The organism is Streptomyces sp. TP-A0356, assembly GCF_001417775.1.
Taxonomy (GTDB): Bacteria; Actinomycetota; Actinomycetes; order Streptomycetales; family Streptomycetaceae; genus Streptomyces.
Genome location: NZ_BBZJ01000021.1, coordinates 1 through 56,699, shown reverse-complemented (window position 1 = coordinate 56,699; position 56,699 = coordinate 1). Strand labels below are relative to the sequence as shown.

Genomic DNA, 56,699 nt, shown 5'->3' with positions numbered 1-56,699 from the left:
TCCTCGACGGAGTCCATGTAGATGCCGCCGTTCCAGTGCTCGAAGTGGTTGCCTATGAAGAACGGCGCCCGGTTCGTCTCATATGCCCGCTTGAAGCCGGCTATGTAGGCCCCGGCGGACTGCTGGCGCCAGGCGGGGTAGTTGTAGGCGGGCGCCTTGGTGGAGTTCTGCGACTGGTTGAACATCATGTTGTAGTCCATCGAGAGGACCTCGAACTTGCGCCCCGGGAAGGGCACCTGCTGCAGCGGCAGGTCCCAGAGCCCGTGCCGCTTCACCGGCCACACCTGCCGGCCGCCGGGCGAGGAGGCGTCGTAGCGCCAGCCGAGCTCACGGGCGGTGGGCAGCAGGTTGTCCTGGCCGAGCAGGCACGGCGTACGGCCGCCGACCAGCTCCTTCTCGTAGTCGAAGGGCAGCGGGGGCAGATCGCTGAAGCCCGTGTTGGTCTTCCACTCCTTGACGAAGGCCTTGGCCTGCTGGATCTCGCTCAGCCACTGCTTGGGCGTCCAGTGCGCGACCGTGCCGTGCCCCGAGCAGAAGTGGCCGTTGAAGTGGGTGCCTATCTCGTGGCCCTCGAGCCAGGCGCGGCGGACGTTCGTCAGCGTTGCGCGGACGTGGTCGTCCGTCAGGTAACCGATGTCGGAGGCGCCCGGCCGGTTGTTCGGCGGCAGATACTTGCGCTTCTTCGACTCCGGCAGCAGGTAGAGCCCGGAGAGGAAGAAGGTCATGTGCGCGCCGTGCGCCTTCGCCAGGTCCAGGAAGCGCGGGAAGAGGCCGTTGCCGACCTCGCCCGCGCCGTCCCAGGAGAAGATCACGAACTGCGGCGGGGTCTGACCGGGCTCCAGGGGCACCGGCTTGTCCGGCTGGTTCGGCTGCTTGCCGCTGTCGGAGGTGGAGCCGTCACCGAGGAGACGCGCACTGGGGGTGGGGCTGCCGGAGTCGCCGGGGGCGCCCGCGCCGGAACCGCTACCGGACTTCGCGCCGTCCTGCTGTTGGGAACCGCAGGCGGCCAGCCCCATGGCAGCCGCCGCACCCGCGCCGAGGCCTATCAGTCCTCGTCGGCTGATGTCCCGCATTCCCGTCCCCATTCATAGCGCCCTCTCAGTGGTCACACAATGAGAGGGCACGATGAGGGCGGAGGTTCCTCCGAACGCGTGTATATTGAGCGAATTTTACGAAGATACGTTCACATAGCAGGAGTGCACACGGGTTGTGACGAACCGTAGGCCTCTCCGTGAGCAGCACGCCGCCGCGAACGACTACGACAGCGTACGACGTCCTCGACGTCACCCGGTCCGTCAGGCCCCGAACGCCTTGTCCTTCCCCTTCACCGGCTTGGCGCCCGCGAGGAGATGAGCCGGGATTAGATCCCGCGCCGGCTCGCTGTACCCCACGGACACGATCTTGTCGCCCTGATACGTGAACGTGGTGAGAGAGGCGAGCGTGCACTGCCGCTTGCGCGGATCGTGCCACAGCCGCCGCTTCTCCACGAAACTGCGCACGGTCCAGATCGGCAGCTGATGGCTGACACAGACGGCCTCGTGCCCACGCGCGGCGTCCTTGGCGGCGTTCAACGCCCCCATCATCCGCACGACCTGCTCCACGTACGGCTCGCCCCAGGACGGCTTGAACGGGTTGACCAGGTGCTTCCAGTTCTCGGGCCGGCGCAGTGCCCCGTCGCCGACGCCGAAGGTCTTGCCCTGGAAGACGTTGTCGGCCTCGATCAGCCGCTCGTCGACGGCGAGGTCCAGACCGAGCGCCTTGGCGATCGGGGTGGCCGTCTCCTGCGCCCGCTCCAGCGGGGAGGCGACGACGTGGGTGATGTCCCGGGAGGAGAGGTGCTCGGCGACCCGGTCGGCCATCTGCCGGCCGAGCTCGGAGAGGTGGTAGCCGGGCAGCCGCCCGTACAGAACCCCCTCGGGATTGGCCACTTCGCCGTGACGCATCAGGTGGACGACGGTGATGTCACTCATGCTGCCGTGGCCTCCGCTGCTGCACGGGCCGCCGCGGGAAGGGCGTCGGCGATCCGCTGGACCGCCCGCTCGTCGTGGGCGGTGGAGACGAACCAGGACTCGAAGGAAGAGGGCGGAAGATAGACGCCCTGCGCGAGGAGGGAGTGGAAGAAGGCGGTGAACCGGAAGGACTCCTGGCCCCTGGCGTCCTCGTAGTTGTGCACCGGGCGGTCGGTGAAGAACACCGAGAACATGTTGGAGGCGCTCTGGAGCTGGTGCGCCACGCCCTCCTTGGTGAGCGCGTCGGTGACGAGCGTACGAATCTCCTGGGACACGGCGTTGACCTTGTCGTACGCGGCGTCGTCGAGCAGCCGCAATTGGGCGAGGCCCGCCGCTGTGGCGACCGGGTTCCCGGAGAGGGTGCCGGCCTGGTAGACGGGCCCGGCGGGGGCGAGGTGCGCCATGACGTCCGCGCGGCCACCGAAGGCGGCGGCGGGGAACCCGCCGCCCATGACCTTGCCGAAGGTCATGAGGTCGGGCTCGACCCCGTCGACGCCGTACCAGCCCGCCCTGCTGGTGCGGAAGCCGGTCATGACCTCGTCGGAGATGTAGAGGGCGCCGTTCTCCCGGCAGAGGTCCTTCAGCCCCTGGTTGAACCCGGGCAGCGGCGGCACCACGCCCATGTTCCCGGGCGAGGCCTCGGTGATCAGGCAGGCGATCTCGCCGGGGTGGGCGGCGAACGCGGCGCGGACCGCGTCGAGGTCGTTGTAGGGAAGGACGATGGTGTCGCCGGCCTGGGCGCCGGTGACGCCGGGGGTGTCGGGCAGGGCGAAGGTGGCGACGCCACTGCCCGCGGCGGCGAGCAGCGAGTCGACGTGACCGTGGTAACACCCGGCGAACTTGATCACCTTGGACCGCCGGGTGAACCCGCGGGCCAGCCGGATGGCGGACATGGTGGCCTCGGTACCGCTGGAGACGAGCCGCACCTGCTCGACGGGCTCGACCCGGGCGACGATCTCCTCGGCGAGCGCGACCTCGCCCTCACCGGGCGTACCGAAGGAGGTACCGCGGGAGACGGCCTCCTGGACGGCGGCGATCACCTCGGGGTGGGAGTGCCCGAGGATCATGGGCCCCCATGAACACACAAGATCGACGTATTCGCGTCCATCGGCATCGGTCAGATAGGGACCGTCACCGGACACCATGAACCGGGGCGTACCGCCCACGGCGCGGAAGGCGCGCACCGGAGAGTTCACGCCGCCGGGCGTGACGGCCGCCGCGCGCTCGAAGAGAGTCTGCGAAACTGGGGCTTCGTACGGATAGCTCACACTAGCCATGGTGTCAGAGGCCGCGATGATCCTGCGGACAGGTGTTTCAACGCACGTTTCGGCGGGCGGCCGCGGGGGAGGTCACTGACACGATGATCGGGTCGCGCGGCGGGGGCCACGCCTCCTAGAACAGCAGTCGGGTGGAGATATGCATCGCGGTGGCGGACTGGGCGAGGGGACCGATGACCTGGGTCCTCGGCGTGCCCGGCGGGGAAGGCACCGACGCGACGCGGAGGAGACGACCGAGACACGTCGGACACAGGGCTCAGGCCCACAGAGCGGCCCGGGCGGCTCACAGGCTTCGGGGATCCCGCAGGGACCGGGGAGCTCGCAGCCTTCCAGGACCGCGCAGGGACCGGTGGTACCGCAGGGGCCGGGGAGCTCGCAGCCTTCCAGGACCGCGCAGGGACCGGGGGTACCGCAGGGGCCGGGGGGCTCCCAGGCGTCGGCCACCCCGCAGGTTCCGCATGTTCCGGGTGGCTCCTCGGCTTCCGGGACGCCACGGGTTCCGCAGGTTCCGGGTAGCTCCTCGGCTTCCATGACTCCGCAGGTTCCGGGTAACTCCTCGGCTTCCATGACTCCCCAGGTTCCGGGTGACTCAAGGACTCCCGTCACTCCGCAGGGACCCCACGTTCCGGGTGGCTCGCAGGCTCCTGGGATCCCTCACGGCCTCCCCCAGGGCGCAGCAGGCTCCCAAGGTTCACCGGACCCGGCGGATCCCCAGGGCCCAGGAAGCTCCCAGGCTTCACAGAGCCCGAGGGGATCGCTAGGTTCACAGGGTCCCCGGAGTTCACAGGTTTCGCAGGGTGAGCCTGAGCGGATCGGTCGGTCGGCGCGTATGGACCGTAGGGAACGCAGGGACCGTACGGTCGACCGACTCAGCGCAGGGAGCGGGAATGGTGGTCGGGTGGGGGTGACGTACAAATACTTCGGCGCGCCGGACGGCGCCACGGCAGCCCGCGTCCCGATCTCGATGCGTCCCGAGGAACTCGGCGGCGACGAACTGGGCATGGGCGGCATGTTCACCAAGATCAAGCCGGAGACGATGGCGGCGATGGTCCTCACGGGCATCGAGGGCGTCCCGCTGCACAGGGTCCCGCCGCTGGAACTGGTCGTCCTGCACCCCGACTACGCGGTGGTCAAACTCCCCATGACGGTCGTGGACCCCCTGCGCGGCATCGGCGAGGAGGCGGTGGGCGCGGCGGCGTTCATCTGGTCGACGGTCCCGGACCGGGGCGGCCCACGGGACGCGTTCAACGTGTACCAACTGCTGCACGAGTGGCAGGACTTCAGCCACCGGCTGCATGAGGCGGGGCATCAGCCGTATTGCTTGGTTTGGCCGTGAGCCGAGGTTTCCTGTGGATTGGGCGGGGTCTTTGACCCCGCCCCCTTCTATGTCCCTGGCGGGCCGTCAGGTGGCCAGGGCACATCGAGGGCACACGGGTTTGGGCGGGGGCACAACGCAGCGAACGTCACGCACCCGGTCCACGAGCCCAGGCAGCGAGGGCACACAGCAACACGCAACACCCCCCTGCCGTCCAACCTGCGGCAACCGCTCCACCACCACCGCCGGCACGGCGGCGCTGGTCACGGCCGCGCGGACAGCTTGGGAGTGAGCAGGTCCAGCGCCTCCTCCCAGCGGAAGCGGTCCGCCCCACCCCCGGTCTTCGGCCGATGCGGCTCGTACGAGCCGATCAGGACACCCATCTCCCGCAGCCGCTCCAGGCTCTGCCGGTAAGCGGGATGGGCGGCTTGGGCCGAGTTCACATACGGTAGGACAGCGGTGGGGATGCCGAAGCCGTACGCCTCGCACAGGATGCCCAAAGCCAGGGTGTCTGATATCCCCGCCGCCCACTTGTTGACCGTGTTGAAGGTGGCGGGGGCCACCGCGATGGCGTCGGCGGGCGGCAGCGGACGAGAATCGCCGGGTGAGCGCCAAGCCGAACGGATGGGGTAGCCGGTCTGGGCCTCGATGGCCGCCGCGTCGATGAAACCCAGCCCCTGCGGGGTGGCGATGACGCCGACGTCCCAGTTCGCCTCCTGGGCAGCCGTGATCAGCTTGCCGACGTCGCCGGCGACCCCAGCCGCGCATACGGCGATGTAAAGGAAGAGCTGCCGCTCCTGGGTGGTCGGCTCGGCCACGTGTGGACTCCAAGATGGTGAGCTTCTCGTTGTGCAGCCAGTTGGTTGGCGAGTTCCTCAGGTCCGATCTTGCTGATGGCCCAGAGGCTGCTGCACCGCCGGGCCCACTGCCAGAGCAGGTCGTCGGTGTCCACAGGGGTGTGGAAGGTCAGCACCGGGATGCCGTGGGCGTCGAAAGGGCCACTGTCAAGGTAACTCTTACCGCCGGTCCCGCGTGGGGAAGGTGCGTTGGGAGTGAAAGCCACTGCTGCCGACCGGGATCGTCCAGAGCGGCGAGGCGGGCTCGATGCTGGTAGTCGCGCCGAGCGAACTGCACATCGTCAAGGACGATCCACCGGTCGGCGGCGAAGAGTTTCGCCAACGTGGACAGACGTGGGAACAGGTTCGGCTGATGGATCGCTCACACCCCGCCTGGCGGGCTGACGCGAGGTGGCTCAGGTGCTGATGAGGCGGCGGTCGAACCCGGCGCCCAGGAGGCGCTCGTAAGCGTCATGCACATCTCCCGGTACCTCCTGCTCGACGGCGAAGCCGAGCTTGGGTCACTCGATCACCCGTTGCAGGTCGCCAACGAGCATGTCGACGACGAGCTTCTCGTCGCCGATGGACTTGATGTAGTCGTCCAACTCCAGCGGCTCGGAGGCGCACACGACGTCGGCCTCGGGCCACAGCTTGCGGCAGGTCGCGTACGAGCGGCGTTCCATGTACGGCTTGGAGATCAGAACCAGCGACTCGACCTCCACGCCGGCCCCGGCGAGCAGATCGCGGGAGAAGGTGATGTTCTGGCCGGTGTTGGCCGCCCTCGGCTCGACCAGGATCGCCTCGTCCGGCACACCCAGGCCCAGGGCGTGCTCGCGATAGTGGACGGCCTCGCCGCGCGGAAAGCGAGCGCGAGTGGTGGGGCTGTTCCCGCCGCTGAACACCAGCACCGGGAAGAGGCCGGCGCGGTACAGGTCGGCAGCCGTGGTGGCCACACCAAGGTCGTGGCTGCCCAGGCCGATCGCCGCCGAGCAGGGCCGCTGCTCGTGGCCCATCTGGTGGTAGTTCCAGATCAGCGTCGCGTCGTGGAACTGCTCGTCGGTGATCTGGCGCTGTTCGTGCTGCGGCACTGGCACTTCCTGGCTCATCCCTGCCGGCCCCCTCGGATGCCCGCCTGTCCGCGGGCGGTGAGATGCTGCCTGCCTACCGCTACACCGCCCCGGTCAGTCGCTCGACCAGGCCGCCGCAAAGCGATCGCCTCACTCCGTTCCACTCTCGCCGTCTACCAGCGCCGCAAGGTGCCCGGAGCCGCTGAACTCGCCCGCCGCGCACGCGAAGCACTGGCCTAGGCTGCCCGCCAACCGGCCGACGAAGGGACACCAACTGTGGCTCAGCGGAACACCGACGAGCAGCCCAAAGCCCTCCCGCCCGCCCTCGAATCCATGACCCTGCTGGTCGCCGCCGTCATCGTCCACGACGAGGCCAGCAACCGCGTCGTCCTCCTCCAGCGCAGCCAGAACGCCAAGTTCGCCCAGGGCATGTGGGACCTCCCCGTCGGCAAGAGCGAACCCGGCGAACCCATCACCGAGACCGCCGTACGGGAGCTGTACGAGGAGACCGGCCTGACCGTGAAGCCGGAGTCCCTGAAGGTCGCCCACATCATCCACGGCGCCTGGGGCGTCGAAGCACCCAACGGCTTCCTCACCGTCGTCTTCGCAGCCCACGAATGGACCGGCGAACCGGAAAACCGCGAGCCGCGGAAACACGCCAAGGTCTGCTGGGTTGACGTCGGCGCCATGCCGGAAGAATTCGTGGACACCACGGCCAGCGCCCTGCAGCGATACCTCGCCAATGGCCCTCAGGTGTCACTGACCGGCTGGAAGTAAGCACCGCCACGGCGTTCTGCTCGAAGTGACCGGGCCTGCCGGCGCGCTTGATCAGACGGCCCAGCTGGGCAGCTTGGGCGCGGGGCAGGAGGGACCAGGTGCCATTGGTGCGGCGCAGGGCCGCCGAGTGCCAGGAGGTGGTCCGGGCGTCGGGGGCGTCGAGGAGGCGGACGCCGAATTTCGGGGCGCCGATGGGCTGGCACGCGTGACGCGAGCGGCAGCCGTGCCGGCATGTCGCGCCGACGAACGGCTGCCCCGCCGACGGCTCTCCGTCGGCAGAGCAGGCGCATTACTCGCTCCGCTGCCTTCCTCCGCGCCCCTGGCCGTGAGTTGGAGGACCGGCGCCGGGTTCTGCGGCTCCTGCCCGCCGGACGTCTCCACGCCAGTGAGGGCCGGTCCTCGTCGGGGCCGGCCCTCACCTGATGCGGGTTGGACGACTACTTCACCGTCACCGTGACAGGAGTCGACGCCGTCTTGCCGTCGGTCACCCGGAACTTCTGGGTGCCCTTCGTGGTGAGCTTGGTGTTCAGGGCATAGCTGCTGCCCTTCTTGACCGTGGTGCTCGCCTTCATGGGCACCCACTTCTTGCCGTTGAAGCGTTCGAGCACCACCGTGCTGCCTATCTTCAGGCCCTTGGTGCGGCCGGTGAACGTCACCGGGTCGCCCGCCTTGACCTCGTTCTTGCTGGCCCTGAGGGTGATCGAACCCGGCGCGGCCGTCACGGCGCGGTGATTGGGCGACCCCTTCATGCCCTTCATGGCCGGGCTCTGGCTCGGGACCGCGGCCTGCGTCTCCTTGGCCTTCGGGGTCGGGACCGCCGCCTGGGTCTTCTTCGGCTTCGGCGCCGGGCTCGCCTTGTAGGTCTTCTTCGGCTTGGCCGTGGACGTCGGGGCCGACGTCGTCTTGCCGGGCATGGGGCTCGTCGCCTTCTTGCTGGGCGCCGGGCTCGTCGTCATCGACATGCTGGGCGCCGGGCTCGCAGCCTTGGAGCCGCTGGGCGACGGGTCGGCGGCGAACGCCCCTGCGGTTCCGGCCGTCAGCAGCGCGACGGAGAGCGCACCAGCAGCGGTCGCACGGGCGGAGCGTGTGCGGAGTGAGGATTTCACGTTTGTCTCCTGTGCTACGACAGATCCCCCACTGACGGATTCCCCCACTGCGCGCGCATCTCCGAGGCTTGCATGGAGCCGACCGGGCGGCGACCCGGTTGTCACTGGATTGCAGCAAGGGAAGAGACCGGAGAGTCGCCACCCTCCGTAATCGCAGCAGATGGGAGAGTAGTCGCGTTACCTACTTCTTACCTTCTGCCGCGCGTCGTTTCCGACCGCCCGCGGCGCGGCCTCACTTCGTTCCTGCCGTTCGCAGCACCGTCAGTGCGAGCGTGCGGGCCACGGTCGCGATCTCCCGGACCGACACCTGTTCCCGGGGACTGTGGGCGAGGCGTACGTCGCCGGGCCCGTACTGCAGGGTCGGTATCCCCTCCGCGGCGTACAGCCGCAGGTCGCTGCCGTACGGCGCCCCGCGCTCCCGCGGCCGGGGCCCGCCCGTCGCGTCGGCGTGGGCGGCCGTGACGGCGTCCCGCAGCGGGTGGCCCGCCGGCAGCCGGCCGCTCGCGAACCGGCCGCCCGGCCAGGTCACGACCGCCGGGTGCGTGCGCAGCCACGGGTCTGCCGCGCACGCCCGCGCCACGCAGCGTTCCAGGCCCGCGCGGGCGGCCGCCGGATCCTCGTCGAGCCGGACGCCCAGCCGGCCCTCGGCGACCAGCAGGTCGGGCACGCTGCTCGCCCAGTCGCCGGAGTGCACCGTACCGACCGACAGGGCGTAGGGAATGGGGTACTCCGCCATGAGCGGGTCCGGTCCCGCGTTGCGTTCGGTCTCCAGGGCGGCCAGGGCCCGGTGGATCGGCAGATACGCGTCCACGGCGCTCACGCCCTCGTCACGGGAGCTCGCGTGCGCCGCCCTGCCCGGTACCGCGATACGGAAGGTCAGCGCGCCCGCGTTGGCCGTCACCAGGGTCCCGTTGGTCGGCTCGGTGATCACGCACGCGTCGCCCGTGTACCCGCGCCGCAGCGTGCCGAATGCACCGAGCCCGCCGTCCTCCTCGCCCACCACGAAGTGCACGGCGACCCGTCCGCGCAGCCGCGCCCCGGTGGCCCGTACGGCCTCCAGCGCCGCCAGGTGGGCGACGAGACCGGCCTTCATGTCGCAGGCGCCCCGGCCGTACACGGTGTCCCCGGCGGTCCTGGCCACGAACGGGTCGCCCGCCCAGCTCGTGGGGTCCCCCGGCGGCACGACGTCCACGTGGCCCTGCAGGATCAGGACCGGCCCGTCACCGCCGTCCGGGGAGGATGCGACCAGGCCCCAGGCCTCGTCCCGGGGCGCCTCGGCGCCGGGGAAGCCGGGGTCGTCCCACAGCTCGGGCAGGTTCATGGACCACAGGTCGACGTCGAGGCCGAGCCGGTCGAGCCGTCCGGCCAGCTCGTGCTGGATCTCCGACTCGGCCGGGGTGCCGGTCACGCTCGGGATCGCGATCAGCTCGCTCAGGGTCCGGGCGATGGCCGCCTCGTCCACGGCCGCCAGCGCGGCGGCCTCCTCGGCGCTGAACTCGGTTGCGGTCATGGGCGGTTGCTCCTGTCGCGAAACACCGTTGCTCCTGTCGCCGGTCACTGTCGCACCGGTCGCGGGACGAGCGGTTGCGGACCCCACCGGTCGTCACCGGACCCCACCGGTCCCCACCGGGGCCCCACCGGTCCTCACCGGACCTCACCGGGACCCCACCGGTCCCGACCCGTCCTCACCGGTCCCCACCGGGACCCCATCCGGTTCCCTCCCCCAGGCACCCTGGGTCGTAAGCGCCCGCTGCCATGTGACGCCATCCGGTCGTCGCCCACAGGACCCGGGATCACCGACTGCATAGGCTGGTAAGGCGGTCCTCGATGGCTGGAACCGCTCGCACAGCCGTATGCCAGGAGCCGCACAGCCGTATGCCAGGAGCGCCGATGGCCGCCACGGAACACGCCCGGCCGAGCCGGTTGCGGGCCTGGATGCTGCAGGGGCTGTCCGACATGGGCAAGGGCGCCCCGCAGGGCCCGCACGCCGAGCCCGAGCCCCCGCACAAGGGCCAGCGCTGGTGGCGGGTGATGTGTCTGACCGGCGTCGACTACTTCTCCACCCTCGGCTACCAGCCCGGCATCGCGGCCCTGGCCGCCGGACTGCTCTCCCCCATCGCCACCATCGTGCTGGTGATCGTCACACTCGCAGGCGCCCTGCCCGTCTACCGCCGTGTCGCCCAGGAGAGCCCCCACGGCCAGGGCTCGATCGCCATGCTGGAGCGGCTGCTCTCCTTCTGGCAGGGCAAGCTGTTCGTGCTGACCCTGCTCGGCTTCGCGGCGACCGACTTCCTGATCACCATCACCCTGTCCGCCGCCGACGCGTCCACCCACCTGGTGGAGAATCCCCACCTCACCGCGACCCTGCACGGCCACCAGATGCTGATCACGCTGCTGCTGGTCGCGCTGCTCGGCGCGGTCTTCCTCAAGGGCTTCCTGGAGGCCATCGGCGTCGCGGTCGCCCTGGTCGGCGTCTATCTGGCGCTGAACGCGGTGGTCGTGGTGGTGGGTCTGTGGCACGTGGTCACCGCCGGGCACGTGATCACCGACTGGACCGGCGCCCTGACCGCCCAGCACGGAAACGTGCTCGTCATGGTCGGACTCGCCCTGATCGTCTTCCCCAAGCTGGCGCTCGGCCTGTCCGGCTTCGAGACCGGTGTCGCCGTCATGCCGCATGTGCAGGGCGACCCCGGCGACACCGAGGAGAGGCCCACGGGCCGGATCCGGGACACGAAGAAGCTGCTGACCACCGCCGCCGTCATCATGAGCGGCTTCCTGATCACCACCAGCTTCATCACGACCCTGCTCATCCCGAAGCCGGCGTTCAAGCCGGGCGGGCCGGCCAACGGCCGCGCGCTCGCCTATCTGGCGCACGAGTATCTGGGGGGCGCGTTCGGGACCGTCTACGACATCTCGACGATCGCGATCCTGTGGTTCGCGGGGGCCTCCGCGATGGCGGGACTGCTCAACCTGATGCCCCGCTATCTGCCCCGCTACGGCATGGCCCCGCACTGGGCCCGCGCCGTACGGCCCATGGTCATCGTGTTCACGCTGATCGCGTTCCTGGTCACCTGGATCTTCGACGCCAACGTGGACGCCCAGGGCGGCGCCTACGCCACCGGCGTGCTCGTCGTGATCAGCTCGGCGGCGATCGCCGTCACCATCGCCGCCCGCAAGGCCGGTCAGCGGCGCTGGACCGTCGCCTTCGCCACGATCGCCACCGTCTTTCTGTACACGACCGTCGTGAACGTCATCGAGCGGCCGGACGGTGTGAAGATCGGCGCCTGCTTCATCGCCGGGATCATCCTCGTCTCGCTGCTGTCCCGGCTTGCCCGCGCCTTCGAACTGCGCGTGACCAGCGTGACCATGGACGTCCTCGCGGAACGATTCGTGCGGGACATCGCCAGCCGCCGTATCCGCTTCATCGCCAACGAGCCCGACAACCGGGACGTCACCGAGTACCGCGAGAAGGTCGAGCAGATCCGGGCCGACCACGATCTGCCTCCCCAGGAGGACTTCATCTTCGTGGAGGTGACGGTCAGCGACCCGTCGGAGTTCGAGTCGAGCATGAACGTACGCGGAGAGGTGATGCACGGCCGCTACCGTGTGCTCACCCTGGAGTCGTCCTCCATCCCCAACGCCCTCGCGGCCCTGCTCCTGCACGTCCGCGACACCACCGGCGGCATCCCGCACATCTACTTCGAATGGACCGAGGGCAACCCGTTCGCCAACTTCCTGCGCTTCTTCCTCTTCGGTCAGGGCGAGGTGGCACCGGTGACACGGGAGGTCCTGCGCGAGGCCGAACCCGACCGGCAACGACGCCCACGCGTCCACGTCGGCTGACACGGCCCCGGTGTCCCTGTCGGCTCAGCCCGTGCGTCCACGTCGGCCGAAGCGCCCGATCCATGGCCCGGTCAGTCGTCCCAGGCCTTGGCTCCCCCTCCGACCGTGAACCCGATGGCCGCACCGCCGCCCTCGCGCCGGTAGGCGAAGGGCGCTCCACCGTGGGACGTCGCCACCTCCCGCACGATCGACAGGCCGAGGCCCGAGCCGGGCAGGCTCCTGGCGTCCGCGGCGCGGTAGAAGCGGTCGAAGACGCGCATGAGGTCGGCCTCCTCGATGCCGGGCCCCCGGTCGAGCACCTCCACGCGCACGCTGCCCAGCGACGGCCCGGCGTCCAGCTCGTCGGGGTCCTCGAACGGGGGCGGGTCTTCCGGGCCCGTGACGACGATCTCGATGGGCGCCTTGGCGTCGCGGTCGAACTTCGCCGCGTTCTCCACCAGGTTCGACACCGACCGCTGCAGCGCCGTCATGCGTCCGTCGACCGTCGTGTCGCCGGTGACGCGAACGACGATCTCGCGGCCGGTGCGGCGGCGGGCGATCGTCGCCGCGTCCTCCGCGATGTCGGCGAGCGTCAGCCGCTGCAACGGTTCCGTGTCCGACTGCCCGGCCGCCAGGTCGACCAGCTCGTTGACCAGGTCGGTCAGCTCGCGGGACTCCTGGGCGAGGTCGGCGACCAGCTCCTCGCGCGCGGCGGGCGGCAGCTCGTCGATCCGGCGCAGCAGCGAGATGTTCGTCCGCAGGGACGTCAGCGGTGTGCGGAGCTCATGGCCGGCGTCCTGCACCAGGCGCCGCTGGTCCTCCTCGGACTGGGCCAGACGCTCGAGCATGCGGTCGAAGGAGCGGCCGAGGCGCGCCACCTCGTCGTTTCCGGTGACCGGCACCTGGACGCCGAGGCGCCGGGTGCGCGCCACGTCCTCGGCGGCCCCGGCCAGCCGCACCAGCCGCCCGGTGATCCGCCGCGCCAGCCACCAGCCGAACAGCCCGGCCGCGATCACGACCGCGCCGACCAGCAGACCGGTGCGCTGCTGAAGGCTGCGGAGCAGGTCCTCGGTGCCGCTGAGCTCCTGGGCGACCTGCACCGCGCCCTGGCCGTGGCCGAGCGCGACGGTCGCCACGCGGTAGACGTCACCGCTGACGTTGACGCTCTTGTGCTCCACCAGCCTGCCCGCCCTGGTGGCCTCAGCGGCGCGCCGGTCGTCGGCTCCGACGGGCAGCACCGGATTGGAGTGGTCGACGACAGCTCCGTGGGGGCCGAGCACCTGCACGACCGTGCGGCTGGGCCGGACGATGTCGTCGCGCGGCGTGTCGTGGTCCTTGTCGGAGATGGCGAAGTCGTCCGGCATCAGCTGCTTCGCACTGACCTGGTCCCGTAGGTCGGCCACGACCTGGGCGAACACGGTCTGCTGGTCCACGCGCACGAGGCGGGCGGCGGCGTCGTAGCTGAGGAAGCCGACGAGGACGGTGACACCGGCGGCCACGGCCGCGAACGACACGGTGAACGTGGTCCGCAGCGACGAGATCCGCCGCAGCCGGGACCGCACTCGCAGCCGACGGCGCAACCCCGGCGGGAGCCGCCGCCACTGGCGCATGCCGAACCCGGGGGCGGCCTGGGCGGCCGTACGCGATGGCGGAGGCACTAGTCCTCCCTCAGTACGTACCCCACGCCGCGCACCGTGTGGATCAGCGCCGGGGCATCCGGCTCGTCGAGCTTGCGTCGCAGATAGCCCACGTAGACGGCGAGGTTCTTGGATCCGGGCCCGAAGTCGTAACCCCAGATGCGGTCGTAGATGGTGGCGTGGTCGAGGACGATGCCGGCGTTGCGGGCGAGCAGTTCCAGCAGGTCGAACTCGGTCCTGGTGAGCTCCAGTTCACGGTCGCCGCGCCAGGCGCGGCGCGCCTGCACGTCCATGCGCAACCCGGCGACGGACACCACCCCGCTCGGCGTCTTGTCCTCCTCCTTCGGCGCCTCGAAGGAGGAGCCGTTGGTGCGGCGCAGCAGGGCCCGCAGCCGGGCGAAGACCTCTTCGACGTCGAACGGCTTGAGGACGTAGTCGTCGGCGCCCGCGTCCAGGCCCGCGATCCGGTCGGCGGTCTCGACCAGTGCGGTGAGCATCAGGATCGGGGTGCGGTCGCCCTCGGCCCGCAGCACACGGCACACCTGCAGGCCGTCGATGCCGGGCATCATCACATCGAGAACGAGCACGTCGGGCTGGGTGCGGTGAGCCTGGGCGAGGGCCTCGACCCCGTCGGCCACGGCGGTCACCTGGTAACCCTCCAGCGTCAGCGCTCGTTCCAGGGCATGACGGATGGCGCGGTCGTCCTCGGCGAGCAGTACTGTCTGGGTCACGCCCCCAGTCTGCCAAGATCGTGGCGGTACACCACCGGGTGGGTCGGACAGCAAGGGGGCTTCTTACTCCCCTCTCACCGCTCCGGACGCGACGACTTACCTGGTAGGGCCGCTGTGTCGGCTGTGTCACGTCGCCGCGTCCCGCCTCGGGGAGGCGGCGGCGGGGAGCCGTGCGGCGGGCCGGGACCGATGGTCGCCGGCGCCGGCCGACGGGCTGGAGCTCGTCGCGGGCGGTACCGATCGCCCACCCGGTACCGCCGGCTCCGCGCCGAGCGCCGCACCCGACCGTCACCGCCACTCCCCGGCGCACCTATTTCCGCCGGGGCCCCTGGTGCTTCCGCAGCGCGGTGAGGACTACTTCCGCAGCGCGGCGAGCTGCTCCTCGAAGGGGATCACCCGGAAGCCGTGCGAGACCGTCGCGCCCACGCCGTCCGGCACGGACACACGCTCCGCCTCCGCGGCCCCCGGCATCAACCCGGCGGCTTCGGGCACAGCCCCTTCCCGCACACGCCCTGCCCGCACAACCCCTTCCCGCACACCCTTCTCCCGGACGGACCCGGCGGGCTCGGTCGCACGCCCGGCGGGCTCCCGCACCGACTCCTCGGGCTCCCGCACCGACTCCGCGGGCTCCCGCACGGACCCGGAGGCCATCAGTCCCGCCAGCTCCGCAGCGGCCCGTTCGACGCGCCCGGTCAGGCCCTCGGCGCCCCAGTCCTCGGAGGCCGCGTACACGCCGGTCGGGACGACCGTGGCCCGCAGGTAGGAGAAGAGCGGACGCAGGGCGTGCTCCAGGACCAGGGAGTGCCGGGCGGTGCCACCGGTCGCCGCGATCAGGACCGGCGTACCGACCAGCGCCTCCTTGTCGAGCACGTCGAAGAACGACTTGAACAGACCGCTGTACGACGCCGTGAACACCGGCGTCACCACGATCAGCCCGTCGGCCTCCGTCACCGCCTCCAGCGCACCCGCGAGGGCACGCCCCGGGAAGCCGTTGGTGAAGTTGTGCGCGATCTCCACGGCGAGGTCACGCAGCTCGACGACCTGGATGTCGACGGGGGTCCGCCGGTCCACGGCGGCGGCCAGCCGGTCGGCGACCAGCCGCGTGGAGGACGGGACGCTCAGCCCCGCCGAGACGACGACGAGCTTCATACGGCGGTCACCTCTTCCTTGGATCCCTTGGATCCCTGGGACCCCTGGGATCCCTGGGATCCCTCGGACCCCTTGGATCCCGATCCCTCGGACCCCTGGGATCCCTCCGACCCCTGGGGTCCCTTGGGTCCCTTGGGTCCCTTGGGTCCCTTGGGTCCCTTGGATCCCTCGGATCCCTCGGATCCCCGGGAATCCTTCGCGGCGCCCTGGGCGGCGAGCAGGGAGGCGTGGGTGGGTGCCTCGGGCACGTCCGCGGGGCGGCCCTTCGCGAACTCCTCGCGCAGCACCGGTACGACCTCCTCGCCGAGCATGTCGATCTGTTCGAGGACGGTCTTCAGCGGCAGCCCGGCGTGGTCCATCAGGAACAGCTGGCGCTGGTAGTCACCGGCGTACTCGCGGAAGCTCAGCGTCTTCTCGATCACCTGCTGCGGCGAGCCGACCGTCAGCGGGGTCTGGTCCGTGAAGTCCTCCAGGGACGGCCCGTGCCCGTAGACCGGCGCGTTGTCGAAGTACGGCCGGAACTCGCGCACCGCGTCCTGGGAGTTCTTCCGCATGAACACCTGCCCGCCCAGACCCACGATCGCCTGCTCGGGCGTTCCGTGCCCGTAGTGGGCGTACCGGCTCCGGTAGAACTCGACCATCCGCTTGGTGTGGTCGGCCGGCCAGAAGATGTTGTTGTGGAAGAAGCCGTCGCCGTAGTAAGCGGCCTGCTCGGCGATCTCCGGGGAGCGGATGGAGCCGTGCCAGACGAACGGCGGGACGCCGTCCAGCGGGCGCGGGGTGGAGGTGAATCCCTGCAGCGGGGTGCGGAACTTCCCCTCCCAGTTCACCACGTCCTCGCGCCACAGCCGGTGCAGCAGCGCGTAGTTCTCGATGGCGAGGTTGATCCCCTCCCGGATGTCCTGCCCGAACCAGGGGTAGACCGGGCCGGTGTTGCCGCGCCCCATCATCAGGTCCACCCGGCCGTCCGCGAGCTGCTGGAGCATCGCGAAGTCCTCGGCGATCTTCACCGGGTCGTTGGTGGTGATGAGGGTCGTGGAGGTGGACAGGATCAGCCTCTCGGTCTGCGCCGCTATGTAGCCGAGCATCGTGGTCGGCGAGGACGGCACGAACGGCGGGTTGTGGTGCTCGCCGGTCGCGAAGACGTCGAGCCCGACCTCCTCGGCCTTCAGCGCGATGGCGACCATGGCCTTGATCCGCTCGCGCTCGGTCGGCGTCCGGCCGGTGGTGGGGTCCGGAGTGACATCACCGACGCTGAAGATCCCGAACTGCATGCTCGCTCACACCCTCCAAGTTGTTTACGATTCAACTATATCCCCAAACGGCGCCGCTCCTCCCTCTATTCCGCCCCCGCCGACCCTCTGCTCCCCCCGCGCTTCACCACCCCACCGCCCCACACCCACCCCACCGCGCCTCACCCACCCCACCGACCCATCCGCCCCTGTCGGTGGCCGCCCCTACGATCCGGGCATGGCCGCCCCACGCCGTGACACACGAGGCATCGTCGACGCCGCGGAGCTCTTCTCCCGCGTCGTCTTCCGGCGCCGCGAACCCGCCGAGCCGCTGCGCCCCTACCTGGAGCACTACTGGCTGATCGACTGGGACCTCCCGGAGCCGTACGCGTCCCATGTCGTCCCGCACCCCTCGGTCAACGTGGTCTTCCAGCGCTACGGCGACCGGGCCCCCTTCGGCGAGGTCGCGGGCATCGGTCTGGAGCTGTTCACCCAGAAGCTGGAGGGCCGGGGCCGGGTGTGCGGGATCAAGTTCCGCCCGGGCGGCTTCCGGCCCTTCGCGCCCGGACGGCCGGTGACCGACTGGACGGGCCGGCGGGTCCCGTTGCCCGAGGTGTTCCCGGACACGGACCCCCGGGCGGTCCTGGCCCCCGCGGACGAGGACGACCGCGTGGCCGCCCTGGACGCCTTCCTGCTGGGCCTCGATCCCCGCCCGGACCCGGGGGCCGACCTCGCGACGGCCCTGGTCGACCGGATCCGCACGGACCGCACGATCCGCCGTGTCGCCGACTTCGCCCGGTCGGAGGGCATGTCCGTACGCGTCATGCAGCGCCTGTTCGCCGCGTACGTCGGCGTCGGCCCGAAGTGGGTCATCCTGCGCCACCGCATCCACGAGGCACTGGAGCGCGCGGAGACCGAGCGGGCCGTGGACTGGGCGGGACTCGCCGCCGACCTCGGCTACGCCGACCAGGCCCACCTCGTCCGCGACTTCACGGCGACCGTGGGGGTACCACCGACGGTGTACGCCCAGACCCGCACACAGCAGGGCGGCCACTGATCGACGTAATGCGCTTGACCCGCCCGAGCCCCTCCGTCCCACCTATCTGCGTACTGTTCCTGGCCGGGCTCACCGGCTTCGTCGCGGCCTCGCTCGCCTGCGCCCTAGACCTCGCCGTCGCGCAGCCGGGCGATCTGCCGGGCGCTGAAGGCGACCGTGCGCCGCATATGGCCGACGAGCAGGGCGATCTCGCTCTCGTCCAGCTCGTCGAAGAGCGCGTACCAGCCGGCGCCCAGCCTTTCCCACATGCGCCCGAACTCGGCTATCCGCTCCGGCACCGTGGTCACGAGGACCCGCCGCCGGTCGGCGGCGTCCCGTTCCCGTACGACGTAACCGGCCTTCTCCAGCCGGTCCACCAGCCGCGTCGCGGATCCGGTGGTCAGCCCCGTCAGCTCGGCGATCCGCCCGGTCGTCACGGGCCCGTCCTCCAGCCCGAGCAGATTCAGGCACTGCACGTCGGTCGGATGCAGCTGCAGCCGGTCGGCGACGGCCTGGTTGAACAGCGCGTACGCGGCCATGTAGCGCCGGGAGACGGTGGACAGTTCGTCGAGCAGCCGCTCGCGCGTCGTGCCGTTCCCGGACATGGCCCGCCCTCCCACTCGTCTGCGCCGCACAGCGATCGTACGACGTGGAAGCTGCCACACTCCCAAGCTGCCCCACTCCCAAGCTGCCCCACTTCCCCACGGTACGGCCCTAGAAGTAGTACTGGTCCCCGGTGTCCAGGGCGAGCACCTGTTCGCGGTCGTTGCCGGGGTTGCGGTCCACGGAGCCGCTGCCCCACAGCGTGTCGATCTCCAGCGTCACCTCCTCGGTCGACGACCCCGCGAGACCCACCCGCAGCCGGATCTCCCTGCCCACGCCGCCCGCGGCGAGCGGACCCGTACCGCACAGCACCGTGCTGGTGTCGTACCGTGTGCACCCCCGCGGCAGCCGCTGTACGTCCGCCAGCGGGAGGGACCAGCGCAGCCGTACGGTCGCGTCGGTGACCGCGGACGGCCCGTGGTTCTGCGGGACCATCCGCACGTCGACATGGCCGCCGCCCATGGTCACGTACCCGTGATAGGCGAGGTCCGCCTCCGGTACCGCGGCGACGGCGGGCACGGCCGCGCCCACCACCACGGCGGCACCCAGCGCACCCGCGATCCGTACTTTCATCCTCATCCGCATCCGTCGAATCCTCCGCTTCGGCCGGGACATCACCGCATGTATCCCACCTGTACGCGACGGCAGGCGCCGCCGGGCAGGTGAGGCGCTCACCCGGGGGCGCGGACCAGGCTCCCCGTCCGGCGCGCGGAAGCGGCGTGCGAAGGTGTCCGCATGCTGATCCTCCGCTCCGCCGCCCTCTTCGTCGTCGCGGCGCTCTTCGAGATCGGCGGCGCCTGGCTCGTGTGGCAGGGCGTGCGCGAACACCGCGGCTGGATGTGGATCGGCGCGGGCGTCATGGCCCTCGGCGTCTACGGCTTCGTCGCCACCTTCCAGCCGGACGTCCACTTCGGCCGCGTCCTCGCCGCGTACGGCGGTGTCTTCGTGGCCGGTTCCCTGGCCTGGGGCATGGTGGCGGACGGTTACCGCCCGGACCGCTGGGACGTCACCGGGGCGCTGATCTGCCTGGCCGGGATGGCCGTGATCATGTGGGCGCCGCGGGGCCACTGACCGCCTCCGGGGCCCGGGCGCCACCTATTCTGGGCGGAAGCAGCTCGTACCACCTGATGAACGAGCCCGTGTACGAGCACCGTTGACCGGGCCCCCAAGAGCCTCGCGAACGAGCCCGCCGTCCGAAGGAGCCGCCCCATGACCGCCGCACCCTCCGCCGCCTCCCGCATCGCCGTCGTCACCGGGGCGAGCAGCGGCATCGGCGCCGCGACGGCCCGGCAGCTCGCCGCCGCGGGTTACCGCGTCGTCCTCACCGCCCGCCGAAAGGACCGCATCGAAGCCCTCGCGGAGGAGCTCACCGCGGCCGGCCACTCGGCGACGGCCTACGCGCTGGACGTCACCGACCGCGCGGCGGTCGACGAGTTCGCGACGGCCTTCCGGACGATCGGCGTCCTGGTGAACAACGCGGGAGGCGCACTCGGCGCGGACCCGGTAGCGACCGGCGACCCGGAGGAGTGGCGCCGGATGTACGAGACGAACGTCCTCGGCACCCTGAACGTCACCCAGGCCCTGCTCCCCGCCCTGACGGCGAGCGGCGACGGCACGGTGGTGGTCGTCTCCTCCACCGCCGCACACGCCACGTACGAGGGGGGCGCCGGCTATGTCGCCGCCAAGCACGCCGAGCACGTCCTCGCCGAGACCCTCCGCCTGGAGATCGTCGGCACCCCGGTCCGCGTGATCGAGATCGCCCCCGGCATGGTGAAGACGGACGAGTTCGCGCTGACCCGCTTCGGCGGCGACCAGGAGAAGGCGGCCAAGGTGTACGAGGGCGTCGCCGAGCCGCTCACGGCCGACGACGTGGCGGACACGATCACCTGGGCGGTCACCCGCCCCAGCCACGTCAACATCGACCTCCTGGTGGTCCGCCCGCGCGCCCAGGCGTCGAACACCAAGATCTACCGGGAACCGCGATGACCGAACCGACGCGGCACCCCCAGTGACGGGCGAAGCCCCCGGCCTGCTGCCGGGGGCTTCGTGCGTCAGCCCTTCACACAGACGACCTGCTTCAGCTTGGCCACGACCTCCACGAGGTCGCCCTGCTGCTCGATCACCTGCTCGATGGGCTTGTACGCGCTCGGGATCTCGTCCACCACGCCGGAGTCCTTGCGGCACTCCACGCCCCGCGTCTGGTCCTCCAGGTCCTTGGCCGTGAAGCGGCGCTTGGCCGCGTTGCGGCTCATGCGCCGACCCGCGCCGTGCGAAGCGGAGTTGAACGCCCTCTCGTTGCCGAGACCCTTCACGATGTACGAACCCGTGCCCATCGAGCCCGGGATGATGCCGTACTCGCCGGAGCCCGCACGGATCGCGCCCTTGCGGGTCACGAGCAGGTCCATGCCCTCGTACCGCTCCTCCGCGACGTAGTTGTGGTGGCAGGAGATCTCCGGCTCGAAGGCCGGCTTCGCCTTCTTGAACTCCTTGCGGACCACGTCCTTCAGGAGCGCCATCATCAGCGTGCGGTTGTACTTCGCGTACTCCTGCGCCCAGTACAGGTCGTTGCGGTACGCCGCCATCTGCGGGGTGTCCGCGACGAAGACGGCGAGGTCGCGGTCGACCAGGCCCTGGTTGTGCGGAAGCTTCTGGGCCACGCCGATGTGGTGCTCGGCCAGTTCCTTGCCGATGTTGCGGGAACCGGAGTGCAGCATCAGCCAGACCGCGCCGGTCGTGTCCGTGCAGACTTCGACGAAGTGGTTCCCGGACCCGAGCGTCCCCATCTGCTTCGTCGCGCGCTCCGCACGGAACTTCACGGCCTCCGCGACCCCGTCGAACCGCCCCCAGAAGTCGTCCCACCCGGAGGTGGCCACGCCGTGGAACCGGCCGGGGTCGACCGGATCGTCATGCATCCCGCGCCCCACCGGAATCGCCTGCTCGATCCTCGACCGCAGCCGCGACAGATCCCCCGGCAGATCGTTCACCGTGAGCGAGGTCCTCACCGCCGACATTCCGCAGCCGATGTCCACCCCGACCGCGGCCGGGCACACCGCGCCGCGCATCGCGATGACCGAGCCGACCGTCGCCCCCTTGCCGTAGTGGACGTCCGGCATGACCGCGAGGCCCTTGATCCACGGCAGTGTCGCCACGTTCTGCAGCTGCTGCATCGCGGAGCCCTCGACCGTCGCCGGGTCGGTCCACATACGGATCGGGACCCGCGCCCCCGGCACCTCTATGTACGACATCTCTTCCTCATTCCCCCGAAAGACACCACAAGTATCGAATCGCACATACCGGAGCCAAGGTCTACGTAAGGGACAACGGACCGGCGTCCACGGTGGTGCGTGCGATAGACATTGTCTCCAGGGGGCCGCCCCACGCGGCAACCGATTAACCAGCGGGCCCATCGGCCCGCGGAACCGTCGAGAGGAGCCTCACCGTGCAGCGGAAGGCGTACGTACCGGGCGCGGCCGTGCTCCTGGCGGCATTGCTGGCCGCCTGCACCGGCGGCTCCGGCAGCGGCGGCACGGCGACGGACGCCAAGGCCGGCGGCGCCACCCGGAGCGCGTCCGCCGCTCAGCCCGGCAAGTACCGCACCCTCGCCGAGGCCTGCAGCGCGGTGAGTCGCGGCTCCCTCGACTCGCTCCTGCCAGGCATCAAGCGGATCACGGACCAGGCGCAGCGCGACCAGGCGTACCAGGGCGAGGCCGAGCTCACCTACGACAACGACCGCCGCACCGGCTGCCGTTGGAAGGCCGAGTCGGCCGACGGCACCGACCATCTGTCCGTCGGCTTCGAGCGAGTGGTGTCGTACGACAGCACGGTCAGCGACGACAACCGCGCCCACGAGGTCTACGCCACCAAGCAGATGGCCGCGGGCCTGCCCGAGCCCAGTGCCAGTTCAAGTCCCGGTTCCAGCTCCTCGGCGAGCGGCACGCCCGGCAGCCCGAGCGCCACGCCCTCCGCTTCCCGCTCCGCCTCTCCCGCGGCGCCCTCCTCCGCTTCCGGGTCGGCCTCAGCTTCGGCCTCCGCTTCGGCCTCAGCTTCGACCTCCGCTTCGGCCTCCGGGAGCCCCTCCGGCACCGGGACCGCGTCCGACCTCCAGCCGCGCACCCTCGACAACCTCGGCGACGACGCGTTCCTGAACGACCAGCTGAGCACCGCCCGACAGCGCACGGTGACTGTGGTGTTCCGCACGTCCAACGTGATCGTGACCATCGAGTACACCGAGCAGCCGACCACCACCGGATCCGCCCCGAGCAGCAAGGACATGCAGGACAGGGCCCGGAAACTGGCCGAACAGCTGGACGGTTCGCTCGGCTGACGGACACCCGCGCCGCGCCCCGGCCAGGGAACCGAACCTCGCACCGCATGCGTCCCCACCGCGTACCGTGGCCCCTCGGACCCGATCCGACCGCACGATCCACGAGCGTCATGAGTGAAGGAACCATGCACCGACCTGCACAGCGAGACCAGCGAGATCAGCACGATCCGAGCGCCCTGGCCGCTCGGGGCGAGCGGCAGCAGGGCCCCCGGGGCCCGCGCCTTCGCCGCCTCCTCGTCTGCGCGGCCGCCGTCCCGGCGGTGCTCGTCGCCGCCGGCTGCTCCTCCAACTCCGGCTCCGGCTCGGCCGCCGACGCCAAGCAGAAGCAGACCCCGAGCGCGAAGCCCTCGCACAGCGCCTCGGCCAACGCCGTGCAGCCGGCCGCGTACTCGACGCTGCCCGGACCCTGCTCCGTCCTGTCCGGCAAGACCCTGGGCGATCTGGTGCCGAACGGGGCGAAGTCCGGCAACCAGGGCACGTCGGACGCCAAGGGGACGCGTTCCAGCTGCTCGTGGAGCAGCCTGGAGAACAACGGCGTCAAGGGCTCCCAGTTCCGCTGGCTCAACGTCTCCCTGCTGCGCTTCGAGTCGGACGCCTCGCGCGGCGACGGCAACAAGCTCGCGCGGCAGTACTACACCAAGCAGGTGCAGGACGCCCGGTCCGTCCAGGGCGCCCAGAACACCAGGACGGAGCCGGTGGCCGGGACGGGTGACGAGGCGACGGCGGTGCGCTACGACCTGAAGAAGAAGGAAGGCTCCTTCAAGCAGCAGACGGTCGTGGCGCGCGTGCAGAACGTCGTCATCACCCTCGACTACAACGGCGCGGGCCTGGCCGGCGAAACAGCACCGAGCGCGGACGACCTGACGAAGGCGGCGGAGAACGCCGTCAAGGAGGCGGTGTCCGCGGTGTCCGCCGCGAACGGAACCGGCGGCAAGGCGGGCGCGTCCCCGTCGAAGGGTGCCTCGCCGTCGAAGTCGGCGTCCGTGGCCCCGTCGAAGAGCGCGTCCCCGTCCGCGTCGGCCTCGAAGACGAGCTGACCCGGCTGTCGCCGAAGTCGTAGCGTCACCAGGACAGTTGCCGAAGCCCGGCCCGCGCGGGCCGGGCTGCCGCCATACCGGCCACCCGTTCGCCATAAGTGTGTGCCACCCTGTTGCGCGCAACAACCCGCATTGGGAGGGGAGTACAGGTGGCCGCGCCACTGCAGCTGACACGGATGCACCGGGTTCTCATCGGCGTGGTCGTCACCGGTGCCGTCATCATCGCCGGGATCGGCTTCGCGGGCTCGTACGCGGCCGTCCGCGAGCTGGCCATCAAGAAGGGCTTCGGGAACTTCAGTTACGTCTTCCCGATCGGCATCGACGCGGGCATCTGCGTCCTGCTGGCCCTGGACCTGCTGCTGACCTGGATCCGCATCCCCTTCCCCCTGCTGCGCCAGACGGCATGGCTGCTGACGGCGGCGACGATCGCGTTCAACGGCGCGGCGGCCTGGCCGGACCCGCTGGGTGTGGGCATGCACGCGGTGATCCCGGTGCTGTTCGTGGTCGCCGTCGAGGCGGCCCGCCACGCGATCGGCCGGATCGCGGACATCACGGCGGACAAGCACATGGAGGGCGTCCGCCTGACCCGCTGGCTGCTCTCGCCGCTCCCCACGTTCCTGCTCTGGCGCCGTATGAAGCTGTGGGAGCTGCGCTCCTACGAGCAGGTCATCAAGCTGGAGCAGGAACGTCTCGTCTACCAGGCCCGGCTGCGCTCCCGCTTCGGCCGCGCCTGGCGGCGCAAGGCTCCGGTGGAGTCCCTGATGCCCCTGCGGCTGGCCCGCTACGGCGTCCCCCTGGCGGACACGGCCGCGGCGGGCCTGGCGGCGGCGGGCATAGAACCGGCGCTGATACCGCCGGCGCCCCAGCTGGACCCGGTTGCGGACAGTCGGGCCGCCGGGGCGGCACCCGTCCCGCAGAAGGCGGCACCCGCCGGCGGGCAGCGTCCCCAGCTGGAGGGCAACCCGAACCACGGGCAACCGGAACAGGCACCGGACCCGGACCAGAACCCCTGGTTCGAGGCCCCGCAGCAGATCGAGTACCAAGGCGGCTACGACCCGACGTACGAACCGGAGCCTTCCTACGACCCGGAGGAAGAGCACTGGCAGTGGTACGAGGAGCAGGAGCAGCAGCGCTACCAGGCGCAGCGCTACCGGGAGCAGCAGTACCAGGCGCAGCAGTACCGGGAGCAACAGCGGCAGCAGCCCCCCGTCCAGGAGCCCTCTCCGGAGGACACCGGCAGCTTCCCCATCCCGGCCGGCCCGAACCGCACCCGCCAGCTCGGCGAGGGTGGCGGTACGGAACCGGACGAGGAGGCCTACTACCAGGTCTTCAAGCAGTCGATCAGTAACGGCAGCGGCTACCCGACCCCGCGCGAGTTCAGTGACAACGTCGAGGCGACGTACGGCGTCCCCGTCCCGGACGCCGACGCCAAGCGCATGGTCCTGCGCTTCCAGAACCGCCACGCCGTGGAACTCGAAGAGGACCACATCGCATGAGCACGTGAGCGAGAGGCCCCCGTACGGTCCCGTACGGGGGCCTCTCGGCCGGGTTCACTCCCCGAGCAGCCTCCGGACCCGGTCCTGCCCCACCGCGAGCAGCAGGGTGGGCAGCCGCGGCCCGGTGTCCCGCCCCACCAGCAGGTGGTACAGCAGCGCGAAGAACGACCGCTGGGCGGTCTTGATCTCGGGCGGCAGCTCCTTGGGCGTGGCGTCGGCGGAGAACCCGGCCTGGACCTTGGGCACGCCGTACACGAGGTGGGTCAGGCCGTCCAGCGACCAGTGCTCCTCCAGCCCGTCGAGCAGCAGCCGCAGCGACTGCTGGGCCTGCTCGTCGAGCGACTTCAGCAGTTCGGCGTCGGGCTCGGCACGGACGATGGTGCGCTGGTCGGCCGGAACGTGCGTGTTGATCCAGGCCTCCGCCTTGTCGTACCGCGGCCGGGCCTCGTCGAGCGAGGCGAGCGGGTCGGCCGGGTCGAGGTCGGACAGGATGCGCAGGGCCTGGTCCTGGTGGCCGGCGGTGATGTCGGCGACGGACGCGAGCGTGCGGTACGGCAGCGGGCGGGGGGTGCGCGGCAGCTCACCGGCGGCCGTGCCGACCGCCCGCGTGTACGCGGCCACGTCGGCCGGCAGCGCGGAGCCGTCGGCGACCTTGCCCGCCAGCTTGTCCCACTCGTCGTACAGGCGCTGGATCTCCTGGTCGAAGGCGATCTTGAAGGACTGGTTGGGCCTGCGGCGGGCGTACAGCCAGCGCAGGATCTGGGGCTCCATGATCTGCAGCGCGTCGCCGGGGGTGGGCACGCCACCGCGGGACGACGACATCTTCGCCATGCCGGAGATGCCGACGAAGGCGTACATGGGGCCGATCGGCTGCTTGCCGCCGAAGATCCCGACGATCTGCCCACCGACCTGGAACGACGAACCCGGGGACGAGTGGTCGACACCGCTCGGCTCGAAGATGACGCCCTCGTAGGCCCACCGCATCGGCCAGTCGACCTTCCAGACCAGCTTGCCGCGGTTGAACTCGCTCAGCCGGACCGTCTCGGAGAAGCCGCACGCGGTGCACGCGTACGTCAGCTCGGTCGTGTCGTCGTCGTAGGCGGTGACGGTGGTGAGGTCCTTCTCGCAGTTGCCGCAGTACGGCTTGTACGGGAAGTACCCGGCGGAGCCGGAGCTGCCGTCGTCCTCGGCGGCGGCGCCCGAGCCCTCCTCGGCCTCCAGCTCGGCCTCGTCGACGGGCTTCTGCTGCTTCTTGGCGGCCTTCGGCTTGGTCCGGTACTGGGCGAGGATCGCGTCGATGTCGCCGCGGTGCTTGATCGCGTGCAGGATCTGGTCCCGGTACACGCCGGAGGTGTACTGCTCGGTCTGGCTGATGCCGTCGAACTCCACGCCCAGCTCGGCCAGCGAGGCGCTCATCGCGGCCTTGAAGTGCTCGGCCCAGTTCGGGTACGGGGAACCCGCCGGGGCCGGGACGGAGGTGAGCGGCTTGCCGATGTGCTCGGCCCACGACTCGTCGACACCCGCGACACCGGCCGGCACCTTCCGGTACCGGTCGTAGTCGTCCCAGGAGATCAGGTGCCGCACCTCGTACCCACGGCGGCGGATCTCGTCGGCGACGAGGTGCGGGGTCATGACCTCGCGGAGGTTGCCCAGGTGGATCGGCCCGGACGGCGACAGCCCCGACGCGACGACGACCGGTTTGCCAGGGGCCCGACGCTCCGACTCCTCGATGACCTCATCCGCGAAACGGGAGACCCAGTCGGTGGTCTCGGTGCTCTGAGCCACGATCGGCACGTCCTCTTCCCTGAAAGTTCTCCATGAGCAGCCGGTACGGTCGCACGGCTGACCGCTCTATTGTCCCAGGCGGGGCCACATCCACGAAAACGCCTTCTCAACGCCTTACCGCCCCCCCTCACCAGGGGACGAGCGGACACGGATGCGCGTTCAGTCCGCGACCGGAAAATTCGCTTTACCCCCCATGGGATACTGGCTGGGTCTATCCATTCGCACGAGGAGAACGGCACCCACTCCTATGGCCTCGGTCACGTCCCTCACCGCTTCCGTCCACCAGCGCCTCGCGAACGCCCTCTCGGCCGCCCTGCCGGAGACCGCCGAAGCGGACCCGCTGCTGCGACGAAGCGACCGGGCCGACTTCCAGGCCAACGGGATCCTCGCACTCGCGAAGAAGGCCAAGGCGAACCCGCGCGAACTGGCGACCCAGGTCGTGGACAACGTCGTCACCGGTGACCTGATCAAGGAGGTCGCGGTCTCCGGCCCCGGCTTCCTCAACATCACGGTCACCGACAGGGCGATCACCGAGAACCTCGCCGCCCGCGCCGCCGACCCGGAGGCCCGCCTCGGCGTGCCGTACGCCGGGAACCCGGGCACGACGGTCGTCGACTACGCCCAGCCGAACGTGGCGAAGGAGATGCACGTCGGCCACCTCCGCTCCGCGGTGATCGGCGACTCCGTGGTCAAGCTCCTGGAGTTCACCGGCGAGACGGTGATCCGCCGCCACCACATCGGCGACTGGGGCACCCAGTTCGGCATGCTCATCCAGTACCTGGACGAGCACCCGCACGAGCTGGACCACAGGGCCGCCGAGGTCACCGGCGAAGAGGCGATGTCGAACCTCGGCCGCCTCTACAAGGCGGCCCGGGGGCTGTTCGACTCCGACGAGGAGTTCAAGACGCGTGCCCGCCGCCGGGTGGTCGACCTCCAGGCCGGCGACCCGCACACGCTCGCCATGTGGCAGAAGTTCGTCGACGAGTCGAAGATCTACTTCTTCTCCGTCTTCGAGAAGCTGGACATGGAGGTCCGCGACCCCGACATCGTCGGCGAGTCCGGCTACAACGACATGCTTGGGGAGACGTGCCGTCTCCTGGAGGAGTCGGGCGTGGCGGTTCGCTCCGAGGGCGCCCTGTGCGTGTTCTTCGACGACATCACGGGCCCGGACGGCAATCCGGTCCCGCTGATCGTGCAGAAGTCGGACGGCGGATACGGCTACGCGGCCACGGACCTGTCCGCGATCCGCGACCGCGTCTTCAACCTGAAGGCGAACTCGATCGTCTACGTGGTGGACGCCCGCCAGTCGCTCCACTTCAAGATGGTCTTCGAGACCGCCCGCCGGGCCGGCTGGCTGAACGGCGACGTGAAGGCGTTCCAGCTCGCCTTCGGCACGGTCCTCGGCAGGGACGGCAAGCCGTTCAAGACCCGTGAGGGCGAGACCGTACGGCTGGTGGACCTGCTGGACGAGGCGATCGACCGCGCCTCCGCCGTCGTACGGGAGAAGGCGCAGGACCTGTCCGAGGCGGAGATCGCCGAGCGCGGCGCCCAGGTGGGCATCGGGGCGGTCAAGTACGCGGACCTGTCGACGTCGGCGAACCGCGACTACAAGTTCGACCTCGACCAGATGGTGTCGCTGAACGGCGACACGTCCGTCTACCTCCAGTACGCCTACGCCCGTATCCAGTCGATCCTGCGGAAGGCCGGCGACGTACGCCCCGCCGCGCACCCGGAGCTGGAACTGACCGACGCGGAGCGCGCCCTGGGCCTGCACGTGGACCAGTTCGCGGAGACGGTGGCGGAGGCGGCGGGGGAGTACGCCCCGCACAAGCTGGCCGCCTACCTCTACCAGCTGGCGTCGCTGTACACGTCCTTCTACGACAAGTGCCCGGTCCTGAAGGCCGAGACACCGGAGCAGGTCGAGAACCGCCTCTTCCTGTGCGACGTCACCGCCCGCACCCTCCACGAGGGCATGGCCCTGCTGGGTATCAGGACGCCCGAGCGTCTCTGACGCCGCGCCGGTTGCGCGAGCACGAAGAGCCCCGCCCACCGGGATCGACCCGGGGAGCGGGGCTCTCTTGTGTCATCCGGCCTGCCGGGCGATCCACTCCGCGCCGCCGAGCGGGAAGTCAAAACCGGGCCGTCCCGTGTTTCCGCTCGTCCGGAACGGCTTGCCGTGGTCGTCGATCCGGACGGTGCCGTGCCGTGAGCCGCTGGACCACTCCAGTTCCAGGTACCAGCGCACATCGTGCGCCGCGGTGCGGGCCCGGACGCGGAAGACCTCCGGGTCGGACTCGCTCACCTTGAACGGGAAGTCGCGCTGCCCCTGGGAGGGCACCGCCGAGGCACGGCCCGCGTCCAGGTCGACGCCGAACGCGTGCGTCTCCACGCCACCGCCGCAGCCGACGCCCATGGCGTAGTCGCTCCAGGCCAGGGGCGCGTCCGACGAGATCACCCGGACCCTCAGGTCCTCCAGGACCACGGTCGGCGCGCCGGTGCCCTGCACCGTCAGCACGACGAACTGCTCCCCGGACGACACCGCGCCGAGCGCCGACACCCAGCCCGGCGCGTCCTGTTCGGCGGGCGGCGGTGGCACCCGCTGCGGCGACCGGTCGATCAGGTAGTGCTGGCTGCACTCGTCTTCCCAGGCGTACGGGCGGGTGTTGACCGTCAGGGGTACGGCCGAGGCGGTGTCGCCCTGGGCGGCCGGGGCGGTGGCGGGACCGGTGCTCGGGGCCACGGACCCGGCGCCGGAGCCGGGGCTCCGCTTCCCGTCGACCTCCTTGCCCGTGCCCTTGCCGGACCGCGACGGCGAGGGAGCCGCCGGGCCCCCTGCGCCTCCCCCGTCCACGGCCCGGCGCCGGTCCACGGCCGACGACATTCCCGTGGGGTTCTTGGCGTCGTCCCTTCCGAGGCCGAAGGAGGGGCTCCACGCGAGCGCGGTGGCACCCAGGACCGCGAGGGCACCGACCGGGACGAGCACCGCGGAGCGGATGCGCCGGCGGGAGTGCCGACGGGAGTGAAGACCTGGGGCAGAGTCCGGCCCCGAACGGCCGACGGCCCGACCGGCGGAACCTGCGGATCCGGCATCCCGACCGGGCTCGGGCCCCGGCTCGTGCGCCGATTCTCCGGTACCGCCGGGCTCGTGCGCCGGTTCTTCGGCACCGCCTGCCTGGCCCACGGTGCTCCGCTCCGGCCCCGGCTCGGCACCCGCGTCCGGCTCGACGGCACGCGCCTCCTGGACGGCGGCAGCTCTGCTCTTCCTCTCCCGCACCGCGTCGGCCAGCACCCATCGGCGGTGCAGCTCGACCAGTTCCTCGGGCGACGCCTTGCAGAGCCGGGCCAGCCGCTCCACAGGCGCGTAGTCCGTCGGAACGACGTCCCCGTTGCAGTACCGGTGCAGCGTCGACGTACTCATGTGGAGCCGCTTGGCCAGCAGCCCGTAGCTCAGCCCGGACCGCTCCTTCAACTCCCTCAGCAGCTGCCCGAACGCGTCTGCCGCATCCACCCCCGACACCACTCCTCCGCTCCCCGTATGTCCCGGCCGGCGTTCCAGGGACACCTCGTTCTCCCAGCTCAGAGCCGTTACGGGCGTTCCAGCGTCCCTCATCGTCCGCCGGTCGTGGCGGCTGGGACACATGACCCCCCAGGCTCCATCCCATCCAAGCACGCCGCTCCCGCCGACCGGCCGGGCGGCACGCGTCATCCCGAACTGTGAACGAGGTATCCAGTCATGCGCGCCTTCCCCACCGCCGGCTCCCGCCGCACCCGCACCGGGCTGCTCGCCACCACCACCGTCGCGCTCGCGGCACTTGCCCTCACGGCGTGCCAGAACGGCACGGGCACGCATGACGAGGGGAGGTCGTCGTCGGCGCCCACCGCGTCGTCCCCCGCCCAGAGCCCCGACGCACCGGGCACCACGACCTCGAACACCGGCTCGAGCTCCGGTTCTTCGGCCGCGAAGGGCTCGGACGCGTCCCACAAGGGCACGGGGACCGGCAAGGGCTCCACGGGCCGCTCCTCCGGCTCCGGTACGGGCCACGGCACGACGACCGCGACGCCCGTCATCTGCAACGGCGCCAACACCCGCGTCACCGCCAAAGAGGTGTCCCGCCCCCTCAACCACATGCTGATCACCGTCAAGAACACCGGCTCCCGGCCGTGCGACCTGACGTACTACCCCATCCTGCAGTTCGACGAGATGCAGTGGGCGCCGGGAGCGTTCGAGGAGAGCCGGCCGCAGGCCGTGACCACGCTCGCCCCCGGCCAGTCCGGATACGCGGGCGTACGCCTCTCCGCCACCGACGGCAGCGGAGAGATTGGAACCACGGGCCACAAGCTGACCGTCATCTTCCAGGGGCGCACCCCGCGCAGCGACGCAGGCCCTTCGGCCACCGTCAACCTGCCCGCCAAGGGCGTGTACTACGACAGCAAGCTGACCGCGACGTACTGGCAGTCCAGCGTGGCCGACGCCCTCACCTGGTGACGTCCCCGGGTGGTGCGGAAGCGAACTCGCACCACACCACCTTGCCGAGTGCCCGCTCGCCGACACCCCACTTGTCGGCGAGCGCGGCGACCAGCAGCAGCCCGCGCCCGCCCTCGTCGCCCTGGTCGGCGATGCGCGGGACGCCGGGACCGCTGTCGTGCACCTCCACGCGCAGCACGGCACCGTCGTACCGCAGGAACACCCGGAAGTGACGGCCGGGCGGTACCCCGTGGAGCAACGCGTTGGTCGCCAGCTCGCTGACGCACAGCAACACGTCGTCGCTGCGGTCGCCTTCGGCGAGCCCCCAGCCGGTCAGGGTCTCGTGGGCGAACCGCCGGGCGGCCGGAACGGATCGGCGGTCACGGTGGAAGAACCTCTCGCGCAGGGGCGGGAGTTGGATCGTCTCGTTCACGGCGCGAGTGTCGCGGAGAGTGACTACCGTGGATCACTCGGTGAACCCGTACAGATTGTTTGTACGGGTTCGTTCGGGGTCGCGTACGGGCAGCGTGGGGAGTTGGACCAGCATGAACTCCAGGAAGCCTCCACGGAAGAAGAACTTCTCGGCCATGCGGATGCTGGGCGTCCAGCTCAGCACGGCGCGCCGCGCCGCGGGACTCACGCAACGGGCCCTCGGCGAGCGGCTGATGCTCGACGAGGAGACGATCGCGTCGATCGAGCAGGGCCGACGTCCGCTGAAGCCGGATCTGGCGGAGTTACTGGATGAACTCCTGGGGACGAAGGGAATGTTGTCGGCGGGGGTGGCCAATCTGCCGGAGATCGATCAGTTCCCGTTGTTCGCCGAGCAGTACATGCTGCATGAGCGCGAGGCGATCGCCCTGTCCTGGTACGACGCCTTGGTCGTCCCTGGCCTGCTCCAGACCGAGGCGTATGCGCGCGCGCTGCTGAGAAGCCACCTTCCGCCGTACGACGATGACGCGTTGGAGGCCAGGATCGCCGCCCGGATCGGGCGCCAGGAGATCCTGCACCGCAAGGTCCCTCCGACGCTGAGCTTCGTTGTCTGGGAGCCAGCGCTGGTCATGCCCATCGGAGGCCGCGAGACGCACCTCGCCCAGTTGAAGCACCTGTACGAGTACGCCGAATTCCCCGGCCTGTCCCTGCAGATCCTGCCGCTGAACCGTACGTCGCACGTCGGAACGGCCGGCCCGTTCACCCTCCTGGAAACGGCCGACCACCAGCATCTCGCCTACACCGAATCGCAACGCGGCAGCCAGTGGGTTTCGGCCCCGGACGAGGTGTCCATCCTGGCGCGCAAATATGCGATGCTGCGGACGCAGGCCCTCACCATCGAGGACTCCAGAAGCCTGCTGGGCCGTCTGGTAGGAGAGCAATGAGCACCGCACTTGAGTGGTTCAAATCGAGCTACAGCAGCGATCAAGGCGGCCAGTGCCTCGAAGTCGCCTGCACGGACCGCGAGTCCACCCACGAGACGGCGGTCCACATCCGCGACTCCAAGAACCCCACCGGCCCCATCCTCCAGGTCACCCCCGCCACCTGGGCCGCGTTCACCGCGTACGCCGCCCGCTGAGGTGCGATGTCAGTGGCTGGCCCTACAGTCACTGGCATGGCGACACTTCCCAACCCGCTGCCCAGGCTGGCGGCCGACCCGAGCGGGCGCGCGCTCGGGCTTGAACTCCCGCCCGGGAGACTGATCGACGCGACGGACGACGGGCCGTGGCACGAGCCGCTGCTGTGGCACGCCGGGCGCCCGGCGTCCTCGGGGAACTGGGCGCGGCTGGGCTCGCCCGCCGCGCGGGTGGGACTGCTTCCGGTGCTCGTCGATGTCGGCGGCAGCCAAGGCGGGCCGGAGGAGTGGGAGCTGATGCCCGGGGAGATGTCGTACCCCGGGGACCACCACGCCGAGGAGGTGCTGGCCGAGCTCTGGGAGGAGTACGCGGAGGACGCGCCCGGCACGGACTGGCCCGGCCTCGCCGCCGGGCCCCGGCTGGCGGCCGACCCGGACGCGCGGGCCGCCGAGGTCGCCGACTCCCTCCTGGACGAGGGCTCCTGGTTCAAGGAGCCGCGCCTCGCCCTGGTCCCCGCCCGCCGCTCCGCCGACATCCCCGCGGCCATGGGCTGGACCGGTCCCCTGAACCACGAGAGCGACACTGCCGTCCTGTGCTCCGTGCTCCGCTCCTGGGAGGACCGCTTCGGCATACGGGTCGTCGCGCTCACCTTCGACCAGCTGGTCCTCTCGGTCGCGGCGCCGCCCACCACCCCGGCCGAGGCGGAGGCGGTGGCCGCCGAGCACTTCGCGTTCTGTCCGGACAACATCACGCAGGGGCACCACGAGACGCTCTCCGCGTACGCCGGGCACGAGGTCCTCGGCCAACGGGTGTGGTCCTTCTGGTGGGACTGACGGGTTTCGCCGTACGGACGACCGTCAGGGGCCCTAGCATGCGGCGCATGCTGCCCTCGGTGGACACGTACGACCAGTTGGAAGCGATGGTCTCGGACGAGGCACTGCTGCGGCCGGCCGCACTGGACCTGTGCGACCAAATGGGGCTCGTCGGCCTCGCCTTACGGCGTTTCGACGACGGTTCCCGGCCCGTGTACGCGCTGGGGGGCGACATGGTGCTGAAGCTGTATCCGCGGTTCGAGACGGCCGAAGCGGTCACCGAGGCACGCGTGTTGGCCCACCTGTGGGGCCAGCTGCCGCTTCCCACACCGCGGTTGCTCGCAACGGACGAGTACCACAACGGCTGGCGGTTCGTGCTGATGTCCCGGCTGCGCGGGCTGAGCGTCCACGACGCCTGGCCGCGGCTCACCGCGGCGGAGAAGGACCGGATCGTGACGGAGGCCGCCGGGACACTGGCCGCGCTGCACGCGAGGGACTACGCGCCGCTGACGGATGTCGTGGGTCCCTCGGACTGGCCCTCGTTCCTGCGCCGCCGACGCGCACACATGCTGGACCACCACCGCCGCAACGGCACCCCCGAGCCCTGGCTGAGCCAGATTCCGGCCTTCCTGGACTCCGTGCCGCTGCCCACCTCCACCGGACTCGCCCTGCTGCACACCGAGTTCATGCGCGAGCACCTGACCATCGACATGCGCGACGGCCGCCGGCTGACCGGCCTGTTCGACTTCGAGCCCGCCATGATCGGCGACCCGGCCTACGACTTCGCCAGCGTCGGCCTGTTCATCACCCGCGCCGACCCGCGCCAACTCCGCCGCTTCTACGAGGCCTACGGGCGCGCGCCGCACGACCCGTACCAGCTGCTCGCGTACGCACTGCTGCACAGGTACAGCGACCTGCCCCTGTACCTGCGGGAACTGCCGACCCCGGCCGAACCGCGCCTCGAAGCACTCGCCGAGCTGTGGTTCGGTACGGAGGGGTGACAGGAGCCGGTCCCGGGCCCAGGGCGCCGGCACCGTGATGTCTCAGCTCGGCCGGGGCCTCGTCCGCGTCCCGGACCATGTGCGCAAGCGACGGTGTTCGCCCAGCTCAACGGCCATCCTCCGGTCCCGGCGTCCCGAATACCGCGGCGGATGTGGCGCGGGGCCGCCGCAGCGCCCAATCTGTCACCAGCGAGGCTTCCGCTCCCGGCGACCGGTCGAGCGGCCGCGCCACCCCCCAGTTGCTCCACGTCGAAGGGCCCGCTCCATGTCCGCTCGTGCCACCCGTACCCGCCTGCTCGCCGCCGCCACGGTCGCGCTCGCCGCGCTCGCGTTCACGGCCTGCCGGAGCGGAGAGGGCGTACGGGACGAGGGGCCGTCCTCGTCGTCATCCCTCCCGGGGCCCCCATCCGGGATGCCCGGGGTTCCGAGTGAAGACGGCCCTCTCCACTACGCCCGGAGGTCCCTCCACGATCAACGACCGGCAGGGGTGTCACCAACCTCCCGGCCGAGTAGGCCTAGCGCAGCTTCTGGGCGACCTCGGTGGCCCAGTACGTCAGGATGTTGCGGGCGCCGGCCCGCTTGATGCCGGTCAGGGCCTCGACGATCGCGCGGTCGCGGTCGATCCAGCCCTTCTCGGCGGCGGCCTCGATCATCGCGTACTCACCGGAGATCTGGTACGCGGCGACCGGCACGTCCACGGCGTCGGCGACGCGCGCCAGGACGTCGAGATAGGGGCCGGCCGGCTTGACCATCACCATGTCGGCGCCCTCCTCCAGGTCGAGGGCGAGTTCCCGCAGGGACTCACGCCAGTTGGCGGGATCCTGCTGGTAGGTCTTGCGGTCGCCCGACAGCGAGGAGCCGACCGCCTCCCGGAACGGCCCGTAGAAGGCCGAGGAGTACTTGACGGTGTAGGCGAGCACGGCGACGTCCTCGCGGCCGATCTGGTCCAGCGCGTCACGGACGACGCCGATCTGGCCGTCCATCATGCCGCTGGGGCCGACGACATGGGCACCCGCGTCGGCCTGGACCTGGGCCATCTCGGCGTACCGCTCCAGGGTGGCGTCGTTGTCGACGCGGCCCTTCGCGTCCAGCACACCGCAGTGACCGTGGTCGGTGAACTCGTCCAGGCACAGGTCGGACATGACGAGCAGATCGTCGCCGACCTCGGCCCGCACATCGCGGAGGGCGACCTGCAGGATCCCGTCCGGGTCGGTGCCCGGCGTCCCGACGGCGTCCTTCTTCGACTCCTCCGGCACACCGAAGAGCATGATGCCGGAGACTCCGGCCTCCACGGCCTCCAGCGCCGCCTTCTTCAGGCTGTCGCGGGTGTGCTGCACGACACCGGGCATGGCCGCGATCGCCGTGGGCTCGCTCACGCCCTCCCGTACGAAGGCGGGGAGGATGAAGTCGGCGGGGTGCAGCCGGGTCTCGGCCACCATGCGGCGCATGGCGGGCGTGGTGCGCAGGCGCCGGGGACGGGTACCGGGAAAGGATCCGTACTTCGTCATGCCTTCTACGCTACGCCCGGCCGGGAGGGGCCTTTGCCAACACCGTGTCGGAGCACGGAGGGGTGCAGCTCGCGCGCCCGGCCGGACAAACGCCGCAGGGATGTCCATAAGAAGGCCGGGACACCCCTGCGGCTCGCGTCGACGGGAACGTCAGGTCGTCCGACGTCTCCGTGCCCCCGGCCGCCGCTCGCTCGGGCGCGTCACCGGGTCGCCGGCCTCCAGCGCGGCGGTGCGCCGCTTCAGGCCGAAGTCCGCCAGCGCCTCCGCCAGCTTGTGCACCGACGGCTCCGGGGCCATGACGTCCACCCGCAGGCCGTGTTCCTCCGCCGTCTTCGCCGTGGCAGGGCCGATGCAGGCGATCACCGTCACGTTGTGCGGCTTGCCCGCGATGCCCACCAGGTTGCGGACCGTCGAGGAGGACGTGAAGAGGACCGCGTCGAAGCCGCCGCCCTTGATCGCTTCGCGGGTCTCGGCCGGAGGCGGCGAGGCGCGGACCGTCCGGTAGGCCGTGACGTCGTCGACCTCCCAGCCCAGCTCGATCAGACCCGCCACCAGGGTCTCCGTGGCGATGTCCGCGCGCGGCAGGAAGACACGGTCGATCGGGTCGAACACCGGGTCGTACGGCGGCCAGTCCTCCAGCAGGCCCGCCGCCGACTGCTCGCCCGAGGGGACCAGGTCCGGCTTCACACCGAAGGCCACCAGCGCCTTCGCCGTCTGCTCACCCACCGCGGCCACCTTGATGCCCGCGAAGGCGCGCGCGTCCAGGCCGTACTCCTCGAACTTCTCCCGCACCGCCCTGACCGCGTTGACCGAGGTGAACGCGATCCACTCGTACCGGCCCGTCACCAGGCCCTTGACCGCCCGCTCCATCTGCTGGGGCGTGCGCGGCGGCTCTACGGCGATCGTCGGGACCTCGTGCGGCACGGCCCCGTACGACCGCAGCTGGTCGGAGAGCGACGCCGCCTGCTCCTTCGTACGCGGGACGAGGACCCTCCAGCCGAACAGCGGCTTGTTCTCGAACCACGACAGCTGATCACGCTGGGCGGCGGCGGAACGCTCACCGACCACGGCTATGACCGGGCGGCCGCCCTCGGGCGACGGCAGGACCTTGGCCTGCTTCAGCGTCTGCGCGATCGAGCCCAGCGTCGCGGTCCAGGTGCGCTGCCGGGTCGTCGTACCGGCGATGGTCACCGTCATCGGGGTGTCCGGCTTGCGGCCCGCGGCCACCAGCTCCCCGGCGGCGGCCGCCACCGAGTCCAGCGACGTGGAGACCACGACCGTGCCGTCGGACGCGCCGACCTCGGTCCAGCATCGGTCCGAGGCGGTCCGCGCGTCCACGAACCGTACGTCCGCGCCCTGCGCGTCCCGCAGCGGCACACCCGCGTACGCGGGCACGCCCACGGCGGTCGCGACGCCCGGTACGACCTCGAACGGAACGCCCTCGGCGGCGCACGCCAGCATCTCCTCGGCCGCGTACGCGTCCAGGCCGGGGTCCCCGGTCACCGCACGGACGACCCGCTTGCCGCCCCGCGCGGCCTCCATGACAAGATGTGCGGCATCCCTCAACACAGGGACACCAGCGGCTGTTGACGCGCCGTCAACGACCGTCGGCTGAGGCGTGCCCGTGCCCTGGTGCGTACCCGTGGCGGCGTCCGCGTCCGTGTTGAGCACGGCGACGCCCGCTCTGGCATGCGTGCGCACCACGTCGAGCACGTCGTGCTCGCCGACGAGGACGTCCGCGTTCGCCAGCGCCTCCACGGCGCGCAGGGTGAGAAGTCCCGGATCCCCGGGTCCGGCACCGAGGAAGGTGACGTGCCCGTGATCAAGGCCGGCGGGAAGGGTGGTGGGGCTCAATGTGCTCGCTCCCCCATCAGACCGGCCGCGCCCTTGGCGAGCATCTCGGCGGCGAGTTCGCGACCGAGCGCCATTGCCTGGTCGTGCGTCTCGGGCACGGGACCGGTGGTGGACAGCTGCACCAGCGTCCGGCCGTCGGGGGTACCGACGACGCCGCGCAGGCGCATCTCCTTGACAATCTGCCCGTCGGCCAACAGGTCGGCCAGCGCGCCCACGGGGGCGCTGCAACCGGCCTCCAGGGCGGCGAGCAGGGATCGCTCGGCGGTCACGGCGACCCGCGTGAACGGGTCGTCGAGCTCGCCGAGCACGGCGATGAGGTCCGCGTTGTCCGCGGCACACTCGATCGCGAGTGCCCCCTGGCCGGGGGCGGGCAAAACCGTGTCGACCGACAGGAAGTCGGTCACCTCGTCGATCCGGCCGATGCGGTTGAGGCCCGCCGCGGCGAGGACCACCGCGTCCAGCTCACCGCTGCGGACGTATCCGATGCGGGTGTCGACGTTGCCGCGGATCGGGACCGTCTCGATGTCCAGGCCGTGGCCGCGCGCGTACGCGTTCAGCTGCGCCATGCGGCGCGGCGAACCGGTGCCGACGCGGGCCCCGCGCGGCAGGTCGGGGAACTTCAGCGCGTCGCGCGCCACGAGGACGTCGCGCGGGTCCTCGCGCACGGGTACGGCGGCCAGCGCCAGGTCCTGCGGCTGCGTGGTCGGCAGGTCCTTCAGGGAGTGGACCGCGAAGTCGATCTCGCCCCTCAGGAGCGCGTCGCGCAGCGCCGTCACGAACACACCGGTGCCGCCGATCTGAGCCAGGTGCTCACGGGAGGTGTCGCCGTACGTCGTGATCTCCACGAGCTCCACGGGACGTCCGGTGACCTGGCTCACGGCGTCCGCGACCTGCCCGGACTGGGCCATGGCCAGCTTGCTGCGCCTGGTCCCGAGCCTCAGCGTCCCTAGTTGACGTGGCTCACTCATGCTCGCCCTCGGTTCTTGGCGTTCTCGGTGTTCTCGGTGCCCTGGGTGGCGTCGGCCCGGGAGACGGAGGCGACCGTCTCGGGGTCGAGGTCGAACAGGGTGCGCAGCGCGTCCGCGTACCCGGCCCCGCCGGGCTCGGCCGCCAGCTGCTTGATCCGTACGGTCGGCGCGTGCAGCAGCTTGTCGACGACACGCCGGACGGTCTGGTTGATCTCTGCGCGGTGCTTGTCGTCGAGACCGGGCAGCCGCCCCTCCAGCCGCGCGATCTCCATCGCCACCACATCGGCGGCCATGGAGCGCAGCGCCACGACGGTCGGCGTGATGTGCGCCGCGCGCAGGGCGGCGCCGAACGCGGCGACCTCGTCGGAGACGATCCGCCGCACCTGATCGACGTCGGTGGCCATGGGGGCGTCGGCGGACGCCTCGGCGAGCGACTCTATGTCCACGAGCCGCACTCCGAGCAGCCGGTGCACGGCCGCGTCGACGTCCCGGGGCATCGCCAGGTCGAGCAGCGACAGCACGGGCGCGGGACGGGCGGGCTCCGCGACGGGTTCGGGGCGGCGGCGCTCGGGGACCCGGCCGACGGCGGCGACGGTCGCCACCAGCGCGGTGATCACCCCGGCCTCGGCCGCCGGGTCGACGACGACACCACCGGCGGCGCCTGCCGGGCGGCCACTGCGCTCCTCGGCGCCCTTGTCCACCCACGCCGCGTGCTGCTCCAGCTCGGCGGCCGCCAGTCCGGCCACGGCCGCCTCACCCAGCACCGAGAAGCCGGCCGTGCCCTGCACGGCCGACAGGTCGAGCGGGCAGCCGTCCTCGGCGCCGAGGCTGGTGGGCGGAAGGTCATCGGGTACGGCGGCCGGGCCGCTCGCGGGCGAGCCGGTGCGCGAATCGGCCGTGCGGGCGGACCCGGCGCCCGGGACCACCGGCGTGACCGGACCGTCCACGCGACCCTCGACCGCCCGGGCGACCGCCTCGGCGGTGAGGACCAGGCCGGTCGCGCCCGTGCAGGAGACGGCGACGTCGGCACGTGTCAGCTCGTCCGGCACCGTCTCCATCGGCACCGCGCGCGCCCGTACGTCCGTGTCGTCGCCCTCCGTCAGGATCCGGGCGAGCCGCTCGGCGCGCTCCAGCGTGCGGTTGGCGATCACGACCTCGGCGACCCCGGCGCGCGCGAGCGTCGCGGCGGCCAGCGAGGACATGGAGCCGGCGCCGATCACCAGGGCGCGCTTGCCCCTGGCCCAGGTCTCGACCGGCGCACCGGACGACAACTGCTCCAGGCCGAAGGTCACCAGCGACTGCCCGGCACGGTCGATACCGGTCTCGGAGTGGGCGCGCTTGCCGACCCGCAGCGCCTGCTGGAACAGGTCGTTCACCAGCCGTCCGGCGGTGTGCAGCTCCTGCGAGACGGCCAGGGAGTCCTTGATCTGGCCGAGGATCTGGCCCTCGCCGACGACCATCGAGTCCAGACCGCAGGCCACCGAGAACAGGTGGTGGACGGCCCGGTCCTCGTAGTGCACGTACAGGTACGGGGTGAGCTCGTCGAGGCCGACCCCGCTGTGCTGGGCGAGCAGCGTGGACAGCTCGGCGACGCCCGCGTGGAACTTGTCCACGTCGGCGTACAGCTCGATGCGGTTGCAGGTGGCGAGCACCGCGGCCTCGGTGGCCGGCTCGGCGGCGACCGTGTCCTGCGCCAGCTTGACCTGGGCGTCCGCGGTCAGCGCGGCCCGCTCGAGGACGCTGACCGGAGCGCTGCGGTGGCTCAGCCCGACGACGAGGAGACTCATGCCGGCATCACGGCGGGAACGTCCCCGTCGGGTCCCTTGTCGGCGGACTCCTTGGCCTCGGCGGCGGCCGGCAGGCCGTCGGCCATGGCTTCCACGGCTTCCTCGCCGGCCTTGCGCTGCTCGTGGAAGGCGAGGATCTGCAGCTCGATGGACAGGTCGACCTTGCGTACGTCGACGCCGTCCGGGACGGACAGCACGGTCGGCGCGAAGTTCAGGATGGAGGTCACGCCCGCGGCCACGAGCCGGTCGCAGACCTGCTGGGCGGCGCCGGCGGGGGTGGCGATGACGCCGATGGACACCCCGTTGTCCGTGATGATCTTTTCCAGGTCATCCGTGTGCTGGACCGGGATGCCGGCGACGGGCTTCCCGGCCATCGCCGGATCGGCGTCGATGAGCGCGGCGACCCGGAAGCCACGGGACGCGAACCCGCCGTAATTGGCCAGCGCCGCGCCGAGGTTACCGATACCGACGATCACAACCGGCCAGTCCTGGGTCAGGCCCAGCTCGCGGGAGATCTGGTACACGAGATACTCGACGTCGTAGCCCACGCCCCTAGTCCCGTAGGAGCCGAGGTAGGAGAAGTCCTTGCGCAGCTTCGCGGAATTGACCCCCGCGGCGGCGGCCAGCTCCTCGGAGGAGACCGTGGGTACCGAGCGCTCCGACAGTGCGGTCAGCGCACGGAGGTACAGCGGAAGCCTGGCGACGGTGGCCTCGGGAATCCCTCGGCTGCGGGTCGCCGGTCGGTGAGTTCGGCCAGTTGCCACGGTGCTCCTGCGGGTAGAGCGGGGCTGCGAGCGGTCATACGTCCCCAGACCGCCCCGTCGAATGCAGGCTATGTCTTTGTGAACGCGTGCACAAAGATGGTGTCCGATTTGCCCGACCAACGTGACCGGAGTCACGCGCCCCCGGCGCACGGAAATGGAACCGGCGCGCGGGCGCACTCGTTCCTCTTGTTCTGGGGGCAAAGCCGCACACTCTCCTCAACGATCCCCGCCCCCGAGACCAATCGCCGTCGATCCTAAGCGACTTTCCGGACACTTGGACTACTCGGTCAGTGCCCGGCCGGGCCACGCGGGGCGCCGGGGCCCAGGACCCTAGGCCAGGGCCTTGCGCAGCCGCTCCTCGCTGACGCGCCAGAAGGTGTGCTGCGCGCCGTCGACCAGCACCACCGGGATCTGCTCCCAGTACCGGCGGTTCAGCTCCTCGTCCTGGGAGATGTCCTTCTGCTCCCAGGGCACGCCGAGCTCACCGCAGACCTTCTCGACGACGATCTGTGCGTCATCGCACAGATGACAGCCGGGCTTGCGGATGAGGGTGACGAGCCGGTCCTGGGGTGCCTTGCGCCGAAAGATGGGACTCATGTCGGCCATTCTCGCCCCGACGGGCGGGGGCGGAAGCCGGACGGCGCAACCCGATGACCCCGGCCGGGGCCACGGCGCCACGCCGACGGCATGACTTCTTTAACGACTCCGCCACGGAGAGTTCACGGCCTCCAAACCTCTCGACTCCGGGACTACCGAACGGACTGGCTATGCTCACGACATGGCCGCTCTAGGATGGCTCACTCCCCGTAGGCGCTCCGCCACGGCGCGAAGCGTGTTGGCAGGCGAGGCCTCGGCGGAGGCAGCGCGCAAGTCCTCGCAGGACGCCGTCTCACAGGAGGTCACTCCTCAGGACGTCTCCGAACGGGAACCGGACTTCCCGGTCCGCGGCGACGACAAGGCAGCGGCGTTCTTCGACCTGGACAACACCGTGATGCAGGGCGCCGCACTGTTCCACTTCGGCCGCGGCCTGTACAAGCGGAAGTTCTTCGAGACGCGCGACCTGGCGAAGTTCGCCTGGCAGCAGGCATGGTTCCGGCTGGCCGGGGTGGAGGACCCCGAGCACATGCAGGACGCGCGGGATTCCGCGCTGTCGATCGTGAAGGGCCACCGCGTCTCCGAGCTGATGTCGATCGGCGAGGAGATCTACGACGAGTACATGGCCGAGCGGATCTGGCCGGGTACGCGGGCGCTGGCGCAGGCGCACCTGGACGCGGGCCAGAAGGTGTGGCTGGTCACGGCCGCGCCGGTGGAGATCGCCACGGTGATCGCACGCCGTCTGGGCCTCACCGGGGCCCTGGGCACGGTGGCGGAGTCGGTGGACGGCGTGTACACCGGCAAGCTGGTGGGCGAGCCGCTGCACGGCCCCGCGAAGGCGGAGGCGGTGCGCGCGCTGGCGGTGGCCGAGGGTCTGGACCTGTCCCGCTGCGCCGCCTACAGCGACTCCCACAACGACATCCCGATGCTGTCGCTGGTGGGCCACCCGTACGCGATCAACCCGGACAACAAGCTCCGCAAACACGCCCGGGCCTACGACTGGCGCCTGCGCGACTACCGCACGGCCCGCAAGGCGGCGAAGGTGGGCCTGCCGGCGGCGGCGGGCGTGGGCGCGGTGGCCGGCGGCACGGCAGCGGCCATCGCGCTGCACCGCCGCCGCCGCTGACGCGCCGCCACGACCGAACGAGCGCGCCCATGGCCCCCTGCCGCCGTCAGGGCCGGCCCGGGCGGCGTCGCCATGTCCATCCACGGCCCCGTCCGGCCGAAAGGCACCCCGGACTCCGCCACGGTGCGTGACTTCCGCGCCCCCTGCGACCACCCTCGGCCCGGGCCACCTGCGGGCCTCTGCCGCCGCGCCGCATTCCCCGGGGCCTACCCCGCCCGAACCGCCGCCACTCCCCCACTCGCGCACCCGGCCACAACACGCCCCGCACTCAGACGGAAGGCGAACTCGTTCGATCAACAAGCGGTCACTATGCGGCACTTGAGCGTGCGTCAATCGGTTACGGAAGCGACGTAATCGATGATTTGAGCAACTGGGTGTAGCGCTGCCTGTACTAAGCGTTATTCTCCTCAGACGCAAACCGGTACCTCTCAGTCGCTACGACGGGTGAAAGGTTCCGCACTGCACGTGATGGAAGCTCTGCCTCTGGGAGTCCCGTGTACCCACACGTCGGGGTTGACGCCTCGGGCCTGGCTACGCTGCGCGCAACGGTCCACGACCTGTTGCGCGGCTTCGTCCCCACCGCGTACGCCGTCCCCGCCTTCGCCACCGCCGCGCCCCTGGGCCCGTGCTACGCACTGGCCGACGGCAGCGCCGCTGTCGGCGGCAGACGGGGCCGCCCGGCCTCCACCACCGCACGCCGCCCGGCTGCGGACAGTGACAGCGCCCGCATGATGGACCTCGTGGAGCGCGCCCAGGCCGGTGAGGCCGACGCCTTCGGGCGCCTGTACGACCAGTACAGCGACACCGTCTACCGCTACATCTACTACCGCGTGGGGGGCAGGGCGACCGCCGAGGACCTGACCAGTGAGACCTTTCTGCGCGCCCTGCGCCGGATCGGCACCTTCACTTGGCAGGGCCGCGACTTCGGTGCCTGGCTCGTCACGATCGCCCGCAACCTCGTCGCCGACCACTTCAAGTCGAGCCGTTTCCGGCTGGAGGTCACCACAGGGGAGATGCTCGACGCCAACGAGGTCGAGCGCTCCCCGGAGGACTCCGTCCTCGAATCCCTCTCCAACGCCGCGCTGCTCGACGCCGTGCGGCGCCTCAACCCCCAGCAGCAGGAGTGCGTGACGCTCCGCTTCCTCCAGGGCCTGTCCGTCGCCGAGACCGCCCGTGTGATGGGCAAGAACGAGGGCGCGATCAAGACCCTCCAGTACCGGGCCGTCCGCACCCTCGCCCGCCTCCTGCCCGAGGACGCCCGCTGACCCCTGCCCCAAGACGCCCGCAGACGCCCGCCGATCCCTCCCGAGGACGCCCACCGACCTCCCGAGCTCCCCCGGAGCCCCCTGAGCCCCGCACACCCGCCGCACGCACCCCGCACCCCGCACCCCGCACCCCGCACCCCGCAAAGCCTCCCCCTCCCCCGCCCCCGAGCCGCATGACGGCCCGCATCCGCCGCACCCCGCCGTACACGCTCGGCAACCTTCAACTCACGTTTTGTACAGGCTCGTTGAGTTCACGGTGCACTCATCCGCCGTCCGTAACCCAAGTGCCGAGCCACTCGTTGTGCGGGATACAGGCTCCCTGTGGTCACACCCCGCCCGTCCGCGATCACTCGATCGTGTGGAGGCGGTGAGGGTGTGCAACCCTCAGGACCCCCTGGGGAGTCGACCGTGATGACGAGAGGAGGTGCCGCCAGTGATCGCGAACGTATCGGCACACCGGCGGGCGAACGCCTTCGCCCAGGCCCTGGAGGACCAGTCCGACGACCGGGGCACGGCGGCCGAGCAGCCCGCGGGATCGGCCCCGGCCCCGGCTGCTGCGGAACGGACCGAGCAGGCCCGCCTGTTGGCCCTCGCGACCGGTCTCGGCGAGTTGCCCAAGCCGGCGCTCGACCCCGAGGTCAAGGTCGTCCAGCGCGCGCGGCTGGTGGCCGCGATGGAGGCCATGCTGCAGGAGGGCACGGCCGCGGGGGGCGAGGCGGCAGACCCTTCGGTGCCCGAGCAGCGGGCCCCTCGGGGCCGGGGTGCTCATCGGGCACCTCAGCTGGCGAAGTCGCGACCGCGTTCACGGCTCACCAAAGGCCTCGCGGCGGGGGGACTCAGCGTAGGCGTGGCCGCGGCCTCCTTCGGCGGAGTGGCCGCTGCCAGTTCCGACGCCCTGCCCGGTGACTCGCTCTACGGCCTCAAACGCGGCCTCGAGGACGTGAAACTCGACATGGCCGACGGGGACAGCGCCCGCGGGCAGCTCTATCTCGACCAGGCGTCGACCCGGCTGAGCGAGGCCCGCCGACTGATGGAGCGCGACCGTGGCGGACACCTCGACCACGAGTCCCTCGGCGAGATCCGCCGCACCCTGTCCGGCGTGCGGCACGACGCCTCCGAAGGTCACCGCCTGCTGCACGAGGCGTACGAGCGGGACGGCTCGCTCGCCCCCATCCAGGCCCTCTCCACCTTCTCCCGGTCCCACCGCGACGTCTGGGGCACCCTGCGCGACCGGCTGCCCCTCCAGCTCGGCGACATCAGTCAGGGGGTCTCCTCGGTCTTCGACGCCATAGACCAGGAAGTGGCGCCGCTGCAGTCGCTCCTGCCGCAGTCCCCGTCCCAGGGCGGCTCCGGCACGCGCCAGAGTTCCGGTCCGGGCTCCACCGCGTCCTCCGGCGCGGGCGGCACCGCGCCCAGCGCCACCGGTGCCTCCGCCTCCGGCAGCCACAGCAGCAACGGCACACCCCGCCCGTCCACCTCCAGGAGCGGCGGCGACGGCCTGCTCGGCGGCAGCACCGGCGGCCTGCTGGACCCGCCCAAGGACAGCGCGGGCAGTTCGCCGACGTCGAGCAAGAGCCCGTCGTCCGAGCCGCAGGTGACACTGCCACCGCTGCTCCCGGGCCTCCTGCCGGGACTGGGCATCGGCAGCGAGGAGAACAAGTAGGACCCGTACGAGGACGGGGGCGCCCTTGGTGAGGGGGCGCCCCCGTCCTCGTACGCGGAAACCCGGTACCGGCCGCGGCTAGAAGAAGACCGACCTGCGCTGCACGAGCAGCTTGTACAGCGTGTGCTGGATCTGCTCCCTGACCTGGTCCGTCAGGTTGAACATCAGCATCGGGTCCTCGGCGGCCTCCGGTGGATAGCCGTCCGTGGGAATCGGCTCCCCGAACTGGATCGTCCACTTCGTCGGCAGCGGAACCACGCCCAGCGGGCCCAGCCACGGGAACGTCGGCGTGATCGGGAAGTACGGGAAGCCCAGCAGCCGGGCGAGGGTCTTCGCGTTGCCGAGCATCGGGTAGATCTCCTCGGCCCCGACGATCGAGCACGGGATGATCGGCGTGCCGGCGCGCAGGGCCGTGGAGACGAAGCCGCCGCGGCCGAAGCGCTGGAGCTTGTAGCGCTCGCTGAACGGCTTGCCGATGCCCTTGAAGCCCTCCGGCATCACACCGACCACCTCGCCGCGTTCCAGCAGCCGCTCGGCGTCCTCCGCGCACGCGAGGGTGTGCCCGGCCTTGCGGGCCAGCTCGTTGATCACGGGCAGCACGAAGACCAGGTCGGCCGCGAGCAGCCTGAGATGGCGGCCCGCCGGGTGGTTGTCGTGCACGGCGACCTGCAGCATCAGGCCGTCCAGCGGCAGGGTGCCGGAGTGGTTGGCGACGACCAGCGCCCCACCCTTGGAGGGGATGTTCTCGAGGCCCTTCACCTCGACCCGGAAGTACTTCTCGTACACGGGCCGCAGCAGCGACATCAGGACCTGGTCGGTGAGCTCCTCGTCGTAGCCGAAGTCGTCGACCTCGTAGTCGCCCGTCAGCCGTCGCCGCAGGAAGGCCAGGCCCCCGGCGATGCGCCGCTCCAGACCCGCCTCCTGGGGGCGGGCCGGCGGCATCTCCTCACGTGTCACAGGAACATCATCCTGCGGGATCTCCCTGCCCGGCAGGGGCTGGACCTCGCGGACCGCCGCGGGCTCGCCGCCCCGCCGGCTTCCCGCGCTCCGGCGCCGCGGCGGCCGCTGCACGGCAGCTCCGCGGGACCGGTCGTCGTCGAACGGAATGACCTTGGCGTCCGCCATCGTTGATGCGCTCCTCAGTTGGCGCTCTGCGTCGGGGGGTGGCCACCGCCCAGGGCGGGCAGTGCGGCGATCCGGTCGACGGCCCCCGCGAGGGCCTCCGGCGGCAGCAGTCCGGGCCCGCGGCTGCGCGCGAAGTCCGCGAACGTCTCCGCGGTCGTGTACCTCGGCTCGTACCCCAGTGTCTCGCGCATCTGGTCCGTGGCCACGACCCGGCCATGGGTGAGCAGCCGGATCTGCTCGGGCGAGAAGTCCGTCATACCCAGCGTGCGCATCGCCGAGCCCATCCAGGTGACCGCGGGCAGCAGCAGGGGCACGGTGGGTCGGCCCAGACGCCGCGCGCACTGCGACAGCAGGAGTACCCCGTCCCCCGCGACGTTGAACGTGCCGCTGTTGAGGGTGCCGCGCTGCGGCTCGTGCGAGCCGATCCGCAGCACCTCGATCACGTCGTCCTCGTGCACGAACTGCAGCCGCGGGTCGTAGCCGAAGACCGAGGGCAGCACCGGCAGCGAGAAGTACGAGGCGAGGGGCGAATCGGCGCCCGGTCCCAGGATGTTGGCGAACCGCAGCACGCAGACGGCGACATCGGGCCGGCGCCGCGCGAAGCCCCGCACATAGCCCTCGACCTCGACGGTGTCCTTGGCGAAGCCACCGCTGGGCAGGGACTTGGGCGGGGTCGTCTCGGTGAAGACGGCCGGATCGCGGGGCGCGGATCCGTACACGTTCGTACTGGACTTCACGACGAGCCGTCTGACGCTCGGGGACTTCTGGCACGCGCCGAGCAGCTGCATGGTGCCGATGACGTTGGTCTCCTTGACCGTGGCCCGGCTGCCGCTGCCCAGCGGGGTGCCCGTCACGTCCATGTGGACGACCGTGTCGACGGAGTGCTCGGCGAGCACTCGTGCGATGGTGGGCTGGCGGATGTCGGCGCGGATGAAGTCGGCGCCGCCCAGATGGTGCTCGGGCGGGACCGCGTCCACCGCGACGACGCGGTCGACCTCCGGGTCACGCTGGATCCGTCGTACGAACCGGCCGCCGAGCCGGCGGGCCACTCCGGTCACGAGCACGACCTTGCCCAAGATCAGCGCCTCTCTTCCCGTCGCGTCCAGTAGTGGACGTAGCTCTGCCCGCTAGCCTGCCGCGTTCCCCGTATGCGGCCAACTTAGCGGGTCGATGTTGCGCTGTGATGACCGCCCGATGCATGAAGTGACGACACCCCCGGTACGTACGACCAGACCAAGCCATTTGGCCCCACGGGCGTATGTCCAGCGGGCGTTGGGTGGCCACGGCCACAGGGCGACCCCACAGGGCCTCGCCGAGGCCCGGGTTGACCGGAGACGGCCCGCAGACGACCCGGAGATGACAACGGCCCCCCACCGGAGGTGGGGGGCCGCGACGCACGTTCGCGCACAGAGCAAGGGCGCCCCTGACGGGGCCGCGCCTTACTTCTTGTTGCGACGCTGAACGCGAGTGCGCTTGAGCAGCTTGCGGTGCTTCTTCTTCGCCATCCGCTTGCGCCGCTTCTTGATAACAGAGCCCACGACTACCCTCGCTCACTTCTCATCACTCGGTGCTGGGCGCCATGGGCCCATACGACCTACGAGGGGCTAGCCTACCCGCCCGAGCGCTGAGGTCGTAACCGAGGTGCCCCGGGAGGCCGCGCGGGCCTCCGGGGCCGCCGTCAGGCCGTCTCCACCCCCACGTAGCTCTCGCGGAGGTACTCGTGAACCGCTTGCTCCGGCACCCGGAACGACCTCCCCACCCGGATCGCCGGCAGATGACCGCTGTGCACCAGCCGGTACACGGTCATCTTCGACACTCGCATCACCGAGGCGACTTCCGCCACGGTCAGGAACTGAACCTCGTTCAGAGGCCTCTCGCCAGCTGCAGCCATGACACACCTGAACCTTCCGCACTCGACGGCCACCGGCTTCCCCTTCCGGTGACTCTTCGTCGCTGCGTGCTCACTCCCCAATGTAGGGGCGGGTGATGCGAGTGGGGAAGAGGGGATGCCATCGGCGGCTTACTGTGACAGACACGCTCGATTGAGTACATAGCGAGTAAGCGGTCGGTAGTAATCGGACCGCACAGCGTCATCAAGTGGAACGACGACGGACACCCGCCCCTCCGCCTCCCCGACGAACAGCGCCGGATCGTCCGTATCGGCCAGGCCGATGGCCTCGAACCCCAGCTGACCTGCCCCGCAGACCCAGCCATGATCCCCGATGACCAGTTCCGGCAACGGCCCTCCGGACTCCGCGGCGACGGCCAGCGCGGTGCGAACAGGGAGCGGCGAGTGCGTGTGTGCGCCGGGTTCAGCACCGGCGCCTCCTGATTCCTCATTTCGCACGAGAGCGACTCCTCGTACGTAATCAAGGTTGTACGTACGTAGGCCGAACCGGGTCGTTATGTCGACACAGCGACCCTGCGCCGGGCTGAGGACAGTACATCCCGCCGCCGACAGGGCGTCCGCGAGTTCGGCGTAGAAGCCCAGCAGCCGGTGGGGGTGGCCGGTGCCGAGGAGCACCGCCGCCCCCTCCCGCGCGGCCCTGCCGATCCGCTCGGCGAAGGCTTCCAGGCCCTCCAGCGTGCGCTCCGGGTCGATCACATCATGACCGGAGATGTATCGAGGGTCGGCCGAGACCCCGCACTTGTCCGCCATCAGCTCGATCAGATCCCCCTGGCCCCAGGTCCATTCGGGATCGAGTCCGATCAGGACGCGAGGGTCCCGGGCGGCGAAGAGCCGATAGCTGCGCAGACTCTCCTCACGGGACGTGGCCACGGGTCCGGCCAGCCGGGCGGCCAGCAGATGGGCACGCAGTGCCCCGGTGCTCAACACGTCAGCGATGCTGGCCCAGCCGCACCCGCCGAGCGCCCAAAACACAGGAAAGACCCCACAGTCGGCGTAATCGTGCGATCCTCGGCACCCGTTGGCGTCAGGGACACCGGCCGATCATTGGTCACCTGCGGTGACGCTCTCCGGGGTCCTTAAGCACGCGGGCGGTCCCCCGCAGGTGTGACGGCCTCCGTTGCGAGCCCGTCGAGGAAGCCGCGTGCGACGGCGGCGAAAGCGTCCGGCGCAGCGGCGTGCACGAAGTGGTCCGCGTCCAGGGCGACGACGGTGGTGCCCGGTCGGCGCTCGCACATCTCTCGGGCGTGCTCGGGCGTGACCACCTGGCTGCGGGTGCCGTGGACGAGGAGCACCGGACAGCTGCTGGCCAGCCAGTCCGCCCAGTGGTCGCCCTCGTTCAGCCGCTCGGCCTCCAAGGCATCCTGCGGGTGGAACGGCAACTCCCAGGTGCCGTCAGGGAGTCGGCGCGGAGCATCGGCGAAGTACGGCGCGGCCGGGCCGAGCGCGGACAGCAGCGCGTCACGGGTCGCGGCCCGATGGCGGGCGTGCGCGAGGAAGGCGAGCGGGTTGTGTTCGCCGTGGCGGAGCTCGACGGCGATGTCCTCCACGATCAGCGCCTCGACCAGATCCGGCCGCCAGGCGGCGAGTTGCACGGCGTTGAGGCCGCCGAGCGAGTGGCCGAGGACGACGGCCGGGCCGAGGCCCAGATGCTCCAGCAGGGCCGCGGCGTCCTCGACGAACCCTCGGCGGCCGTACTCCGGCGCGCGGTCGGACTCGCCGTGCCCGCGTTGGTCGGGGGCGATGACGCGCCAATTCGGCGCAAGGTCGCGGGCGAGCCGGGCGAAGCCGGCGCCCTGGTCCAGCAGGCCGTGCAGGGCGAGTAGCGGACGTCCGGGGCCACCGAAGTCCAGGTAGGACAGGCTGCGCCCGCCCAGCATCAGTGCGCTGCGGCGGGGGGCGGTGAAGGTGTCGTCCACGGTGGTTCTCCCTGCGCTTCGGGTACGGTTCCGAGGCGACCATAAGGGCCTGGTGTATGAGGCGTACACAAGCCCTAGTGCACTACGGTGAGCTGGGGAGACTCTCGGCAGTTCAGGCCGTGAGCGCACTAGTGCGCCACGAGGGGGAAGCTGTGGCAGATGAGCGGTCGGCGTCGGTTCGGATCGCCGGTGAGATCGCCGAGCGGATCCGCGCGGGCGAGCTACGGCCCGGCGAGCGGGTGCCGTCCACGCGGCAGATCATGGGGCGCTGGGGCGTCGCCATGGCGACGGCCAGCAAGGCACTCGCCATGCTGCGGCAGGAGGGGCTGGTCCGTGCCGTGCCCGGCGTGGGCACAGTGGTGGCGGAGAGCGTCCCCGGGCGCCCCCGCTCCTCCGGCGCGTCGCCGCGCGCGAGTCTGGACCGGGCGCATGTCGTCCGCACCGCCGTCGCCATCGCCGACGCGGAGGGGCTGACCGCCGTCTCCATGCGCCGGGTTGCCGCGGCGCTCGGGGTCACCACGATGGCGCTCTACCGCCACGTGCCGGGGCGCGACGAGCTGACACGGCTGATGGCGGACGCGGTGTTCGGCTCCGCCCGGCTTCCAGAGCTGCCCGCTGCGGGGTGGCGGAGGCGGCTGGAGGCAGCGGCGCGGCTGCAGTGGCGGCTCTACCGCCGGCATCCCTGGCTGGCGCAGGCGATCTCCTTCACCCGGCCACAGGCGACCCCGCACGCGATGGCGCTGGGGGAATGGGTCATGCGCGCCCTGGACGGGCTCGGGCTCGATCCGGTCACGATGATCCACATACACGTCACGCTCGCCGCACACGTCCGCGGCATCGCCGTCAACCTGGAAGCCGAGGCCGAGGCTCTGCAGCAGTCGGGGGTGGACGACGAGGAGTGGATGGCCGCGCACATGGCCGCGAAGCTGGCGACGCCGCAGGGGGCCGAGCGGTTCCCGCTGCTCGCCGCCGTCCCCGAGCGCTCGCTGGATCTGGACTCGCTCTTCGAGTTCGGCCTACAGCGCCTGCTGGACGGCATCGACGTCCAGGTGGCCGAGGCTCGGCCCTGAAGAACGCGTGCGCTCGTGGTGCCCGGTCTGCGGGAAGCGGCTCGCGGTGGGCCCAGCCACCGCCGCGACAAGACGTACCACTCGCACGCCTTGGTGCGGCGCGATCGGCACCGCCTCGGCCGGCGACTCGGGGCACTGCGGCCGACCGCTGCCCGAAGGTGGCCGGGCGTTCACCGGCGCCCGGCCCTCACGGCAGCAGACCCCGCAGGGGAAAGGCCGCCTTGCGCGCCGCCAGCACGGCCTGGTCGAGGCGGTCGGCCGGGTCGTACCCCGACTCCCAGTCCGCGTACGCCACCGGCCACCGCCCGTCCGTCATCCGCTGCGGCGCCAACTGCCTCGTCCGGGCGAAGACTTCCTGCCGCCAGCTCTCGGGGATCACGGTCTCCGGCTCGATCGGCCGCCCCGCCGCGATGGCGACGAGATGCGTCCACGAACGCGGTACGACGTCCACGACCGCGTACCCGCCCCCACCCAGGGCCACCCAGCGCCCGTCGGCGTACTCGTGCGCCAGATCGTGACAGGCCACCTGCACGGCCCGCTGGGCGTCCAGCGACACGGCGAGATGCGCGAGCGGATCCTCGAAGTGGGTGTCGGCGCCGTGCTGGGTGACCAGCACCTGCGGCCGGAAGTCGGCGAGCAGCTCCGGCACGACGGCGTGGAAGGCCCGCAGCCAGCCCGCGTCCCCGGTCCCGGCCGGCAGCGCCACGTTCACCGCGCTGCCCTCCGCGCTCGGGGCACCCGTCTCATCCGGCCACCCGGTCTGCGGGAAGAGGGTGCGCGGGTGCTCGTGCAGCGAGACGGTCAGGACCCGGGGATCTTCCCAGAACGCGGCCTGCACCCCGTCCCCGTGATGCACGTCCACGTCCACGTACGCGATCCGTTCGGCGCCCAGCTCCAGCAGCCGGGCGATGGCGAGCGACGCGTCGTTGTAGACGCAGAATCCGGAGGCACCGCCCGGCATCGCGTGGTGCAGGCCGCCCGAGAAGTTCACCGCGTGCAGGGCGTCCCCGCCCCACACCGCCTCGGCCGCCCCCACCGACTGCCCCGCGATCAGGGCGGACACCTCGTGCATCCCGGCGAACGCGGGATCGTCCAGCGTTCCCAGTCCATAGGACCCGTCGGCCGACCCCGGGTCCGCGGACGCGGCCTTCACGGCCTGCACGTAGTCATCGCGGTGCACCAGCCGCAGCGTCGAATCGCCCGCGGCCTTCGCCGCGACCACCCTGACGTCCCTGTCCAGCCCGAACGCGTCGACCAGCTTCCTGGTCAGCGCCAGCCGGACCGGATCCATCGGATGCTCCGGACCGAAGTCATAGCCCGTTACCGCCTCGTCCCACATCAGCTGTGCTCGGCCGCTCATGCCCGCCACCGTATCGGTCCCGTTGAGCGGCGAACGACCGGGCGTACACCAGCGTCACCAGGACCAACACCATCGGTACGAGCATGGCGCCCCGGTAGTTCCAGGTGTCCCCGAGCGCGCCCACCAAGGGAGAGCCGATCAGGAAGCCCACGTAGTTGAAGATGTTGAGGCGCGCGACGGCCGTGTCCGAAGCCCCCGGGAACAGCCGCCCCGCGGCCGCGAACGTCTGCGGTACGAGCACACACAGCCCCAGACCCAGCAGAGTGAATCCGAGCATCCCGACCCAGGCCCCGGGCGCGCCCGCCACCACGGCGAACCCGAGCGCCGCCACCAGTGCCCCCAGCCGCACGACGGCCACGGCCCCGAACCGCCGCACCCCGAGGTCCCCGATGGACCGGCCGAGGAGCGTGGTGATCATGCAGACGTTGTACGGAACGGTCGCCAGCTGCTCCGAACTGCCCAGCGTGTCCTGCAGATACTTGGCGCTCCAGTTGGAGACGGTCGAGTCCCCGATGTACGCGAAGGTCATCACCAGACACAGCGGCAGAAGCAGCCTGAAGACGACAGGGCCCGCCTCGGCCTCCGGCGCGTCCGGACCCGGCGCACTCCCGTCGACGTACCAGCGGCTGCCGAGGACGGTGGCCGGAAGCAGCACCGCGACGACGGGCAGGTACGACGCCCACAGCGCCAGATGCCAGTGCGCGCCCACCCAGGCGAGCGAGGCGCCGACGATCCCGCCGAGGCTGTAGGCGGCGTGGAACCCGAGCATGATGCTGCGCCCGTACGTCCGCTGGAGGCTCACCCCGAGCATGTTCATGGAGGCGTCCAGCGCACCCACGGCCAGCCCGAACGCCGCCAGGGCGACCGCCAGTTCGGCCATGTTGCGCCCGGCCCCGACCCCGAGGAGGGCGAGCAGCACGACGGGCTGGGACCAGCGCAGCAGCCGACTGGGCCGGACCCGCTTGACGAGCTGCTCGGTCGTCACGCTGCCGACGCCGGCGAGAACCGGCACGGCGGCGAGGAAGACGGGCAGCAGCGCGTCGGAGACCCCGTAACGGACCTGGATGGCCGGGATCCGGGTGACCAGCAGGGCGAAGGTGGCGCCCTGGGCGAGGAAGCCGAACGCCAGAGAGGCCCTACCGCGCCGCAGCACATCTGTCATGGCGGCGAGCGTAGGGCCCCGGTCTACCGGTGGGTAGATCCAGCCGAAGATGATTTGTGTTCACCTTTACCGGGCGGAAGCGACCGCCGCGGCGGGCGCGGGAGTGGCGCCCTCGGCCTTCACCTCGGCGATGAGCATCTGCGCCATCGGGCCGGCGGCGAGAGCACCGCTGACGACGAACGCCAGCACCATCGAAACGATCATGATGACCGAGCCCAGCCAGACCATGGTGTCCACCGGCAGCGTGTAGGCCCCCACCACTCGCGCCACGCACTCGGCGAGCAGCACCACACCCCACACGGCCGAGAACACCCGCTCGGCACGCCGGAAGGCCGGGGACCCGCTCCGCAGCCGCACCCAGGCGGCCTCCCGGTCCGTGTCCCCCTTCACCAGCCAGGGCTTCATGGCTTCCGTCATCATCGGCTTCCCCATGACCACGGAGACCAGGATGCCGATGCCGATCGCGCTGCTGACCCCGCTGTCCTTGGCGAGCATCAGCCGTGGGTCGCCGGCGACGAAGCTGAGCAGCAGCGCGACGACGTTGACGAAGAGGATGAGCGCGGCGAGCGCGTTGATCTTCCGTTCCTTGATCACGCCCCATCCGGTCCGCACGGCCGGCACGACGCTGCTGAGTCCGAGCGCCATGAGCGTGCTCGTTCCGAGCCCGTTCCTGAACAGGTAGTACGACCCGACGGGCACCGCCACGTCCATGATCAGCGGCGCGAAGTTGTTCTTCTTGGTCTGGCGCTGGGCAACCGTGTTCGTCGTCATGCACTCAGCTTCGGGGACCGGCCGCACCCGGCAGTAGAAACGATCGTCCGGAGCTCCGCATGACAGAAGTCAGTGGCGGTCCGGTGGCCGGGGTCATGATCCGGCCACCGGCCGGGTCATACCAGCAGGTCCGTCAACTGGCTCATATCGGCGAAGAGTTGCGTGGCACCCGCCAGCCGGGCGGCGGGCGTCATCGCGGTGAACCCGAACACGTCCATCCCTGCCGCGACGGCCGCCTGTACGCCGAGCGGGGAGTCCTCGACGACGACACACTTCTCCGGGGCGACCCCCATCCGCTCGGCCGCGTACAGGAACAGGTCGGGCGCCGGCTTCCCCCGCCCCACGTCCTGCGAGCTGAAGATCCGGCCCTCGTCGAACCACCGGTCGAGCCCGGTCGTCCGGTGTCCCACCCGGATCCGCTCATGGCTCCCGGAGGAGGCCACGCAGTACGGAATCCCGTCGGCGGACAGCTTCTCCAGTGCGTCCACGGCCCCGCTCACCGGCTTCAGCTCCCGCTCGAACGCGGCGAACACGCGCGAGTGGAAGATGTCGTCGAAGTCCTCGGGCAGCCGCTGACCTGAGCGCTCCTGGACTAGGTCATGGATCCGGTGCATCGCGGATCCCATGTAGTCGCGGACGGAGTCCTCGTATGTGGTCGGATGCCCGAGCTCGGTCAGATAGACGGCAAGGAGACGGTTGGAAATCGGCTCGCTGTCGACGAGGACGCCGTCGTTGTCGAAGATAACCAGGTCATAGCGCATGCACCGAGCCTAAA

53 protein-coding genes and 1 pseudogene (1 of these 54 running past the window's edge) are annotated in these 56,699 nt (G+C 70.9%); 19 read left to right on the top strand and 35 right to left on the bottom strand.

The window, feature by feature from the left end:
- From ASC56_RS21110 to hemL, 3 genes are all read right to left on the bottom strand, one after another.
- Positions 1 to 1,073: the 5' portion of a hypothetical protein gene (locus ASC56_RS21110; RefSeq protein ID WP_079102623.1), read on the bottom strand. 202 nt of this gene lie to the left of the window's left edge; only the first 1,073 of its 1,275 coding nucleotides appear in the window; it begins with the start codon at positions 1,071 to 1,073; the stop codon falls past the left edge of the window.
- A 222-nt stretch (positions 1,074 to 1,295) separates the two neighbouring features.
- Entirely contained in the window at positions 1,296 to 1,970 is a 675-nt protein-coding gene (locus tag ASC56_RS21105) for a histidine phosphatase family protein (RefSeq protein ID WP_055493064.1), read from the bottom strand.
- Positions 1,967 to 3,286: a glutamate-1-semialdehyde 2,1-aminomutase gene (gene hemL / locus ASC56_RS21100; protein WP_055493063.1), complete on the bottom strand. Its 1,320-nt coding sequence runs from the start codon at positions 3,284 to 3,286 to the stop codon at positions 1,967 to 1,969. Before hemL ends, ASC56_RS21105 begins: the two co-directional genes overlap by 4 nt.
- A gap of 829 nt (positions 3,287 to 4,115) precedes the next feature.
- On the opposite strand from hemL, the gene ASC56_RS42035 reads away from it, so the two are divergent.
- Positions 4,116 to 4,622 (top strand): hypothetical protein, encoded by a 507-nt coding sequence (locus ASC56_RS42035; protein ID WP_079102651.1) that lies wholly within the window; start codon positions 4,116 to 4,118, stop codon positions 4,620 to 4,622.
- 242 nt (positions 4,623 to 4,864) lie between these two features.
- Here ASC56_RS42035 and ASC56_RS21090 read toward each other — a convergent pair whose 3' ends face one another.
- The 3 genes and pseudogenes from ASC56_RS21090 to ASC56_RS21085 all read right to left on the bottom strand — a co-directional run bounded on the left by ASC56_RS21090 (position 4,865) and on the right by ASC56_RS21085 (position 6,543).
- A complete protein-coding gene (locus ASC56_RS21090; RefSeq protein ID WP_055493061.1) occupies positions 4,865 to 5,419 on the bottom strand; it encodes a flavoprotein in 555 nt (184 codons plus the stop codon).
- A 148-nt stretch (positions 5,420 to 5,567) separates the two neighbouring features.
- Positions 5,568 to 5,780, bottom strand: a complete 213-nt coding sequence (locus ASC56_RS42030; RefSeq protein ID WP_234377011.1) for a WbqC family protein — start codon at positions 5,778 to 5,780, stop codon at positions 5,568 to 5,570.
- Between the two features lie 73 nt (positions 5,781 to 5,853).
- Positions 5,854 to 6,543 (bottom strand): annotated as a pseudogene (locus tag ASC56_RS21085) (YdcF family protein).
- Positions 6,544 to 6,780: 237 nt separating this feature from the next.
- Here ASC56_RS21085 and ASC56_RS21080 point away from each other — a divergent pair.
- Positions 6,781 to 7,281, top strand: coding sequence for an NUDIX domain-containing protein (locus ASC56_RS21080; protein ID WP_055493060.1), 501 nt, complete (start codon positions 6,781 to 6,783; stop codon positions 7,279 to 7,281).
- Positions 7,282 to 7,718: 437 nt separating this feature from the next.
- Here the strand turns inward: ASC56_RS21080 and ASC56_RS21075 are convergent, their stop codons facing one another.
- Positions 7,719 to 8,387: a hypothetical protein gene (locus ASC56_RS21075; protein WP_055493059.1), complete on the bottom strand. Its 669-nt coding sequence runs from the start codon at positions 8,385 to 8,387 to the stop codon at positions 7,719 to 7,721.
- A gap of 232 nt (positions 8,388 to 8,619) precedes the next feature.
- Positions 8,620 to 9,897: an ArgE/DapE family deacylase gene (locus ASC56_RS21070; RefSeq protein ID WP_055493058.1), complete on the bottom strand. Its 1,278-nt coding sequence runs from the start codon at positions 9,895 to 9,897 to the stop codon at positions 8,620 to 8,622.
- 380 nt (positions 9,898 to 10,277) lie between these two features.
- Between ASC56_RS21070 and ASC56_RS21065 the strand changes: the two genes are divergently transcribed.
- Entirely contained in the window at positions 10,278 to 12,230 is a 1,953-nt protein-coding gene (locus ASC56_RS21065; RefSeq protein WP_055493057.1) for a hypothetical protein, read from the top strand.
- Between the two features lie 71 nt (positions 12,231 to 12,301).
- Here the strand turns inward: ASC56_RS21065 and ASC56_RS21060 are convergent, their stop codons facing one another.
- From ASC56_RS21060 to ASC56_RS21045, 4 genes are all read right to left on the bottom strand, one after another.
- Entirely contained in the window at positions 12,302 to 13,819 is a 1,518-nt protein-coding gene (locus ASC56_RS21060) for a HAMP domain-containing sensor histidine kinase (RefSeq protein ID WP_079102650.1), read from the bottom strand.
- A gap of 47 nt (positions 13,820 to 13,866) precedes the next feature.
- A complete protein-coding gene (locus tag ASC56_RS21055) occupies positions 13,867 to 14,577 on the bottom strand; it encodes a response regulator transcription factor (RefSeq protein ID WP_055493056.1) in 711 nt (236 codons plus the stop codon).
- Positions 14,578 to 14,931: 354 nt separating this feature from the next.
- On the bottom strand, positions 14,932 to 15,726 hold the full coding sequence (locus ASC56_RS42820; RefSeq protein WP_055493055.1) for an FMN reductase: 795 nt from the start codon (positions 15,724 to 15,726) through the stop codon (positions 14,932 to 14,934).
- Positions 15,723 to 17,000 (bottom strand): LLM class flavin-dependent oxidoreductase, encoded by a 1,278-nt coding sequence (locus tag ASC56_RS21045; RefSeq protein ID WP_079102622.1) that lies wholly within the window; start codon positions 16,998 to 17,000, stop codon positions 15,723 to 15,725. Before ASC56_RS21045 ends, ASC56_RS42820 begins: the two co-directional genes overlap by 4 nt.
- Positions 17,001 to 17,196: 196 nt before the next feature.
- Here ASC56_RS21045 and ASC56_RS21040 point away from each other — a divergent pair, with 196 nt between their 5' ends.
- Positions 17,197 to 18,015, top strand: a complete 819-nt coding sequence (locus ASC56_RS21040) for a helix-turn-helix domain-containing protein (RefSeq protein ID WP_055493054.1) — start codon at positions 17,197 to 17,199, stop codon at positions 18,013 to 18,015.
- A 104-nt stretch (positions 18,016 to 18,119) separates the two neighbouring features.
- Here the strand turns inward: ASC56_RS21040 and ASC56_RS21035 are convergent, their stop codons facing one another.
- A complete protein-coding gene (locus ASC56_RS21035) occupies positions 18,120 to 18,599 on the bottom strand; it encodes a MarR family winged helix-turn-helix transcriptional regulator (RefSeq protein WP_055493053.1) in 480 nt (159 codons plus the stop codon).
- Between the two features lie 109 nt (positions 18,600 to 18,708).
- Positions 18,709 to 19,176, bottom strand: coding sequence for a hypothetical protein (locus tag ASC56_RS21030; RefSeq protein WP_371330207.1), 468 nt, complete (start codon positions 19,174 to 19,176; stop codon positions 18,709 to 18,711).
- Between the two features lie 156 nt (positions 19,177 to 19,332).
- Between ASC56_RS21030 and ASC56_RS21025 the strand changes: the two genes are divergently transcribed.
- Together ASC56_RS21025 and ASC56_RS21020 are read left to right on the top strand one after the other, a co-directional pair.
- Positions 19,333 to 19,668 (top strand): YnfA family protein, encoded by a 336-nt coding sequence (locus tag ASC56_RS21025; protein WP_055493051.1) that lies wholly within the window; start codon positions 19,333 to 19,335, stop codon positions 19,666 to 19,668.
- A 138-nt stretch (positions 19,669 to 19,806) separates the two neighbouring features.
- Positions 19,807 to 20,583 (top strand): SDR family NAD(P)-dependent oxidoreductase, encoded by a 777-nt coding sequence (locus tag ASC56_RS21020; protein WP_055493050.1) that lies wholly within the window; start codon positions 19,807 to 19,809, stop codon positions 20,581 to 20,583.
- A 65-nt stretch (positions 20,584 to 20,648) separates the two neighbouring features.
- Here the strand turns inward: ASC56_RS21020 and ASC56_RS21015 are convergent, their stop codons facing one another.
- Positions 20,649 to 21,842, bottom strand: coding sequence for an RtcB family protein (locus ASC56_RS21015; RefSeq protein ID WP_055493049.1), 1,194 nt, complete (start codon positions 21,840 to 21,842; stop codon positions 20,649 to 20,651).
- 194 nt (positions 21,843 to 22,036) lie between these two features.
- Here ASC56_RS21015 and ASC56_RS21010 point away from each other — a divergent pair, with 194 nt between their 5' ends.
- From ASC56_RS21010 to ASC56_RS21000, 3 genes are all read left to right on the top strand, one after another.
- Positions 22,037 to 22,921, top strand: coding sequence for a hypothetical protein (locus ASC56_RS21010; protein ID WP_055493048.1), 885 nt, complete (start codon positions 22,037 to 22,039; stop codon positions 22,919 to 22,921).
- Positions 22,922 to 23,046: 125 nt separating this feature from the next.
- Positions 23,047 to 23,958: a DUF3558 domain-containing protein gene (locus tag ASC56_RS21005; protein ID WP_234377010.1), complete on the top strand. Its 912-nt coding sequence runs from the start codon at positions 23,047 to 23,049 to the stop codon at positions 23,956 to 23,958.
- 149 nt (positions 23,959 to 24,107) lie between these two features.
- Positions 24,108 to 25,454 carry a DUF2637 domain-containing protein gene (locus ASC56_RS21000; RefSeq protein WP_234377009.1) on the top strand — a complete coding sequence of 449 codons (1,347 nt, stop codon included), beginning with the start codon at positions 24,108 to 24,110 and terminating at the stop codon, positions 25,452 to 25,454.
- A gap of 54 nt (positions 25,455 to 25,508) precedes the next feature.
- Here ASC56_RS21000 and lysS read toward each other — a convergent pair whose 3' ends face one another.
- Positions 25,509 to 27,248: a lysine--tRNA ligase gene (gene lysS / locus ASC56_RS20995; RefSeq protein WP_055493046.1), complete on the bottom strand. Its 1,740-nt coding sequence runs from the start codon at positions 27,246 to 27,248 to the stop codon at positions 25,509 to 25,511.
- Positions 27,249 to 27,486: 238 nt separating this feature from the next.
- On the opposite strand from lysS, the gene argS reads away from it, so the two are divergent.
- Complete coding sequence (argS, locus tag ASC56_RS20990; RefSeq protein WP_055493045.1) at positions 27,487 to 29,250, top strand: arginine--tRNA ligase; 1,764 nt, start codon at positions 27,487 to 27,489, stop codon at positions 29,248 to 29,250.
- 72 nt (positions 29,251 to 29,322) lie between these two features.
- On the opposite strand, the gene ASC56_RS20985 is transcribed toward argS, so the two are convergent.
- Entirely contained in the window at positions 29,323 to 30,747 is a 1,425-nt protein-coding gene (locus ASC56_RS20985; RefSeq protein WP_055493044.1) for a transcriptional regulator, read from the bottom strand.
- A 225-nt stretch (positions 30,748 to 30,972) separates the two neighbouring features.
- Here ASC56_RS20985 and ASC56_RS20980 point away from each other — a divergent pair, with 225 nt between their 5' ends.
- On the top strand, positions 30,973 to 31,725 hold the full coding sequence (locus ASC56_RS20980) for a DUF4232 domain-containing protein (RefSeq protein WP_055493043.1): 753 nt from the start codon (positions 30,973 to 30,975) through the stop codon (positions 31,723 to 31,725).
- Here the strand turns inward: ASC56_RS20980 and ASC56_RS20975 are convergent.
- The gene (locus ASC56_RS20975; RefSeq protein ID WP_055493042.1) at positions 31,715 to 32,137 is read right to left on the bottom strand and encodes an ATP-binding protein; all 423 of its coding nucleotides are present in this window, start codon (positions 32,135 to 32,137) and stop codon (positions 31,715 to 31,717) included. The two genes, ASC56_RS20980 and ASC56_RS20975, sit on opposite strands and share 11 nt — an antisense overlap.
- A gap of 33 nt (positions 32,138 to 32,170) precedes the next feature.
- Positions 32,171 to 32,344: a hypothetical protein gene (locus tag ASC56_RS42020; protein WP_234377027.1), complete on the bottom strand. Its 174-nt coding sequence runs from the start codon at positions 32,342 to 32,344 to the stop codon at positions 32,171 to 32,173.
- On the opposite strand from ASC56_RS42020, the gene ASC56_RS20970 reads away from it, so the two are divergent.
- Genes ASC56_RS20970 through ASC56_RS20955 form a run of 4 tightly spaced genes read left to right on the top strand, consistent with a single transcriptional unit; the run spans position 32,292 to position 35,082 of the window.
- Entirely contained in the window at positions 32,292 to 33,077 is a 786-nt protein-coding gene (locus tag ASC56_RS20970; protein WP_234377022.1) for a helix-turn-helix transcriptional regulator, read from the top strand. The genes ASC56_RS42020 and ASC56_RS20970 overlap by 53 nt on opposite strands.
- Positions 33,074 to 33,271, top strand: coding sequence for a DUF397 domain-containing protein (locus tag ASC56_RS20965; protein ID WP_055493040.1), 198 nt, complete (start codon positions 33,074 to 33,076; stop codon positions 33,269 to 33,271). Before ASC56_RS20970 ends, ASC56_RS20965 begins: the two co-directional genes overlap by 4 nt.
- Positions 33,272 to 33,307: 36 nt before the next feature.
- Positions 33,308 to 34,102 carry a DUF4253 domain-containing protein gene (locus ASC56_RS20960; RefSeq protein WP_055493039.1) on the top strand — a complete coding sequence of 265 codons (795 nt, stop codon included), beginning with the start codon at positions 33,308 to 33,310 and terminating at the stop codon, positions 34,100 to 34,102.
- Between the two features lie 47 nt (positions 34,103 to 34,149).
- Positions 34,150 to 35,082: a phosphotransferase family protein gene (locus tag ASC56_RS20955; RefSeq protein WP_055493367.1), complete on the top strand. Its 933-nt coding sequence runs from the start codon at positions 34,150 to 34,152 to the stop codon at positions 35,080 to 35,082.
- Positions 35,083 to 35,597: 515 nt separating this feature from the next.
- Here the strand turns inward: ASC56_RS20955 and hemB are convergent.
- The 6 genes from hemB to ASC56_RS20925 form a co-directional block, all read right to left on the bottom strand.
- The gene (gene hemB, locus ASC56_RS20950) at positions 35,598 to 36,590 is read right to left on the bottom strand and encodes a porphobilinogen synthase (protein WP_055493038.1); all 993 of its coding nucleotides are present in this window, start codon (positions 36,588 to 36,590) and stop codon (positions 35,598 to 35,600) included.
- A 150-nt stretch (positions 36,591 to 36,740) separates the two neighbouring features.
- Positions 36,741 to 38,444, bottom strand: a complete 1,704-nt coding sequence (locus ASC56_RS20945; protein ID WP_055493037.1) for a uroporphyrinogen-III synthase — start codon at positions 38,442 to 38,444, stop codon at positions 36,741 to 36,743.
- Positions 38,441 to 39,412 carry a hydroxymethylbilane synthase gene (gene hemC, locus ASC56_RS20940; RefSeq protein WP_055493036.1) on the bottom strand — a complete coding sequence of 324 codons (972 nt, stop codon included), beginning with the start codon at positions 39,410 to 39,412 and terminating at the stop codon, positions 38,441 to 38,443. The genes ASC56_RS20945 and hemC overlap by 4 nt, the downstream gene beginning before the upstream one ends.
- Positions 39,409 to 41,199 (bottom strand): glutamyl-tRNA reductase, encoded by a 1,791-nt coding sequence (locus ASC56_RS20935; protein WP_055493035.1) that lies wholly within the window; start codon positions 41,197 to 41,199, stop codon positions 39,409 to 39,411. Before ASC56_RS20935 ends, hemC begins: the two co-directional genes overlap by 4 nt.
- Positions 41,196 to 41,963 carry a redox-sensing transcriptional repressor Rex gene (locus tag ASC56_RS20930; protein WP_055493034.1) on the bottom strand — a complete coding sequence of 256 codons (768 nt, stop codon included), beginning with the start codon at positions 41,961 to 41,963 and terminating at the stop codon, positions 41,196 to 41,198. Before ASC56_RS20930 ends, ASC56_RS20935 begins: the two co-directional genes overlap by 4 nt.
- A gap of 330 nt (positions 41,964 to 42,293) precedes the next feature.
- A complete protein-coding gene (locus ASC56_RS20925; protein ID WP_199836037.1) occupies positions 42,294 to 42,569 on the bottom strand; it encodes a glutaredoxin family protein in 276 nt (91 codons plus the stop codon).
- A 172-nt stretch (positions 42,570 to 42,741) separates the two neighbouring features.
- Here ASC56_RS20925 and ASC56_RS20920 point away from each other — a divergent pair, with 172 nt between their 5' ends.
- From ASC56_RS20920 to ASC56_RS20910, 3 genes are all read left to right on the top strand, one after another.
- Positions 42,742 to 43,683, top strand: a complete 942-nt coding sequence (locus ASC56_RS20920) for an HAD family phosphatase (RefSeq protein ID WP_079102621.1) — start codon at positions 42,742 to 42,744, stop codon at positions 43,681 to 43,683.
- A 494-nt stretch (positions 43,684 to 44,177) separates the two neighbouring features.
- Complete coding sequence (locus tag ASC56_RS20915) at positions 44,178 to 44,948, top strand: ECF subfamily RNA polymerase sigma factor, BldN family (RefSeq protein WP_055493032.1); 771 nt, start codon at positions 44,178 to 44,180, stop codon at positions 44,946 to 44,948.
- 433 nt (positions 44,949 to 45,381) lie between these two features.
- Positions 45,382 to 46,611, top strand: coding sequence for a DUF5667 domain-containing protein (locus tag ASC56_RS20910; RefSeq protein WP_055493031.1), 1,230 nt, complete (start codon positions 45,382 to 45,384; stop codon positions 46,609 to 46,611).
- 78 nt (positions 46,612 to 46,689) lie between these two features.
- On the opposite strand, the gene ASC56_RS20905 is transcribed toward ASC56_RS20910, so the two are convergent.
- The 6 genes from ASC56_RS20905 to ASC56_RS20885 form a co-directional block, all read right to left on the bottom strand.
- Positions 46,690 to 47,736: a lysophospholipid acyltransferase family protein gene (locus ASC56_RS20905; protein ID WP_055493030.1), complete on the bottom strand. Its 1,047-nt coding sequence runs from the start codon at positions 47,734 to 47,736 to the stop codon at positions 46,690 to 46,692.
- Positions 47,737 to 47,750: 14 nt separating this feature from the next.
- Complete coding sequence (locus tag ASC56_RS20900; RefSeq protein ID WP_055493029.1) at positions 47,751 to 48,812, bottom strand: NAD-dependent epimerase/dehydratase family protein; 1,062 nt, start codon at positions 48,810 to 48,812, stop codon at positions 47,751 to 47,753.
- Positions 48,813 to 49,175: 363 nt separating this feature from the next.
- The gene (locus ASC56_RS38230; protein ID WP_003948845.1) at positions 49,176 to 49,274 is read right to left on the bottom strand and encodes a 30S ribosomal protein bS22; all 99 of its coding nucleotides are present in this window, start codon (positions 49,272 to 49,274) and stop codon (positions 49,176 to 49,178) included.
- Between the two features lie 140 nt (positions 49,275 to 49,414).
- Positions 49,415 to 49,627, bottom strand: coding sequence for a helix-turn-helix domain-containing protein (locus tag ASC56_RS20895; protein WP_004984898.1), 213 nt, complete (start codon positions 49,625 to 49,627; stop codon positions 49,415 to 49,417).
- Between the two features lie 129 nt (positions 49,628 to 49,756).
- Complete coding sequence (locus ASC56_RS20890) at positions 49,757 to 50,572, bottom strand: phosphatase (protein ID WP_055493365.1); 816 nt, start codon at positions 50,570 to 50,572, stop codon at positions 49,757 to 49,759.
- Between the two features lie 149 nt (positions 50,573 to 50,721).
- Positions 50,722 to 51,561 carry an alpha/beta fold hydrolase gene (locus ASC56_RS20885; protein ID WP_234377008.1) on the bottom strand — a complete coding sequence of 280 codons (840 nt, stop codon included), beginning with the start codon at positions 51,559 to 51,561 and terminating at the stop codon, positions 50,722 to 50,724.
- A 152-nt stretch (positions 51,562 to 51,713) separates the two neighbouring features.
- Between ASC56_RS20885 and ASC56_RS20880 the strand changes: the two genes are divergently transcribed.
- Entirely contained in the window at positions 51,714 to 52,631 is a 918-nt protein-coding gene (locus ASC56_RS20880; RefSeq protein WP_055493028.1) for a TetR/AcrR family transcriptional regulator C-terminal domain-containing protein, read from the top strand.
- Positions 52,632 to 52,818: 187 nt separating this feature from the next.
- Here the strand turns inward: ASC56_RS20880 and ASC56_RS20875 are convergent, their stop codons facing one another.
- The 4 genes from ASC56_RS20875 to ASC56_RS20860 form a co-directional block, all read right to left on the bottom strand.
- Positions 52,819 to 53,991: an acetoin utilization protein AcuC gene (locus ASC56_RS20875; RefSeq protein ID WP_055493027.1), complete on the bottom strand. Its 1,173-nt coding sequence runs from the start codon at positions 53,989 to 53,991 to the stop codon at positions 52,819 to 52,821.
- On the bottom strand, positions 53,942 to 55,153 hold the full coding sequence (locus tag ASC56_RS20870) for an MFS transporter (protein ID WP_199836036.1): 1,212 nt from the start codon (positions 55,151 to 55,153) through the stop codon (positions 53,942 to 53,944). The genes ASC56_RS20875 and ASC56_RS20870 overlap by 50 nt, the downstream gene beginning before the upstream one ends.
- Before the next feature lie 66 nt (positions 55,154 to 55,219).
- Positions 55,220 to 55,924, bottom strand: coding sequence for a VC0807 family protein (locus tag ASC56_RS20865; RefSeq protein ID WP_055493025.1), 705 nt, complete (start codon positions 55,922 to 55,924; stop codon positions 55,220 to 55,222).
- A gap of 116 nt (positions 55,925 to 56,040) precedes the next feature.
- Positions 56,041 to 56,685, bottom strand: coding sequence for an HAD family phosphatase (locus tag ASC56_RS20860; RefSeq protein WP_055493024.1), 645 nt, complete (start codon positions 56,683 to 56,685; stop codon positions 56,041 to 56,043).
- Positions 56,686 to 56,699: the final 14 nt, after the last annotated feature.

Coding starts and splice junctions, on each gene's coding strand:
- ASC56_RS21105 (WP_055493064.1), bottom strand. CDS start 1,970: ATGAGTGACATCACCGTCGTCCACCTGATGCGTCACGGCGAAGTGGCC.
- hemL (WP_055493063.1), bottom strand. CDS start 3,286: ATGGCTAGTGTGAGCTATCCGTACGAAGCCCCAGTTTCGCAGACTCTC.
- ASC56_RS42035 (WP_079102651.1), top strand. CDS start 4,116: ATGGACCGTAGGGAACGCAGGGACCGTACGGTCGACCGACTCAGCGCA.
- ASC56_RS21070 (WP_055493058.1), bottom strand. CDS start 9,897: ATGACCGCAACCGAGTTCAGCGCCGAGGAGGCCGCCGCGCTGGCGGCC.
- ASC56_RS21065 (WP_055493057.1), top strand. CDS start 10,278: ATGGCCGCCACGGAACACGCCCGGCCGAGCCGGTTGCGGGCCTGGATG.
- ASC56_RS21060 (WP_079102650.1), bottom strand. CDS start 13,819: ATGCGCCAGTGGCGGCGGCTCCCGCCGGGGTTGCGCCGTCGGCTGCGA.
- ASC56_RS42820 (WP_055493055.1), bottom strand. CDS start 15,726: ATGAAGCTCGTCGTCGTCTCGGCGGGGCTGAGCGTCCCGTCCTCCACG.
- ASC56_RS21045 (WP_079102622.1), bottom strand. CDS start 17,000: ATGCAGTTCGGGATCTTCAGCGTCGGTGATGTCACTCCGGACCCCACC.
- ASC56_RS21040 (WP_055493054.1), top strand. CDS start 17,197: ATGGCCGCCCCACGCCGTGACACACGAGGCATCGTCGACGCCGCGGAG.
- ASC56_RS21035 (WP_055493053.1), bottom strand. CDS start 18,599: ATGTCCGGGAACGGCACGACGCGCGAGCGGCTGCTCGACGAACTGTCC.
- ASC56_RS21030 (WP_371330207.1), bottom strand. CDS start 19,176: ATGAGGATGAAAGTACGGATCGCGGGTGCGCTGGGTGCCGCCGTGGTG.
- ASC56_RS21025 (WP_055493051.1), top strand. CDS start 19,333: ATGCTGATCCTCCGCTCCGCCGCCCTCTTCGTCGTCGCGGCGCTCTTC.
- ASC56_RS21020 (WP_055493050.1), top strand. CDS start 19,807: ATGACCGCCGCACCCTCCGCCGCCTCCCGCATCGCCGTCGTCACCGGG.
- ASC56_RS21015 (WP_055493049.1), bottom strand. CDS start 21,842: ATGTCGTACATAGAGGTGCCGGGGGCGCGGGTCCCGATCCGTATGTGG.
- ASC56_RS21005 (WP_234377010.1), top strand. CDS start 23,047: ATGCACCGACCTGCACAGCGAGACCAGCGAGATCAGCACGATCCGAGC.
- argS (WP_055493045.1), top strand. CDS start 27,487: ATGGCCTCGGTCACGTCCCTCACCGCTTCCGTCCACCAGCGCCTCGCG.
- ASC56_RS20980 (WP_055493043.1), top strand. CDS start 30,973: ATGCGCGCCTTCCCCACCGCCGGCTCCCGCCGCACCCGCACCGGGCTG.
- ASC56_RS20970 (WP_234377022.1), top strand. CDS start 32,292: ATGCGGATGCTGGGCGTCCAGCTCAGCACGGCGCGCCGCGCCGCGGGA.
- ASC56_RS20965 (WP_055493040.1), top strand. CDS start 33,074: ATGAGCACCGCACTTGAGTGGTTCAAATCGAGCTACAGCAGCGATCAA.
- ASC56_RS20960 (WP_055493039.1), top strand. CDS start 33,308: ATGGCGACACTTCCCAACCCGCTGCCCAGGCTGGCGGCCGACCCGAGC.
- ASC56_RS20955 (WP_055493367.1), top strand. CDS start 34,150: ATGCTGCCCTCGGTGGACACGTACGACCAGTTGGAAGCGATGGTCTCG.
- hemB (WP_055493038.1), bottom strand. CDS start 36,590: ATGACGAAGTACGGATCCTTTCCCGGTACCCGTCCCCGGCGCCTGCGC.
- hemC (WP_055493036.1), bottom strand. CDS start 39,412: ATGAGTGAGCCACGTCAACTAGGGACGCTGAGGCTCGGGACCAGGCGC.
- ASC56_RS20935 (WP_055493035.1), bottom strand. CDS start 41,199: ATGAGTCTCCTCGTCGTCGGGCTGAGCCACCGCAGCGCTCCGGTCAGC.
- ASC56_RS20925 (WP_199836037.1), bottom strand. CDS start 42,569: ATGGCCGACATGAGTCCCATCTTTCGGCGCAAGGCACCCCAGGACCGG.
- ASC56_RS20920 (WP_079102621.1), top strand. CDS start 42,742: ATGGCCGCTCTAGGATGGCTCACTCCCCGTAGGCGCTCCGCCACGGCG.
- ASC56_RS20905 (WP_055493030.1), bottom strand. CDS start 47,736: ATGGCGGACGCCAAGGTCATTCCGTTCGACGACGACCGGTCCCGCGGA.
- ASC56_RS20895 (WP_004984898.1), bottom strand. CDS start 49,627: ATGGCTGCAGCTGGCGAGAGGCCTCTGAACGAGGTTCAGTTCCTGACC.
- ASC56_RS20875 (WP_055493027.1), bottom strand. CDS start 53,991: ATGAGCGGCCGAGCACAGCTGATGTGGGACGAGGCGGTAACGGGCTAT.
- ASC56_RS20870 (WP_199836036.1), bottom strand. CDS start 55,153: ATGACAGATGTGCTGCGGCGCGGTAGGGCCTCTCTGGCGTTCGGCTTC.
- ASC56_RS20865 (WP_055493025.1), bottom strand. CDS start 55,924: ATGACGACGAACACGGTTGCCCAGCGCCAGACCAAGAAGAACAACTTC.
- ASC56_RS20860 (WP_055493024.1), bottom strand. CDS start 56,685: ATGCGCTATGACCTGGTTATCTTCGACAACGACGGCGTCCTCGTCGAC.